Origin of the sequence: Colwellia piezophila ATCC BAA-637 (genome assembly GCF_000378625.1) — a bacterium.
Classification (GTDB): domain Bacteria; phylum Pseudomonadota; class Gammaproteobacteria; order Enterobacterales; family Alteromonadaceae; genus Colwellia; species Colwellia piezophila.
In genome coordinates, this window is record NZ_KB905161.1 from 496,835 (window position 1) to 554,505 (window position 57,671).

At 39.2% G+C, this 57,671-nt stretch carries 61 protein-coding genes and 1 pseudogene (1 of these 62 cut by a window edge); 18 read left to right on the top strand and 44 right to left on the bottom strand.

From position 1 onward, the window contains the following. Positions 1-313: 313 nt before the first annotated feature. Positions 314-544, bottom strand: coding sequence for a glutaredoxin family protein (locus F580_RS0105470; RefSeq protein WP_019026689.1), 231 nt, complete (start codon positions 542-544; stop codon positions 314-316). 588 nt (positions 545-1,132) lie between these two features. Here F580_RS0105470 and F580_RS0105475 point away from each other — a divergent pair. From F580_RS0105475 to speD, 10 genes are all read left to right on the top strand, one after another. Continuing rightward, the gene (locus F580_RS0105475; protein ID WP_019026690.1) at positions 1,133-2,332 is read left to right on the top strand and encodes an alginate export family protein; all 1,200 of its coding nucleotides are present in this window, start codon (positions 1,133-1,135) and stop codon (positions 2,330-2,332) included. Positions 2,333-2,821: 489 nt separating this feature from the next. Then, entirely contained in the window at positions 2,822-3,424 is a 603-nt protein-coding gene (locus tag F580_RS0105480) for an anthranilate synthase component II (RefSeq protein WP_026301267.1), read from the top strand. A gap of 535 nt (positions 3,425-3,959) precedes the next feature. Next, on the top strand, positions 3,960-5,105 hold the full coding sequence (locus F580_RS0105485; RefSeq protein ID WP_019026692.1) for an HDOD domain-containing protein: 1,146 nt from the start codon (positions 3,960-3,962) through the stop codon (positions 5,103-5,105). Positions 5,106-5,477: 372 nt separating this feature from the next. After that, positions 5,478-6,689 (top strand): aspartate aminotransferase family protein, encoded by a 1,212-nt coding sequence (locus F580_RS0105490; RefSeq protein ID WP_019026693.1) that lies wholly within the window; start codon positions 5,478-5,480, stop codon positions 6,687-6,689. Positions 6,690-6,827: 138 nt separating this feature from the next. Further along, positions 6,828-7,844 carry an arginine N-succinyltransferase gene (gene astA / locus F580_RS0105500; RefSeq protein ID WP_019026695.1) on the top strand — a complete coding sequence of 339 codons (1,017 nt, stop codon included), beginning with the start codon at positions 6,828-6,830 and terminating at the stop codon, positions 7,842-7,844. A gap of 181 nt (positions 7,845-8,025) precedes the next feature. Further along, positions 8,026-9,504 (top strand): succinylglutamate-semialdehyde dehydrogenase, encoded by a 1,479-nt coding sequence (astD, locus tag F580_RS0105505; protein ID WP_019026696.1) that lies wholly within the window; start codon positions 8,026-8,028, stop codon positions 9,502-9,504. Further along, a complete protein-coding gene (gene astE / locus F580_RS0105510) occupies positions 9,505-10,623 on the top strand; it encodes a succinylglutamate desuccinylase (protein WP_019026697.1) in 1,119 nt (372 codons plus the stop codon). 440 nt (positions 10,624-11,063) lie between these two features. Beyond that, complete coding sequence (locus F580_RS0105515; RefSeq protein ID WP_019026698.1) at positions 11,064-11,408, top strand: DUF3802 family protein; 345 nt, start codon at positions 11,064-11,066, stop codon at positions 11,406-11,408. Positions 11,409-11,560: 152 nt separating this feature from the next. Further along, positions 11,561-11,968: an OsmC family protein gene (locus F580_RS0105520; protein ID WP_019026699.1), complete on the top strand. Its 408-nt coding sequence runs from the start codon at positions 11,561-11,563 to the stop codon at positions 11,966-11,968. A gap of 9 nt (positions 11,969-11,977) precedes the next feature. Further along, positions 11,978-12,736 (top strand): adenosylmethionine decarboxylase, encoded by a 759-nt coding sequence (gene speD / locus F580_RS0105525; protein ID WP_019026700.1) that lies wholly within the window; start codon positions 11,978-11,980, stop codon positions 12,734-12,736. A gap of 271 nt (positions 12,737-13,007) precedes the next feature. Here the strand turns inward: speD and F580_RS0105530 are convergent, their stop codons facing one another. The 20 genes from F580_RS0105530 to F580_RS0105620 all read right to left on the bottom strand — a co-directional run bounded on the left by F580_RS0105530 (position 13,008) and on the right by F580_RS0105620 (position 24,423). Continuing rightward, positions 13,008-13,907 (bottom strand): phosphoribulokinase, encoded by a 900-nt coding sequence (locus F580_RS0105530; protein ID WP_019026701.1) that lies wholly within the window; start codon positions 13,905-13,907, stop codon positions 13,008-13,010. Between the two features lie 367 nt (positions 13,908-14,274). After that, complete coding sequence (rplQ, locus tag F580_RS0105535) at positions 14,275-14,679, bottom strand: 50S ribosomal protein L17 (protein WP_019026702.1); 405 nt, start codon at positions 14,677-14,679, stop codon at positions 14,275-14,277. Positions 14,680-14,725: 46 nt separating this feature from the next. Next, entirely contained in the window at positions 14,726-15,715 is a 990-nt protein-coding gene (locus tag F580_RS0105540) for a DNA-directed RNA polymerase subunit alpha (protein ID WP_019026703.1), read from the bottom strand. A 28-nt stretch (positions 15,716-15,743) separates the two neighbouring features. After that, positions 15,744-16,364 (bottom strand): 30S ribosomal protein S4, encoded by a 621-nt coding sequence (rpsD, locus tag F580_RS0105545; protein WP_019026704.1) that lies wholly within the window; start codon positions 16,362-16,364, stop codon positions 15,744-15,746. A 31-nt stretch (positions 16,365-16,395) separates the two neighbouring features. Next, entirely contained in the window at positions 16,396-16,785 is a 390-nt protein-coding gene (rpsK, locus tag F580_RS0105550) for a 30S ribosomal protein S11 (RefSeq protein WP_019026705.1), read from the bottom strand. Between the two features lie 13 nt (positions 16,786-16,798). Continuing rightward, on the bottom strand, positions 16,799-17,155 hold the full coding sequence (rpsM, locus tag F580_RS0105555; RefSeq protein WP_011041473.1) for a 30S ribosomal protein S13: 357 nt from the start codon (positions 17,153-17,155) through the stop codon (positions 16,799-16,801). A 150-nt stretch (positions 17,156-17,305) separates the two neighbouring features. Next, positions 17,306-17,419, bottom strand: a complete 114-nt coding sequence (rpmJ, locus tag F580_RS25900) for a 50S ribosomal protein L36 (RefSeq protein ID WP_083926946.1) — start codon at positions 17,417-17,419, stop codon at positions 17,306-17,308. 30 nt (positions 17,420-17,449) lie between these two features. Continuing rightward, a complete protein-coding gene (secY, locus tag F580_RS0105560; RefSeq protein ID WP_019026706.1) occupies positions 17,450-18,787 on the bottom strand; it encodes a preprotein translocase subunit SecY in 1,338 nt (445 codons plus the stop codon). 6 nt (positions 18,788-18,793) lie between these two features. After that, complete coding sequence (gene rplO / locus F580_RS0105565; RefSeq protein ID WP_019026707.1) at positions 18,794-19,228, bottom strand: 50S ribosomal protein L15; 435 nt, start codon at positions 19,226-19,228, stop codon at positions 18,794-18,796. A gap of 2 nt (positions 19,229-19,230) precedes the next feature. Next, positions 19,231-19,410, bottom strand: a complete 180-nt coding sequence (gene rpmD, locus F580_RS0105570) for a 50S ribosomal protein L30 (RefSeq protein ID WP_019026708.1) — start codon at positions 19,408-19,410, stop codon at positions 19,231-19,233. Between the two features lie 6 nt (positions 19,411-19,416). After that, positions 19,417-19,926 (bottom strand): 30S ribosomal protein S5, encoded by a 510-nt coding sequence (rpsE, locus tag F580_RS0105575; protein WP_019026709.1) that lies wholly within the window; start codon positions 19,924-19,926, stop codon positions 19,417-19,419. 9 nt (positions 19,927-19,935) lie between these two features. Continuing rightward, on the bottom strand, positions 19,936-20,289 hold the full coding sequence (gene rplR / locus F580_RS0105580; RefSeq protein ID WP_019026710.1) for a 50S ribosomal protein L18: 354 nt from the start codon (positions 20,287-20,289) through the stop codon (positions 19,936-19,938). 9 nt (positions 20,290-20,298) lie between these two features. Beyond that, positions 20,299-20,832 carry a 50S ribosomal protein L6 gene (gene rplF / locus F580_RS0105585; RefSeq protein WP_019026711.1) on the bottom strand — a complete coding sequence of 178 codons (534 nt, stop codon included), beginning with the start codon at positions 20,830-20,832 and terminating at the stop codon, positions 20,299-20,301. A gap of 10 nt (positions 20,833-20,842) precedes the next feature. Then, positions 20,843-21,232: a 30S ribosomal protein S8 gene (gene rpsH / locus F580_RS0105590; protein WP_157443001.1), complete on the bottom strand. Its 390-nt coding sequence runs from the start codon at positions 21,230-21,232 to the stop codon at positions 20,843-20,845. A 19-nt stretch (positions 21,233-21,251) separates the two neighbouring features. Continuing rightward, the gene (gene rpsN, locus F580_RS0105595; RefSeq protein WP_019026713.1) at positions 21,252-21,557 is read right to left on the bottom strand and encodes a 30S ribosomal protein S14; all 306 of its coding nucleotides are present in this window, start codon (positions 21,555-21,557) and stop codon (positions 21,252-21,254) included. A gap of 4 nt (positions 21,558-21,561) precedes the next feature. Then, positions 21,562-22,107: a 50S ribosomal protein L5 gene (gene rplE, locus F580_RS0105600; RefSeq protein ID WP_019026714.1), complete on the bottom strand. Its 546-nt coding sequence runs from the start codon at positions 22,105-22,107 to the stop codon at positions 21,562-21,564. Positions 22,108-22,120: 13 nt separating this feature from the next. Continuing rightward, positions 22,121-22,435, bottom strand: a complete 315-nt coding sequence (gene rplX, locus F580_RS0105605; RefSeq protein ID WP_019026715.1) for a 50S ribosomal protein L24 — start codon at positions 22,433-22,435, stop codon at positions 22,121-22,123. Between the two features lie 12 nt (positions 22,436-22,447). After that, the gene (gene rplN, locus F580_RS0105610; protein WP_019026716.1) at positions 22,448-22,816 is read right to left on the bottom strand and encodes a 50S ribosomal protein L14; all 369 of its coding nucleotides are present in this window, start codon (positions 22,814-22,816) and stop codon (positions 22,448-22,450) included. Positions 22,817-23,091: 275 nt separating this feature from the next. Further along, complete coding sequence (dtd, locus tag F580_RS0105615) at positions 23,092-23,529, bottom strand: D-aminoacyl-tRNA deacylase (protein ID WP_019026717.1); 438 nt, start codon at positions 23,527-23,529, stop codon at positions 23,092-23,094. After that, the gene (locus F580_RS0105620) at positions 23,530-24,423 is read right to left on the bottom strand and encodes a virulence factor BrkB family protein (RefSeq protein ID WP_083926947.1); all 894 of its coding nucleotides are present in this window, start codon (positions 24,421-24,423) and stop codon (positions 23,530-23,532) included. A 107-nt stretch (positions 24,424-24,530) separates the two neighbouring features. Here F580_RS0105620 and F580_RS0105625 point away from each other — a divergent pair, with 107 nt between their 5' ends. Next, complete coding sequence (locus F580_RS0105625; RefSeq protein WP_019026719.1) at positions 24,531-24,755, top strand: hypothetical protein; 225 nt, start codon at positions 24,531-24,533, stop codon at positions 24,753-24,755. A 19-nt stretch (positions 24,756-24,774) separates the two neighbouring features. Here F580_RS0105625 and F580_RS0105630 read toward each other — a convergent pair whose 3' ends face one another. From F580_RS0105630 to F580_RS0105640, 3 genes are all read right to left on the bottom strand, one after another. Then, positions 24,775-24,957: a hypothetical protein gene (locus tag F580_RS0105630; protein ID WP_019026720.1), complete on the bottom strand. Its 183-nt coding sequence runs from the start codon at positions 24,955-24,957 to the stop codon at positions 24,775-24,777. Positions 24,958-25,608: 651 nt separating this feature from the next. Beyond that, positions 25,609-27,426 carry a translational GTPase TypA gene (gene typA / locus F580_RS0105635; RefSeq protein ID WP_019026721.1) on the bottom strand — a complete coding sequence of 606 codons (1,818 nt, stop codon included), beginning with the start codon at positions 27,424-27,426 and terminating at the stop codon, positions 25,609-25,611. 267 nt (positions 27,427-27,693) lie between these two features. Beyond that, positions 27,694-29,208 carry a S10 family peptidase gene (locus F580_RS0105640; protein ID WP_019026722.1) on the bottom strand — a complete coding sequence of 505 codons (1,515 nt, stop codon included), beginning with the start codon at positions 29,206-29,208 and terminating at the stop codon, positions 27,694-27,696. Positions 29,209-29,580: 372 nt separating this feature from the next. Between F580_RS0105640 and F580_RS0105645 the strand changes: the two genes are divergently transcribed. The 6 genes from F580_RS0105645 (at position 29,581) to F580_RS0105670 (ending at position 35,882) form a co-directional block, all read left to right on the top strand. Beyond that, positions 29,581-31,032: a COG3014 family protein gene (locus F580_RS0105645; RefSeq protein ID WP_019026723.1), complete on the top strand. Its 1,452-nt coding sequence runs from the start codon at positions 29,581-29,583 to the stop codon at positions 31,030-31,032. 34 nt (positions 31,033-31,066) lie between these two features. Then, entirely contained in the window at positions 31,067-31,534 is a 468-nt protein-coding gene (locus F580_RS0105650; RefSeq protein ID WP_157443002.1) for a YcfL family putative periplasmic lipoprotein, read from the top strand. Positions 31,535-31,597: 63 nt separating this feature from the next. Then, positions 31,598-32,200 (top strand): penicillin-binding protein activator LpoB, encoded by a 603-nt coding sequence (lpoB, locus tag F580_RS0105655; protein WP_019026725.1) that lies wholly within the window; start codon positions 31,598-31,600, stop codon positions 32,198-32,200. A 37-nt stretch (positions 32,201-32,237) separates the two neighbouring features. Beyond that, positions 32,238-32,720: an outer membrane lipoprotein gene (locus tag F580_RS0105660; RefSeq protein ID WP_026301271.1), complete on the top strand. Its 483-nt coding sequence runs from the start codon at positions 32,238-32,240 to the stop codon at positions 32,718-32,720. Positions 32,721-33,371: 651 nt separating this feature from the next. Then, positions 33,372-33,827 (top strand): REP-associated tyrosine transposase, encoded by a 456-nt coding sequence (locus tag F580_RS0105665; RefSeq protein WP_019026727.1) that lies wholly within the window; start codon positions 33,372-33,374, stop codon positions 33,825-33,827. Positions 33,828-34,544: 717 nt separating this feature from the next. Further along, on the top strand, positions 34,545-35,882 hold the full coding sequence (locus tag F580_RS0105670) for a Fic family protein (RefSeq protein WP_019026728.1): 1,338 nt from the start codon (positions 34,545-34,547) through the stop codon (positions 35,880-35,882). A gap of 95 nt (positions 35,883-35,977) precedes the next feature. Here the strand turns inward: F580_RS0105670 and F580_RS0105675 are convergent, their stop codons facing one another. The 5 genes from F580_RS0105675 to F580_RS0105700 all read right to left on the bottom strand — a co-directional run bounded on the left by F580_RS0105675 (position 35,978) and on the right by F580_RS0105700 (position 42,409). Then, positions 35,978-37,930, bottom strand: a complete 1,953-nt coding sequence (locus F580_RS0105675; RefSeq protein ID WP_019026729.1) for a nucleoside-diphosphate sugar epimerase/dehydratase — start codon at positions 37,928-37,930, stop codon at positions 35,978-35,980. 393 nt (positions 37,931-38,323) lie between these two features. Then, complete coding sequence (locus F580_RS25905) at positions 38,324-38,482, bottom strand: MBL fold metallo-hydrolase RNA specificity domain-containing protein (protein ID WP_019026730.1); 159 nt, start codon at positions 38,480-38,482, stop codon at positions 38,324-38,326. 412 nt (positions 38,483-38,894) lie between these two features. Continuing rightward, positions 38,895-40,190 carry a type II toxin-antitoxin system HipA family toxin gene (locus F580_RS0105685; RefSeq protein ID WP_019026731.1) on the bottom strand — a complete coding sequence of 432 codons (1,296 nt, stop codon included), beginning with the start codon at positions 40,188-40,190 and terminating at the stop codon, positions 38,895-38,897. Further along, the gene (locus F580_RS0105690) at positions 40,190-40,471 is read right to left on the bottom strand and encodes a hypothetical protein (protein ID WP_019026732.1); all 282 of its coding nucleotides are present in this window, start codon (positions 40,469-40,471) and stop codon (positions 40,190-40,192) included. The genes F580_RS0105685 and F580_RS0105690 overlap by 1 nt, the downstream gene beginning before the upstream one ends. A gap of 375 nt (positions 40,472-40,846) precedes the next feature. Continuing rightward, entirely contained in the window at positions 40,847-42,409 is a 1,563-nt protein-coding gene (locus F580_RS0105700) for an MBL fold metallo-hydrolase RNA specificity domain-containing protein (protein ID WP_019026734.1), read from the bottom strand. A 357-nt stretch (positions 42,410-42,766) separates the two neighbouring features. Between F580_RS0105700 and F580_RS24025 the strand changes: the two genes are divergently transcribed. Next, a complete protein-coding gene (locus tag F580_RS24025) occupies positions 42,767-43,039 on the top strand; it encodes an REP-associated tyrosine transposase (protein ID WP_040356867.1) in 273 nt (90 codons plus the stop codon). A 214-nt stretch (positions 43,040-43,253) separates the two neighbouring features. Here the strand turns inward: F580_RS24025 and galU are convergent, their stop codons facing one another. From galU to F580_RS0105780, 15 genes and pseudogenes are all read right to left on the bottom strand, one after another. Next, positions 43,254-44,138 carry a UTP--glucose-1-phosphate uridylyltransferase GalU gene (gene galU, locus F580_RS0105710; RefSeq protein ID WP_019026736.1) on the bottom strand — a complete coding sequence of 295 codons (885 nt, stop codon included), beginning with the start codon at positions 44,136-44,138 and terminating at the stop codon, positions 43,254-43,256. Between the two features lie 239 nt (positions 44,139-44,377). Beyond that, positions 44,378-44,953 carry a PglD-related sugar-binding protein gene (locus F580_RS0105720; RefSeq protein ID WP_019026738.1) on the bottom strand — a complete coding sequence of 192 codons (576 nt, stop codon included), beginning with the start codon at positions 44,951-44,953 and terminating at the stop codon, positions 44,378-44,380. Continuing rightward, on the bottom strand, positions 44,953-45,774 hold the full coding sequence (locus F580_RS0105725; RefSeq protein ID WP_019026739.1) for a formyltransferase family protein: 822 nt from the start codon (positions 45,772-45,774) through the stop codon (positions 44,953-44,955). The genes F580_RS0105720 and F580_RS0105725 overlap by 1 nt, the downstream gene beginning before the upstream one ends. Positions 45,775-45,784: 10 nt before the next feature. Next, positions 45,785-46,351, bottom strand: a complete 567-nt coding sequence (locus tag F580_RS0105730; RefSeq protein WP_019026740.1) for a sugar transferase — start codon at positions 46,349-46,351, stop codon at positions 45,785-45,787. A 6-nt stretch (positions 46,352-46,357) separates the two neighbouring features. Further along, positions 46,358-47,041, bottom strand: a complete 684-nt coding sequence (locus F580_RS0105735; protein WP_019026741.1) for a PIG-L deacetylase family protein — start codon at positions 47,039-47,041, stop codon at positions 46,358-46,360. 4 nt (positions 47,042-47,045) lie between these two features. Then, the gene (locus F580_RS0105740; RefSeq protein WP_019026742.1) at positions 47,046-47,999 is read right to left on the bottom strand and encodes a UDP-glucose 4-epimerase family protein; all 954 of its coding nucleotides are present in this window, start codon (positions 47,997-47,999) and stop codon (positions 47,046-47,048) included. Between the two features lie 143 nt (positions 48,000-48,142). Next, entirely contained in the window at positions 48,143-49,300 is a 1,158-nt protein-coding gene (locus F580_RS0105745; RefSeq protein WP_019026743.1) for a glycosyltransferase family 4 protein, read from the bottom strand. A gap of 2 nt (positions 49,301-49,302) precedes the next feature. Further along, a complete protein-coding gene (locus F580_RS0105750; protein ID WP_019026744.1) occupies positions 49,303-50,946 on the bottom strand; it encodes a heparinase II/III family protein in 1,644 nt (547 codons plus the stop codon). Then, positions 50,943-53,081 (bottom strand): bi-domain-containing oxidoreductase, encoded by a 2,139-nt coding sequence (locus tag F580_RS0105755; RefSeq protein WP_019026745.1) that lies wholly within the window; start codon positions 53,079-53,081, stop codon positions 50,943-50,945. Before F580_RS0105755 ends, F580_RS0105750 begins: the two co-directional genes overlap by 4 nt. Before the next feature lie 12 nt (positions 53,082-53,093). Next, on the bottom strand, positions 53,094-53,867 hold the full coding sequence (locus F580_RS0105760) for an AglZ/HisF2 family acetamidino modification protein (RefSeq protein ID WP_019026746.1): 774 nt from the start codon (positions 53,865-53,867) through the stop codon (positions 53,094-53,096). Then, entirely contained in the window at positions 53,861-54,484 is a 624-nt protein-coding gene (hisH, locus tag F580_RS0105765) for an imidazole glycerol phosphate synthase subunit HisH (protein WP_019026747.1), read from the bottom strand. The genes F580_RS0105760 and hisH overlap by 7 nt, the downstream gene beginning before the upstream one ends. After that, a complete protein-coding gene (locus F580_RS0105770) occupies positions 54,481-55,620 on the bottom strand; it encodes an N-acetyl sugar amidotransferase (protein ID WP_019026748.1) in 1,140 nt (379 codons plus the stop codon). The genes hisH and F580_RS0105770 overlap by 4 nt, the downstream gene beginning before the upstream one ends. 66 nt (positions 55,621-55,686) lie before the next feature. Further along, complete coding sequence (locus F580_RS0105775) at positions 55,687-56,004, bottom strand: hypothetical protein (RefSeq protein WP_019026749.1); 318 nt, start codon at positions 56,002-56,004, stop codon at positions 55,687-55,689. 126 nt (positions 56,005-56,130) lie between these two features. After that, positions 56,131-56,458: pseudogene (locus F580_RS27290) on the bottom strand (phosphomannomutase CpsG); the annotation flags it as partial. A 67-nt stretch (positions 56,459-56,525) separates the two neighbouring features. Next, a protein-coding gene (locus F580_RS0105780) for a mannose-1-phosphate guanylyltransferase/mannose-6-phosphate isomerase (protein ID WP_026301273.1) crosses the window boundary here: on the bottom strand, positions 56,526-57,671 show its 3' portion. 258 nt of this gene lie beyond the right edge of the window; only the last 1,146 of its 1,404 coding nucleotides appear in the window; the start codon falls outside the window, past its right edge — the gene reads right to left on this strand; it ends in the stop codon at positions 56,526-56,528.

The following is a 57,671-nucleotide window of genomic DNA, read 5'->3' on the forward strand; positions in this document are numbered from 1 at the left end:
TAACCCCTGCGCGATTAAAATCCCGCCTACGAATACAAATACCCATCCCCGTAGGCGGGAACTTGTTCGCGCATCACTTGGGGATGACAACTGCTGTTATGTGCATATTAGATGAAATGAGAAAGATTCGTCATTCCCGAGTTCACTTGTCGGGAATCTAGCAATGTTCGCTGTAGGAGGGTGTTTACGCCCGAACAGGGTTTGATGCCCGATGGGATGTTCGGCGGTTTTCGAATTGTTCGTGGCTAAAGCCGACTCCTACAGGTGTTTACGCCCGGTTTTTGTAGGAGGGTGTTTACGCCCGAACGTTTACTTAAGAGCCCTGATAAGCTGCTTCAAATGTTTTCACTGAAAAACCATTGAGTAATTGATCACCTACTTTTAAAACAGGTACGCCACGCAACCGGGTAAGCGCGAACTCTTTTTGCCCTTGAGCTGTTTTAACATTACATAATCTAAAAGTAATACCTTGCTGCTCAAGATAACGTTTAGCTGTTTGGCAGTGTGGACATTTATCACTGCTATATAGTACGACTCTTTTCATTTATTGCGCCTTTGTTTGCTTAGATATTTTAACTATGTTCGCTTTAGCTCAGTTCTGTTTAGCGTTTAGCGTTTAGCTCACGATTTTCTTTGCTATTTAAACACAGCGGGAAAATGTAATAGGCAATATTATCTCACCCCAAGACAAGCTTTTACAGCTAAGATTTTTACCTATTATTTATCAGTGAAGATTTCCAACGACTATTTCTCCGCTAATACTCCCTGCTAACTACTTCCCTGCTAATACTTCCTAATTCTGCTTTTGCACAAATAGCACACCACATAGCTACCAAGCCAAGTCCAAGTAAAAGAAGACTCAAAAAGCATAAACACTCAGGTTAGGCTAAAGTTGTTATAAAGTTTGATGTATATCAAGTTAGTAACGCTATTCAAAGTCAACGATTAACAACTTGATTTAAATCAAACTATGATTGGCGTTGCGGTGCAAAAATATCTACATCAGCTACCCATAACAATGATTACCTTTACTAGATTTACGACATTACCTGTTTTACCTGTACTACTGAACCTGTACTAGTGAATAAGAGGTTAGCTTTCCGTTTTAAAAACATCACACCAGGAAATTATGATGAAAACAGCAATAAACAAATTTACCTTATCGCTAATTAGCGCCGCAATTTTAGTTGCCCCTGCTACCTATGCCAATGAAACAGAGCATGGTGAAAGCATTAGTAAGGCATTAAGTGAAAGCACGGTTAAAGTAGATTTACGCGCGAGATATGAAGGCGTAGATCAAGATGGTATAGATAAAGACGCTTCAGCCTTAACGTTGAGAAGTCGTATAACAATCAATACTGGCAGTTATAGTAACTTCTCACTTGGATTAGAAGTCGATAAGGTTGACGCTTTAGTTGATGACTACAACAGCAAAACTAACGGCCAAGGTCAATACCCTGTCATTGCCGATCCACAAGGCACTGATGTAAATCAAGGTTATATCAAGTATGCAAACGATGGTTTTAGTGCTGTTGTTGGTCGCCAGCGTATTTTACATAACAATCAACGTTTTGTCGGTGGTGTTGGCTGGCGTCAAAATGAGCAAACCTATGATGGTATTCGTGCCCAATATCAAGTCGAAGCATTTTCAGTAGATTATAGCTACATTCACAACATTAATGATATTACCGCCAACAACGTTAAAGGTGACTTTCACCTAGTAAACGCTAATTACAACATTAACAAAGCTCATAAGATTTCCGCTTTTGCCTATCTTTTAGATTATGATGCTATTGAGCAATATAAAAACTCTAGCAATACACTTGGCGCTTTATATAACGGTAAGTTTGGTCAATTCATAGTAAACGCCAGCTTAGCAAGCCAAACTGATGTAGGTGGTAATGTAAAAAGCTATTCTGCTATGTATATCAATGCAGAAGCCGGTTATAACTTTGGCCCAGTCACGGTAATAGGTGGTTATGAATTACTTGGTAGTGATAATGGTGTTGGTTTTAATACACCACTAGCAACTAAACATGCGTTTAACGGTTGGGCTGATAAATTCTTAGGTACTCCGGGTGAAGGTCTACAAGATATTTACTTAACCGCTAAGGGTAAAGTGTCTGGCGTTAAGTGGGCCGCAACTTACCATGACTTCTCATCCGATGTAGAAAACATTGATTTTGGTAGTGAGCTTAACTTAGTGGCTAGTTATCAAATAAATAAAAACTACGGCGTATTAGTGAAAGCTGCTAACTACGGTGCTGGTGATGCAGATCAAAAGCCAACTGATACTAATAAAGTATGGGTTCAGCTAACCGCTAAGTTCTAGTCATGAAATTCTAAGCATTACTGTTCTGTGCATATTAGATCAAATGCGAAAGATTCGTCACTTCCGTAGGCGGGAATTTATTCGCGCTTGTGCCTTATGCCAGGGGTAGCACTTATTAGCAAATCAGCGGCTGCGCCTCAACCAACTACCAGTAACCTTTTTATGCGCAAGTACAGCAAACCTATGAACCGTCACTTCCGTAGGCGGGAATTTATTCGCGCTTGTGCCTTATGCCATGGATGCTACTTATTAGATAATGCAGACGGTACAGGACGTACCTTATGAAGATAATGCAGGAGCAATTATCTTGACGCATGTTATCTTGACGCACATTCTCCTGAATCTAGCAATGTTCGCGGCTAAAGCCAGCTCCTACAAGGGGAACGTGTTCGAATTGTAGGAGGGTGTTTACGCCCGAACGTTTGCCTCTGGTGACTAAAAGCATTAGAATAGCCGCGAAATTTATCCCTTCTGCTAAGCGACACCTTTTTGTTATTAATGATCGACAATTATGACTCATTTACTTTTAATTTAGTGCACTACTTCCAAGCACTAGGTCAAGAGGTGGTTGTCTATAGAAATAATGAAATTAGCCTTGAAGAAATAGCACAGTTAAAACCGCAATATATTGTCATATCGCCTGGACCTTGTGATCCAGACGCTGCGGGAATTTCTTTAGCGGTGGTAGCACAATTTTCTGGCAAGGTACCTTTGTTAGGTGTTTGTTTAGGTCATCAATGTATTGCCCAACACTTTGGTGCTAACGTTGAAAAAGCCAAACAGGTGATGCATGGTAAAACCTCTAAAATACGTCACAATCAGCAAGGCTTATTTACTGGTTTAAATCAGCCATTGCGAGTGACGCGTTATCACTCCTTAATTGTAAATAAGCATTCATTACCTAGTGAACTTACCGTTACGGCATGGAGCCAAGATGAACAAGGTAACGATGATGAGATTATGGCACTAGAGCATAAAACATTAGCGATAAGCAGCGTACAATTTCATCCTGAATCAGTGCTCACTGAACAAGGGCACGATTTATTAGAAAATTTTATCAAGAAATATAAAAATTATCCGATAAGCTATTAAACCTGAGAGAATGTTCGCTGTAGGAGGGTGTTTACGCCCGAACAAAGAATGTTCGCTGTAGGAGGGTGTTTACGCCCGAACAGAGAATGTTCGCTGTAGGAGGGTGTTTACGCCCGAACAGACAATGTTCGCTGTAGGAAGGTGTTTACGCCCGAACAGAGAATGTTCGCTGTAGGAGGGTGTTTACGCCCGAACAGACAATGTTCGCTGTAGGAGAGTGTTTACGCCCGAATGTTTGCTCCAGGAGAATCTGCGTCTTATCGGGAATCTCGCAATGTTCGCGGCTAAAGCCGGCTCCTACAAGGGGCAACGTGTTCGAATTGTAGGAGGGTGTTTACGCCCGAACGTTTGCTAGCGATAATTTATTTGGTTTTATGCTATATTTCAAATGATTAGTCTAGCTATTAAACCGAGTTCAGGTTAATGGCATAAGTTTTATCAAATAAAAGCAGATAAAGTGATACTTTACTGAGTTAAAACGATAAACTTAATTTTTTTCCCCTCACTTTATCTTTAGATAAGCAATAAAATATCTATGCTACTTTTTGAAAACAATCCTGCCGTCGCCGCTATCTACCAACGCGCAACTAGCCAATTTATCAGTAAAGATTTTGCCGAAAAGCAAAGTGGCAAGATCCCGTTGGTTAATCATCAAGGTAGTGAGCAAGAAAATCGTCGCCGTGAATTGTTATCTGTGGAAGTTGAAGCACAACAAGAAAAAATTATTGCCGAACATGGTGAAGAGCATTTTCGTAAGTTAACCGAACGGAACTTCTTTAGCCGCATGCGCACCAAAATCAATAGAGATTTTGATAATAAAGAACACCTATACCACCATATACTAGGCATTGAAGACGCCTGCCCTGCCATTTTAGATATTTTATCTGCCCGTGCCGCTTCGGTTAATCAAATCAAAAATTTGGCAGCATCATTATCTTGGTTGACCACGGATTTAATAAGCCTGGTCAATAAACCGCAATACCGTAAGCGTGCCGATGTGCAAGTAACGGATGCTAAACTGGCCTTAAGTTACATTGGTTTAGACAATTTAAAATTGGTTATGCCCACCTTTACCCTCAAACATTGGTTACCAACCAGTACCGCGCCTTATGGTCTGATGAAAAGGAAACTCTGGAATAATAGTTTATCTATTGCCTTAGCTTCTTCTGTGTTAGCCAAAGAGCAGGGCTTAGATGAATTCACCGCTTTCACTACCGGTATGCTGTCAAATATAGGCAAGCTAGCGGTGACGCGCTGTTATTTAACTACCTTTAGCGAAATGCATAAGAAAGAATTACGTAAATCGTTTGAAAGTAAGGATAAGCGTTTACATAATGTCTTATCAAGAATATCCGCCAGTGAAGAAATACTGCTTGAACAACTGACGATGCGCAGCGCAGAGTTATCTGCAGATTTAATTGAAAAGATGGCGTTTAGACGCTTAGCTATCACCGAGCCAATTTTTGATTTAGCCTATGCTGAACGACTGGATAAAATGCACCCTATTGCGCAAGTGGTTGCCAAAGCTAAAGCGTTTGTCGCCTTTCGCGCGTTAGCAAAAGGCGCGTTAATCAACGGTGACGAAAGTAAAATACTACTGAGCTCGGTCAATTTAACACCGGCTGAAATAACCCTATTGAAAAAGAGCGATATTGATCACATTAAGCTCAACTTCAGCTAAATCTCCACAGTTTGGCGCTAATTTGCCACTCTATTCCACTTTTGAGCTGTTTTTTTTCTGATTAATTATTAAAAGATGACCTTAAGGGTTGTTCCGCAAGCAAACGTATAGTCCCTCACGTCCCCCCGATTAAAGCAAAAAAAATCCTCTTTATAAATATTCACCTTTTATGAATAAAATTAGCTAAGCCTTTGCTTTGCATGGGCTGTAGCCAAGCACAGCAAGACAAACTGACTATTTCCTGTCATACTACCGCTCTATTTTTAACGCGCTGTCCTTATTTTTCACTAAATTTAGATATTCATTAAGCAATATTTAAATAATGCAGTAAGCTGTTAAAAACATTACCTACTTATAATTGAGGATTTTTAAATGTCAGATCATTTTTCGGTTGAACGCGGTTTATTTGATGATGTAATGGTACCAAACTATGCCCCTTCAGCGGTTATTCCTGTTCGTGGTAAAGGCTCTCGAGTGTGGGATCAACAAGGTAATGAATACATTGATTTTGCTGGTGGCATTGCCGTTAGTTCTTTAGGTCACTGTCACCCTGCATTAGTAGGTGCTTTAAAAGAGCAAGGCGAGAAGCTTTGGCATTTATCAAATGTTCAAACCAACGAACCGGCATTACGTTTAGCAAAGAAATTAGTAGATAGCACTTTTGCTGAAAAAGTTTACTTTTGTAACTCAGGTGCAGAAGCAAACGAAGCGGCGCTTAAATTAGCACGTCGTTGGGCATTAGAAGTTCACAGTGTTGAAAAATCACAAATCATCGCTTTTAAACAAGGTTTCCATGGCCGTACTTTCTTTACCGTAACGGTAGGTGGTCAAGCTGCTTATTCTGACGGTTTTGGTCCTAAACCTGGTGATATCGACCATGCTGAATACAATAACTTAGATAGCTTAAAAGCACTTATCTCTGATAAAACTTGTGCGGTAATGATTGAGCCATTACAAGGTGAAGGCGGTATTATTTCACCAACTGATGAATTTATTAAAGGTGTGCGCGCTTTATGTGATCAGCACAATGCTTTATTAATTTTTGATGAAGTTCAAACAGGTGTTGGCCGTTTAGGTCACTTATACGCCTACATGGATTTAGGTGTTACGCCTGATATCTTAACTACTGCTAAAGGTTTAGGTGGCGGTTTCCCTATCGGCGCTATGCTTACTACGACAGAAATTGCTAAGCACCTTAAATTAGGCTCTCATGGAAGTACCTATGGCGGTAACCCATTAGCTTGTGCTGTTGCTGAAGCAGTATTAGATACGGTAAACACTAAAGAAGTTTTCGATGGTATCAAAGCTAAAGCTAAACTTTATGTTGATGGCTTAAACGCAATTAATGCTAAATATGACGTTTTCTCTGAAATTCGTGGTAAAGGCTTGTTAATTGGTGCGGTATTGAATGATAAATACCAAGGTCAAGCAAAAGCATTTTTAAACGCTTCGATGACTGAAGGTTTGATGGTATTAATTGCTGGCGCAAATATCGTACGCTTTGCACCTTCACTTGTTATTTCTGATGAAGACATTACCCTTGGCTTAGCACGCTTTGAAAAAGCTATCGCTAGCCTGGTCTAACTTAATTTAGACTAGCCTAGTCAATGCTAATAGTAATACCCCTTGGACTCATTCATTGTAAAACATAGTCCGATTGGTATTCGCTGCTCAAGGTGTAATACTTGAGCAGCAAACTTCTCCCCTTCTTCGAGAGCAATTATGATCATTGTACGTCCTATTAAAAAAAGTGACTTGAAAGCCCTATACCAAATTGCAGTTGATTCTGGTCATGGTTTTACTTCGCTACCTGTGAATGAGCAGTTACTTCAACAACGTATCAACAGAGCAGAAGAGTCTTTTGATAAAGACGTTAGCCAACCTGGCAACGAAGGCTATCTTTTTGTTATGGAAGATACCGAAACGGGTGAAGTTGTTGGTACCAGTGGTATTGAAGCCGCAGTAGGTTTAGACGATGCTTTTTACCATTATCACCTAGGTAAAGTTGTCCATAGCTCACGCGAACTTAACATTTACAATACTGTTGAAACCTTATCTTTGTGTAATGACTACACCGGTGCTAGCGAAATTTGTACGCTGTTTTTAAGCGATAGTCATCGTAAAAATAATAACGGCCGCTTTTTATCACGTTTCCGTTTTCTTTTTATTGCCGAACACAAAGAGCGCTTCTCTGACACTATCATTGCCGAAATGCGCGGTATTTCAGATGAAAACGGCAGCTCACCATTTTGGCAGTGGCTTGAAGAGCACTTTTTCTCAATGGACTTCCCTACTGCCGATTACTTAACCGGTATTGGTAAAAAAGTTTTTATCGCTGAATTAATGCCTAAATATCCTATTTACGTGAATTTGCTCAGCAAAGAAGCGCAAGCAGTGATTGATAAAGTACATCCTAAAACAGTGCCAGCACTGCGCTTATTAGAAGCAGAAGGTTTTGCTCGACGTGGTTATGTTGATATTTTTGACGGCGGTCCAACGGTTGAATCTCACGTTAACAATATTCGTACGGTAAACCACAGTAAACGTTGCCAAGTAATCATTGGCGATGTGCAATCAACGGATAATTACATTATTTGTAATAGTAAAGTTGCCGACTTTAGAGCCACTCAAGCACCATTGTCTTTACGCGATACCGCCAATCAAGTAGTGATTAGCCAGGTAGTTGCTGATGTCTTAATGGTTAATGAAGGTGATTGGGTTCGCTTGGTAGCAAACTAAATACACCTAGTTAATAGCTAGTTAATGCCGAGTTAATACCTAGCGCTTATTCAGCAAACATTCTCAGCAAAAATTACTTCACGGTTTAGCGTGGCTATCATTAACCAATGAAGCCACTGATCAAATTATTAATGGTGACAGCGACACTCTCTGTCACCACTATCAATGAGAAGGAAATACCATGTCTCACACAAATCCAGTTCAATTTATTAATGGTCAATGGCAAGCAGGCTTAGGTCATGATGTTAGTTCATCTAACCCGGCGCGTAATGAAGTTATTTGGCAAGGTAAAACAGCCAGTGCCGAGCAAGTAAACGATGCGGTATTAAGTGCTCGTAAAGCCTTTGAAAGTTGGGCAAATATTAGTTTAGAAAAACGTGTCGCTGTGATCACTAAATTTGCTGAGTTATTAGCTGAAAACAAAGATGCGCTAGCAACAACCATTGCTTTAGAAACAGGCAAGCCAAAGTGGGAAACTACCGGTGAAGCGGGTGCTATGGTCGCTAAAATAGCGATTTCACTTAAAGCTTACAATGAGCGTACAGGTACAGTTGAAAACCCTATGCCTGGTGCTAAAGCCTTTATCCGTCACAAGCCACATGGTGTTGTTGCTATTTTTGGTCCTTATAACTTCCCAGGTCATTTACCCAATGGCCATATAGTGCCAGCACTAATTGCCGGTAATACTATTGTCTTTAAGCCAAGTGAATTAACGCCGCGTGTTGCAGAAGAAATGTTAAAACTTTGGGAAAAAGCGGGTTTACCTAACGGTGTTATTAATCTAGTTCAAGGCGAAGTTGAAACAGGTAAAGCACTTGCCAGCCATAAACTTATTGATGGTTTGTTCTTCACAGGTAGCTCGACTACGGGTCATTTATTACATGAACAATTTGCCGGTCAACCTGGTAAAATTCTTGCGCTAGAAATGGGTGGCAATAACCCACTTGTTGTTAAAGGTGTCGACGATATCGATGCGGCAGTACATGACATTGTTCAGTCTGCTTTCGTAACAACTGGTCAACGTTGTACTTGTGCACGTCGTTTATTCATTGAAGCTAATGAACAAGGTGATGCAATTTTAGCCCGTCTTATCGAAGTAACTAAGAACTTAACGATTGGTTACTATGACGATGAAGAGCAACCATTTATGGGCTCTATGATCTCTGAAAAAGCTGCTTTAAGCTTAGTTGCTGCCCAAGACAAATTACTAGCCTTAGGTGCAACCTCAATTGTTGAGCTTAAGCACTTAGAAGCGGGTACGGGTTTTGTTTCACCAGGCATTATCGATGTAAGTGACATTATTGCTGATATCCCAGATGAAGAATACTTTGGCCCATTAGTGAAAGTTTATCGTTACACTGACTTTGATCAAGCCATTGATGAAGCCAACAACACCGGTTTTGGTTTATCCGCTGGTTTATTGTCTGACAGTGAAGAATCTTACAACCACTTCTTTACTCGCATTCGTGCTGGTATCGTTAACTGGAACAAGCCTATTACTGGCGCTAGCAGCGCAGCACCTTTTGGTGGTATTGGCGCAAGTGGTAACCACAGAGCCAGTGCATTTTATGCTGCTGATTATTGTGCCTACCCTATCGCTTCCGTTGAAGCTGAGAAAGTAAGCTTACCTGCAACATTATCTCCAGGTATGAAATTCTAAATGCAAAACAACAATACTCTAACTTCACCAACACTCACGGATATTAGTGCTGATAGCTTTGTCCAAGCTTATAACCTGTTTGTGCAACAAGGTGACTTCATCTCGTTAACGCGTCAGTTTGAACAAGGTTTAGCTCAAACTGGCAGGGAGAATAACCTCAACTTTAATGTAAAAGGCGCTAAGGTGAGTTTACTTGATAGTGGTGTCTTGTTAGTTGAGCCACAAAGCTCAGCTACGTCAGATAAGCCAAGTAAGAGTATTGTTATTTCATCGGGCATTCATGGTAATGAAACTGCCCCGATTGAAATTGTTCAACAAATTGTTGGCGATATCATTGCGCAAAAGATTACCTTAAAGCACCGTACACTGTTCATTATGGGTAATCCTGTGGCGATGAATATTGCCAAACGTTTTCAAACAGAAAACTTAAACCGGTTATTTTGTGGCAAGCATCAAGATATAGCCGCTTGTTTTGAAAAAGATCGTGCTGAAAAACTAGAGCGCTATGTGAGTGCTTTCTTTAATGCTGGCACTGAAAATGGTGAAGTAACTAACTATCACTATGATTTACATACCGCTATTCGCAACTCTAAATATGAAAAGTTTGCTATTTACCCTTTCCAAAACGGTAAACCGTGGGATAAAGAGCAATTAAGCTTTATGGCAAGTTGTGGTGTGAACACCATTTTATTTGGTCATGGTCCTAGCGGCACCTTTTCTTACTATAGTAGCGCGAATTTCTCGGCGCACGCCTTTACCATCGAGTTAGGTAAAGTAAGACCGTTTGGTGAAAATGATATGGCTAACTTTTCGGCCATGACTGAGCAGTTAACCGCTTTGGTCACAGACCGAGAGTTATCGCTGAAAACTTTTGCTAATGCTGATTTTAATTTATTTACTGCGCTGGGTGATATCACTAAAGTCAGTGAAAACTTTAAATTATATATTGATGATTCAGCCAGTAACTTTACCGATTACCCGGTTGATACCTTGTTATCAACGGATACCGGTCAAGAGTACCGAACTACGCAGCCTGGTGAGAGCATTGTTTTCCCTAATGCTAATGTCGGTAATGGTCAACGCGCGGTCTTGATGGTAGTGCCAACTACCTTGTCATAACAAGTTATTTATATACCCAAACAACCTCAAGATGCAGGATTCAGTTGGAATTAGAAACGTCTTTAGTCAAGGCATTCATTGAAGAGCATGGTTATTCCATTATCGAAATCAATAACGATGGATAAAGCGTTTCTAAACCAGCCCTACGGGGACGGATGAGCAAATCATATTCATCGTTGCGTATGAAATTAAGGGAATAACCATTAATAAAATACGCGCCTTGATTATGAATCGCTCAGCCGTCCTGAAACGAGCATCTTGAAGTAGCTTGGGTATAAATTACCAAATTTAAAAGCCTTATTTATAAGGCTTTTTTTATGGCTTTTGTTTTAGCTATGTTTCTAAATAATACCGCTATTGATTCATACTGGCTTTAACCGCTAAAATAGCACTATACTCAAACACAAGCACTCGCATCTGCAAAGGTAAGAAAATTAATTATGGTTACAGACACTGACGGTTATATTCAAATCATAGAGTACCTTACCGAGCATCTCAGTTTATTTGAAAACTCAACGCCACCAAAGCATGCCAAGGAAACCGTGATATCGGCCATTGAGGTTGAGCTTTGTGGGCAAATAATAATGGTTTGTAGTCAAAATAAAGACCTCACTTTTAATCAACGTAATGCCATCATTCGTGAAGTTGATGCCATCGTTTATGATCTTGAAGAAATTCTTTCTGGTGTGCTCAACAACCCTGTTAATGCCGAACAACTCGCCTTCATCAAAGAATTTGCTAGTTTAATTAAAAACCTCTTCGATACCGTTATTCATAACGATTAACGCTAACCAATTATCGCGCTACTCCCTTAGCGCTGTTCGCCAAACTAGATCCAGTTAACCCGTTATTACACATTACAACTGGTGGTAGTGCGGTAACTTAGATAGAATCCCTGTATATTATTTATAATCATTAATTAAGAATAGAGTTAACAATGAAAGCACAAGTAAAATGGTTAGGCGAAGAGTTATTTATGGGTACTTCAGAGAGTGGTCATACCTTAGTTTTAGATGCTAATGGCGGCAACTTAGCACCAAGCCCTATGGAAGCAGTGCTTATTTCTCTTGGCGGTTGTTCATCGGTAGATGTCGTTAGCATCTTACAAAAAGCGAGACAAAATATTGTTGGCTGTCGTGTAGAGCTTGTTGGTAATCGCGTTGATAGCGTTCCGGCCTTATTTGACAAGATTCATCTTCACTTTGTAATCACCGGTACTGATATTTCGCCTAAACATGTTGAGCGTGCGGTAAGTTTGTCGGCCGACAAATATTGCTCAGTGGCATTAATGCTTAATGGTAAAGTGGCTATCACTCACGATTTTGAAATTGTCGCGGCTGATTAACTGTTCTTTATGCAAACTGACAATAAAATCCCCCTGTATGGCTTTAATAACTTAACCAAGAGTTTAAGTTTCTCCTTGTATAGGGTGCATTACCTCACTTCAGAGCAAGCGGTTGCCGACTATCATGCTTATATCAACAAGACGTATAGTAGTAACCACCTTGAACAGTTACTGACTAAAATTTGTCATGCTATTGGCGGTAATGTGTTAAATATAGCGAGCCAAGAGTACACGCCGCAAGGAGCGAGTGTTACCTTGATGATGTCAGAAGAAGCAAAACCTGAATCTTTAGTGGCTCATCTAGACAAAAGTCATTTGTGTATTCACACCTATCCTGAAGAAACCCCACAACAAAACATTGCCATTTTTAGAGCCGATATAGAATTATCGACCTGTGGCATCATTTCTCCATTAAAAGTGCTTGATTACGTTATTGAAGCGTTCTCAGCAGATGTTATTGATATAGATTACCGTGTTAGAGGCATGACTCGCGATCAACGGGGTAAAAAATGTTTTAGCGATCATGATATTACTCGGATCAGTGAGCATTTATCTCAAGAGACCCTTCAGACATACCAAATTAAAGACAGTGTCATGGCTAACAATCATTTGTTTCATTGTAAGTTAGCTAGGCGATCTATTGATTTAGCCAAGCATATTTTCAATTATCAGCCACAACAACTAACCTTGTTGCATGAAGAGCAGCTAAATAAACGACTCAGATCAGAACTAGCCGATTTGTTTATCGGCAACCATCGCCACGAATGAAGCTATAAATAGCGCGTTTTTCCCTGGGCCTTCAGATTTCCTTCTTTTAAAGTAAAAAGCCCTTAGACAGGTTATATGCTCCATGCATAACCTAAGTGACCTACATCCATGTAGGCCTCGCTTTGCGCTACTATTCGCGGCTAAAGCCGGCTCCTACAGGGGCTGGGATGTTCCTTTGTAGGAGGGTGTTTACGCCCGAAGGTTTGCAATGGATCTTCGAACAAGACGGTGTTTATACTTTTGTGCTTTGCTATTTGGTGACATCTTTCGACTAAAGATCACTCATCCAATCAAGTTGCTTATTGGCTTGGGTTTTACGGGTAATCAAATCACTGATCAATGGCGTAAGAATTAATTCCATGGCCAAGCCCATCTTGCCACCAGGAACGACAAGCGTGTTTATTCTTGACATAAAAGAACCATCAATCATACGTAGGTAATATTGAAAATCTACATTCTTCATTTCCCGAAAACGTATAACGACAAAGCTTTCATCTAGGCTAGGGATTGCTTTAGCGCTAAAGGGATTAGAAGTGTCAACCGTTGGCACGCGCTGAAAGTTGATATGCGTACGTGAAAACTGTGGGGTAATGAAAGATATATAATCTTCCATACTGCGTACGATACTAGCGGTGACGGCTTCTCGAGAGTGGCCGCGTTTATTGGTATCGCGAATGATTTTTTGAATCCACTCGAGGTTAACAATAGGGACCATGCCAATGAGTAGGTCGACATGTTTAGCGACATCATTCTCTTTAGTGACCACACCGCCATGTAATCCCTCGTAATACAATAGATCGGTGCCTTCACCAAAATCTTTCCACGGGGTAAAAGTACCTGGCATTTGATTGAATGGCACCGCCTCATCAAAGGTATGCAAATAACGCCTAGTTTGTCCCTTTCCTGTTTCACCGTAGGTACGAAACAATTTTTCTAAAGCACCAAAGTCATTGGCAAGATCACCAAAGTAACTGATGTTCGTACGCGCTTCTTTGGCCTTTCGCTTTTCCATATCCATCTCTTGACGAGAAAAACGGTGGAAGCTATCACCCTCAACATTAATTGAGCTAATACCAAGCGTTCGAAAGATATGTTCAAAAGATGCTGTTGTAGTTGACGTGCCAGCCCCTGATGAACCGGTAACAGCAATAATTGGATTTCGTGACGACATAAAAGCTCTAAGTGTTAACTAAGGTACAATAGTTATTTTATACGGTGAATCGTAGGTAAGGTCAAGTAAATGTTCGGGCGTAAACACCCTCCTACAGTGTGTGCCTGTAGGAGCCGGCTTTAGCCGCGACCATTGCGAGTAAACGTTCGGGCGTAAACACCCTCCTACAATGTATGCCTGTAGGAGCCGGCTTTAGCCGCGAACATTGCGAGTGCCTGTTCGGGCGTAAACACCCTCCTACAGTGTGTGCCTGTAGGAGCCGGCTTTAGCCGCGAACATTGCTGGCAATTTTTAGAATATTACTAAATTTTAGGCAATAAAAAACCGAGCCTAAGCTCGGTTTTTTAATTAAAGTATAAACTTTCGTTTAAGCTTCAGCTGATTCTTCAACTACTTCAGGAGCATCTTCTACTACTGGGCGGTCTACTAATTCAATGTAAGCCATAGGCGCTTTATCACCAGTACGGAAACCACATTTTAAAATGCGAGTGTAACCACCTGGACGTTCTTGGTAACGAGCACCAAGTTCGTTGAATAAAATACCTACTACTTCTTTATCTTGTGTACGAGCAAATACCAAACGGCGATTTGCAACGCTGTCGGTTTTAGCCATTGTAATTAATGGCTCTACTACCATACGTAGTTCTTTAGCTTTAGCGACGGTAGTTTTAATAATACCGTGCTTAACTAAAGAGCTTGCCATATTGCGGAACATCGCTTTACGATGACTGCTATTACGGTTTAACTGGCGACCGCTTTGACGATGACGCATAAGTTAATCCTTCTCTCAAACTATTAATAAAAAAACGATGATCGAACTAGTCGTTGTCAACAATGCTTTCAGGTGGCCAGTTTTCTAGGCGCATACCTAGAGACAAACCACGCGACGCTAATACGTCTTTGATTTCAGTTAGAGACTTCTTACCTAAATTAGGCGTTTTAAGAAGCTCAACTTCAGCACGTTGTACTAAATCACCAATATATTGAATTGCTTCTGCTTTTAAACAGTTAGCTGAACGAACAGTTAATTCTAGATCATCAACAGGACGAAGCAAAATTGGGTCGAATAATGGTTTTTCTTCCACTTGTTCAACTTCTTTAATATCACGAAGCTCTACAAACGCATCTAGCTGTTCAGCTAAAATAGTTGAAGCGCGACGGATAGCTTCTTCCGGATCCAATGTACCATTGGTTTCCATGTCTAAAACTAATTTGTCTAAATCTGTACGTTGTTCAACACGCGCAGACTCAACATCATAAGCAATTCTGACTACAGGGCTGAATGAGGCATCTACCAACAAACGACCAATAGCGCGATCTTCTTCCTCGGCATCGCGTCGAACTGAAGCAGGCACGTAACCGCGACCCATTTCAATTTTAATGCGCATGCTGATAGAACCTTCACCTGTTAGGGTGCAGATAACATGATCGGGATTTTTAATTTCTACATCGCCATCATGCTGAATATCAGCTGCCGTTACAGGGCCTTCACCAGACTTCGTTAACGTTAGAACGGCTTCATCTTTGCCTTCTAAAATTACCGCTAGCCCTTTAAGGTTTAACAATATTTCGATGATGTCCTCTTGAACACCTTCTTTACTACTGTACTCATGTAAAACACCATCAATCTCTACTTCAGTTACGGCACAACCCGGCATTGAAGATAAAAGAATGCGGCGTAACGCATTACCTAAAGTGTGACCAAAACCACGTTCTAGTGGCTCTAAAGTTACTTTAGCGCGACGAGGGTTGATATGTTCGATACCAACCATGCGTGGTCTAAGGAATTCGGTTACAGAACCCTGCATATATGTCCTCTCTTAAAGTGCAACTTTACTATTTAGAATAAAGTTCAACAATCAACTGTTCATTAATTTCGGCAGATAAGTCAGCACGATCAGGAACGCGTTTGAACACGCCTTCAAGCTTCTTAGTATCTACTTCAACCCAAAGTGGCTTCTCACGTTGATCAGCTAATTCTAAAGCAGCGATAATACGCGCTTGAGTTTTAGACTTCTCACGAACAGAAACAGTATCTTCAGCTTTAACAGTGAAAGATGGAATATTAACTACTCCGCCGTTTACCACGATAGCCTTATGGCTAACTAATTGACGGGCTTCAGCACGAGTGCTGGCATAACCCATACGGTAAACTACGTTATCAAGGCGAGTTTCAAGAAGTTGTAACAAGTTTTCACCTGTATTTCCTTTTTGACGTGCCGCTTCTTTGTAGTAATTACTGAATTGTTTTTCAAGTACGCCATAAATACGACGAACTTTTTGTTTTTCACGAAGTTGAACACCGTAATCTGATAAACGACCGCGACGGGCGCCATGTTGACCTGGTATTGTTTCGATTTTACATTTAGTGTCAATTGCTCTAACACCACTTTTAAGGAACAAATCTGTTCCTTCGCGGCGACAAAGTTTTAACTTAGGACCTAAATATCTAGCCATTTTCTTTCTCCAACTATCCTAAAAAGTGCAATTAAACGCGACGTTTCTTAGGAGGACGACAACCATTATGAGGAATAGGTGTAACGTCAGTAATGTTGGTGATTTTAAAACCAGCAGCATTTAGGGCACGGATAGCAGATTCACGACCTGGACCTGGACCTTTAACGAACACTTCAATATTCTTCAAGCCAAACTCTTTTGCAGCCGCGCCAGCGCGGTCAGCAGCTACTTGCGCAGCAAAAGGGGTAGATTTACGTGAACCACGGAAACCTGAACCACCTGCAGTCGCCCAAGATAAAGCATTACCTTGACGATCTGTAAGAGTCACGATTGTGTTGTTGAAAGAAGCATGGATATGAGCCATGCCATCAGCAACTTGTTTTTTTACGCGTTTACGCGAACGAACTGGTGTTTTAGCCATTGTCTAGTTCCTCTTACTTCTTAATTGGCTTACGAGGACCTTTACGGGTACGCGCATTTGTTTTAGTGCGTTGACCACGTAGAGGAAGACTGCGACGGTGACGTATGCCACGGTAACAACCTAAATCCATAAGACGTTTAATGTTCATTGAAACTTCACGGCGCAAATCACCTTCTACGGTAAATTTGTCCACTTCGGCGCGAAGCAAATCAATTTTTGCCTCGTCTAATTCACTGATCTTCGTTGATTCAGCGATACCAGTAGCTGCACAAATTGCTTTCGCACGTGTAGCTCCGATACCGTAAATCGCAGTAATGGCGATTACTGCATGCTTACGATCAGGGATGTTAATGCCAGCGATACGGGCCACTAATCACATCTCCTATTAATTATTAAAATTACTTTGGTTGGAAAGCCCGTTAGGATACCCAACCATTCTCTTTTTCTGCAAATCGAAACGGCATTATACAGAATTATCTGCATAATGCCACTTCTAAAAGATTTTGATTAAAAACTAATCTTAACCTTGTCTTTGTTTGTGCTTTGGTTCAGTACAAAGAACGCGAATTACGCCTTTGCGTTTTACCACTTTACAATTACGACAAATCTTTTTTACGGATGCACGTACTTTCATTTTATACTCCGTTAACTAAATCAGCTCGGTCTAACGACCGTAACCTTTTAAGTTTGCTTTCTTAAGTACATTGTCATATTGATGAGACATCATATGAGTTTGTACTTGTGCCATAAAGTCCATAATCACAACTACGATAATCAATAATGATGTACCGCCGAAGTAGAACTGTACGTCCCACGCCATGATCATAAACTGTGGAACCAAACAGACAAAGGTAATATACGCCGCACCACAAAGGGTTAAACGTGTCATGACTTTATCAATATATTTGGATGTTTGTTCACCCGGACGAATCCCTGGAATGAATGCACCTGACTTTTTCAAGTTATCTGCTGTTTCACGCGGATTGAAAACAAGAGCCGTGTAAAAGAAACAGAAAAATATAATTGCTGCCGCTAACATCATCACATACAAAGGTTGTCCTGGAGACATAGCTCCTGAAACACCTTGTAGGAAATCAGCTACGGGGCCGTCACCTTGACCAAACCAGCTCGCAAGCGTGCCTGGAAACAAGATTAAACTTGAGGCAAAGATTGGCGGTATAACACCCGCCATATTCACTTTCAGCGGTAAATGTGTGCTTTGCGCGGCAAAAACCTTTCGGCCTTGTTGGCGTTTAGCGTAGTTAACAACAATACGTCGCTGACCACGTTCCACAAATACTACTAAGAAAGTTACTGCAAATACCACAACGCCTATAAGCAATAATACTAATAAGTGTATTTCACCTTGACGCGCCATCTCAGCTGTTTGACCAACTGCAGACGGCATGCCAGCAACAATACCAGCGAAAATAATAATCGAAATACCATTACCGATACCACGTTCAGTAATTTGCTCACCTAACCACATTAAAAACATGGTACCAGTAACCAAACTAACAACTGCAGTGAAATAGAAACTAAAGCCAGCATTAATTACTAGGCCTTGCATCATATCCGGTAAACTTCTGGAAATCGCTATCGCTTGAACTGTTGCTAGAACTAAAGTGCCGTAGCGTGTGTATTGACTGATTTTACGTCGTCCAGCTTCACCTTCTTTTTTCAATTCTGCCATTGCCGGGTGCATAACCGTAAGCAATTGCATAATAATAGAAGCTGAAATGTACGGCATAATACCAAGTGCCAATACTGAGGCTCGCTCAAGTGCACCACCGGAGAACATGTTAAACATCTCTACAATGGTGCCCTTTTGTTGTTCAAAGAACTGAGCTAATACAGCGGCGTCAATACCAGGGATTGGCACAAAAGACCCTAAACGTAGCACAACTAAGGCGACGAATACGAACCATAATCTTTGTTTCAGCTCAGACAAACCGCCTGCGCCTTTACTTCCCTTTTGAGAAGCCATTCCTGGTGTAGCCATTGTGTATTATTCCTCTATTTTGCCACCAGCAGCTTCAATAGCTGCTTGTGCGCCTTTAGTTACTGCAATGCCACGTAATGTAATCGGACGAGTAATTTCGCCAGATAACATAACTTTAATAGCTACGATATTACGTGTGATTAAACCAGCGTCTTTAAGAGCGTGAATGTCAACAACATCGCCTTTAACTAGGTTTAATTCATGTAAACGTATTTCAGCGCGAACTAAAGATTTACGTGAAGTAAAACCAAATTTAGGTAAACGTTGTTTCAATGGCATTTGACCACCTTCAAAACCCGGACGAACACTACCGCCAGAACGAGACTTCTGACCTTTGTGACCACGACCACCAGTTTTACCGATGCCTGAACCAATACCACGACCACAACGCTTTCTAGCTTTGTGAGATCCCGGTGCAGGGGATAAAGTATTTAAATGCATAATTAATCCTCCACCTTAACCATATAGTAAACCTTGTTGATCATACCACGTACAGATGGAGTATCTTCTAACTCAACTGTATGATTGATACGACGTAGACCAAGGCCTTTTAATGTAGCTCTATGTTTCGGTAAACGACCGATAGAACTTTTTATTTGAGTTACTTTAACTGTTTTAGTCATGCTCAATTACCCCAAAATTTCTTTAACGCTTTTGCCACGTTTAGCTGCCATATCTTTTGGTGAATGCATATTCACTAAAGCTGAAACAGTAGCGCGAACTACGTTAATTGGGTTAGTAGAACCGTATGCTTTTGACAATACGTTCTGAACGCCTGCAACTTCAAGTACTGCACGCATCGCGCCACCGGCGATGATACCTGTACCGTCAGAGGCTGGTTTCATGAAAACTTTAGAGCCTGAATGCTTACCAGTAATAACATGTTGAAGAGTAGTACCCTTCAAGTCAATTGTTACTATGTTACGGTGTGCTTTTTCCATTGCTTTTTGGATTGCAGCAGGCACTTCACGTGCTTTACCGTAACCAAAACCAACACGACCATTACCGTCACCAACAACTGTTAGTGCAGTAAAGCTGAAAATACGACCACCTTTAACCACTTTTGAAACGCGGTTAACTGCGATTAGCTTTTCAGCCATATCACTTTGTTGTGAGTTTTCTTGCTTATGATTAGCCATTACCAACTCCTAGAATTGAAGACCAGCTTCGCGAGCTGCTTCTGCTAACGCTTTTACGCGACCATGGTAAAGGAAACCAGAGCGATCAAAAGCTATCTTAGAGATACCTTTTGCTACAGCACGTTCAGCTATTGCTTTACCTACTGCAGTTGCTGCTGCAACATTACCTGTTTTTTCAATTTGAGCTGCAATTTCTTTATCTAAAGTAGACGCAGATGCGATTACTTCAGAACCAGTTGGTGCAATCAATTGAGCATAAATGTGACGAGGAGTACGGAATACAACTAAACGATTCGCACCCAACTCGCTAATTTTTGCACGAGCGCGTTTAGCGCGGCGCAAACGAGATGTTCTCTTATCCATAGTATTACCCTACTTCTTCTTAGCTTCTTTACGACGAACGTTTTCATCAGCGTAACGAACACCTTTGCCTTTATAAGGCTCAGGTTTACGGTATGCACGAATATTCGCAGCGGTTTGGCCAACTAAATGCTTATCACAACCTTTCAGTATGATTTCAGTTTGGCTAGGAGTTTCACAAGTAATTCCTTCAGGAATTGTATGTTTGATTGGGTGTGAGAAACCTAAAGATAAATCTAATGATTTACCAGCAGCTTTGGCACGGTAACCAACACCTTGTAAAACTAATTTCTTTTCAAAACCTTTACTAACACCTTCAACCATATTATTGATTAAAGCGCGTGAAGTACCGGCTTGAGCCCAAGCTTGCTTGTTATCAGATGCGATTGTAACTTTGATTACATTTTCTTCTTGAGAAATTGCAACAAACTTATGAATCGTACGTGATAATTCACCTACTGGACCTTTAACTGTAATGTCTTGACCTGATAACGTAATGGTAACGCCAGCAGGGACAACGACAGGTGCTTTTGCAACACGAGACATATTATTCTCCTTACTCTACGAAACCAAGAACTTCACCACCGATACCCGCAGAGCGAGCGGCACGATCAGTCATCAAACCTTTAGAAGTCGAAATGATCGCAATACCCATGCCAGCAAGAACTTTAGGAAGTTCATCACAGCTTTTGTATATACGAAGACCAGGACGTGAAACACGTTTGATCACTTCAATTACTTCTTTACCTTCAAAATATTTCAATGTAACAGCTAGTTCAGGTTTTGCTTCGCCTGATACTGAAAACTCTGAAATATAACCTTCTTCTTTAAGTAATGTTGCAATTGCAACTTTAACTTTTGAAGATGGCATTGTAACTGCAACTTTTGCTGCAGATTGACCGTTGCGGATGCGTGTAAACATGTCCGCGATAGGATCAGTCATCATAACCATTTACTCCCGTGAATTACCAACTAGCTTTCTTAAGACCTGGAACTTCACCACGCATCATAGTTTCGCGTAATTTAATACGGCTCAAACCAAATTTGCGTAAGAATCCATGTGGACGACCAGTAATGCTACAACGGTTACGTTGACGGCTACTGCTCGAATCACGAGGTAAACTTTGAAGTTTCAATACAGCATCCCAGCGATCTTCATCAGAAGAATCAGTACCAGAGATGATAGCTTTTAGAGCAGCACGCTTTTCAGCATATTGTGCTACTAACTTGGTTCTTTTAGCTTCACGAGCTTTCATTGACGTTTTAGCCATAACTCTACACCTTCTTCTGGAACGGGAAATTGAAGGCAGACAATAGAGCTAGTCCCTCTTCATTATTTTTCGCGCTAGTAGTAATAGTGACATCTAAACCGCGAATCTTATCGATTTTATCGTATTCGATTTCAGGGAAGATGATCTGCTCACGAACGCCCATGCTGTAGTTACCACGACCATCGAATGACTTAGGATTTAAGCCACGGAAGTCACGGATACGAGGAATAGAAATAGAGATAAAACGCTCTAAAAATTCCCACATACGTTCGCCGCGTAGAGTTACTTTTGTACCAATAGGGTAGCCTTCACGAATCTTGAAGCCCGCAACTGATTTGCGTGCTACTGTCGTGACCGGCTTTTGCCCTGAGATTGCAGTAAGATCATTTGTGGCGTGTTCTAGCACTTTCTTATCAGAAATAGCCTCACCAACACCCATGTTAAGGGTGATCTTTTCAATCCGAGGGACTTGCATGACACTTTTATAACCAAATTGCTTTTGCAATTCAGCTACAACTGTATCTTTATATAAATCATGCAGTTTCGCCATCGTTTACTCCAATTTAAATTAATGCGTTATTAGATTTGAAAAAACGTACTTTTTTGCCGTCTTCAATTCTAAAGCCAACACGATCTGCTTTGCCCGTTGCTGGGTTAACAATCGCTACGTTGGAAACTTGTAAAGGTGCTTCTTTTTCAATGATGCCACCAGGCTGCTGTAACTGAGGTACAGGCTTAGTGTGTTTCTTGATTAAGTTAACGCCTTCTACGAATACTTTACCGTTTTCAACAAGAACTTTAGTGACTTTACCAGTCTTTCCCTTGTCTTTGCCAGCAAGTATAATTACTTCATCATCACGACGAATCTTAGATGCCATTATCGTGACTCCTTAAAGTACTTCAGGTGCTAATGATACGATCTTCATAAATTTCTCATTACGAAGTTCACGTGTCACAGGCCCGAAAATACGAGTACCAATTGGTTGTAAGTTTGCATTCAAAATTACAGCCGCGTTTTCGTCAAAACGGATGGCAGAACCATCAGTGCGACGAACACCTTTCTTAGTGCGCACCACTACCGCAGTAACAACATCACCTTTTTTTACTTTACCGCGAGGACTTGCTTCCTTTACGGCAACTTTGATGATATCACCAATGCGTGCATAGCGACGGTGCGAGCCACCAAGAACCTTTATACATTGAACACGCTTAGCGCCACTGTTATCAGCAACATTCAGCTGTGATTGCATTTGGATCATTGATTTTGCTCCATTGTTATCTTTTTTCTAAATCTTGTGAAACACAAAATAAACAATAAGATAATATTTAATTTAAGGCCAAAAATTGACCCGTCACTGCCTTTTGAAAGACCCCGTTTCGGTTAGAATTTAGACATAAATGTCATCACTCAAACTTAACGGGCGCGAGATTATAACACCGCTCACTCAAAAGTGATAGTCAAATTAGCTAAAAATTAAGCAGTGCGAGAAAGGCGGTAATGCTAGATAGCTTTAAGGCATTAAGGCTTAAAGCTTTAAAGCCTTAAAGTGAATGTCACCGGACCATCGTTTATTAATGCGACCTTCATATCCGCACCGAACTCCCCTGTCGGCACTGAAAATCCTTGTTCTTTAAGCTGCCGGACAAAAAACTGATATAAATGCTTACTTAACTCAGGCTTTGCCACCGTAGAAAAGCTTGGTCGCAATCCGGAATTGGTATCTGCTGCTAAAGTAAATTGAGATATCACTAAAATATCCCCACCAACCTGCTTAACATTTAAATTCATTTTGTCATTTGCATCATTAAAGATGCGATAACCCGCAACACGCTGTGCTAAACGTTTAGCTTTAACTTCATTATCTTCTGGTTCAATAGCAAGAAATACTAATAAGCCGTTATTAATATCGCCAATGACTTGGTTATCAACGGTAACGCTTGCCTGACTGACACGCTGGATTAAAGCTATCATTTATTCATCTACCTCTGCTACGGCCTTCTCAGTAGCTTTGCTCTTGTCTTCATTTAATGTCGCATATTCTTGTAATGATACTGTTATTAATGCCCCTAGCAGGACAATTAGCCAAGAAACATAAACCCATAAGAAAATAATCGGTATAGCGGCTAATGCGCCATAAATAATCTGATAAGACGGAAAGGCGGTTATATATAAGGCAAACGCTTTTTTTGCCAATTCAAATAATATGCCGGCCACGACAGCGCCTATCAAAGCAGACTTAAAAGGTACCGCTTTGTTAGGCACAGCCATATAGAGAATAACAAAAGCGATAATGGAAGAAAGTAATGGCAGTGCACGTATAAAAATATCAAACAAGCCTAAGACATCATATTCATCCACAGCGACTGCAGAAACTATATAGGAAGTTAAAGCAATACTAGCGCCGACCAATATTGGCCCTAAGGTTAGCACCATCCAATACATGGCAAATGAAGTTATCGTTCGACGTTTGTCAGTGACTCGCCAAATTTTATTAAAAGTACTATCGATTGAGGAAATAAGTAATAACGCCGCAACAAACAAAAAAGAGATAGCGACAGCTGACATTTTTGAGGCATTAGCGACAAAGCCGGTTAAATACTCTTGCAGCACATTGCCTGCAGCAGGGACAAAATTTTGATAAACAAACTGTTCAATGTGTTGCTGTAACTCCCCAAATATTGGGAATGCGGTCATCACTGATAACATAACCACCATTAAAGGCACTAATGACATCAAACATACATAAGATAGATATCCCGCGACGACTTGAATCTGCTCTCGGCGCACCCGTCGGCTAAAATAAAATAGTAGCCCTTTATTTTCATGCCAAAAACCCCTAAGGCTTGCCTTATCGAATATACTCATATTTGTTAACAATTTACTTATTTGCCCTATTTGATACATATATTAAGATAGCGTTAATGAATTATCTAGGGTCGATTGATCTTAGGAAGATAAAATAGGAGTGTTTAATGTCGAAACAAGGTTCTGCGGGTAATGTAATTGCAGCTATTTGTAATGTATTCTTCCCAGGTTTGGGCCAACTAGTACAAGGTAGGTTAATGGCAGCAATCATTTTTGCCATTGTTTGCGTTGGCGGTTATGCGCTTTGGTGGCTAGTTTTCCCAGCAATTATCGCGGCAATTTTTCATTTATGGTCCATTATAGATGCCGCTACTTATAGAACTAATGAGTAACAACTCATTAGTTCTAACATTAGTTAAAACGTGGCGCGGCTATAAAACTGACTTGCTTACTTTCTATTACTTGCTCTTCTTCTTCATAGCGGTTAATTTGCGCCAATAAATCAGATAGCTGCTGGATTTGCTTAGGGTTGGCTTTACCTTGACTAAATATCCGACTAAGCTCTTGGAGTTTTTTAAGTTGTACTGGGGACATAATACAATTCCTTTTGTTTGAATAAAACAGTAAGTTGCTTACGGCTTGATACCCATAAGCCTAGTCATTAACCCCTCTCTCCGCTTCATTCTTTTGCATGAAGAAGTAACAAGATATTAATATGTTATTTCTTTCATTTAATTTAATTTCATTTAATCAATATAAACAGCCACTTACTATAAAACATCATGTCATCGTTGACATAATCTGACAACAATTGCAGAGATGTATTACAAAGATGATAAGGCATTACAGCAAGGTTTTTATCAATTATTTCCCAGCGCGAACAAGTTCCCAGAGATGCGCGAATAAATTCCCGCCTACGGGGATGGTATATGCATTCGTAGAAGGGATTTCAATCGCGCATGTATACAGGTTTTCAATCAGCGCTTATCAATTATTTTCCAGCGCAAACAAGTTCTCGTCTACGCGGTGCCAATGCCGTAGGCGGGATTTCAATCGCGCATGTATACAGGTTTTCAATCAGCGTTTATCAATTATTTCCCAGCGCAAACAAGTTCCCGCCTACACCTCTTCCTCAACGACATACTTACATCCTGTATTTTTTCTTTAGACAATAAAAAACGCCTATCACTTTCGTGATAGGCGTTTTTTTAAACGTTTTTTAAATGTTAGTAAGGTGGTCAGTAATTACTTACTGCCTCTACCTTCACGTTTACGTTCATTCTCTTTTAAGAATCTCTTACGTATACGAATACTTTTAGGTGTTACTTCAACCAACTCATCATTATCAATAAACTCTAAAGCTTGCTCTAATGACATTAAGATTGGTGGCGTTAATGTTTGTGCTTCATCAGTACCTGAAGAACGAACGTTAGTTAGCTGCTTGCCTTTAAGTGCATTAACAGTTAAATCGTTATCACGACTATGAATACCAATAACTTGACCTTCATAAACTTCAATACCGTGCCCAATCATCATACGGCCACGAGACTGTAAGTTAAAGATAGCGTTAGTAAGGGCTTTACCAGTTGCGTTAGCAACCATTACACCATTTTTACGTTGGCCAATTTCACCACCTTTATGAGGTCCATATTCGAAGAACGTATGGTAAATCAAACCAGAACCTGAAGTCATGGTCATGAATTCAGTTTGGAAACCAATTAAACCACGACTTGGCATAATGAAATCCATGCGAATACGACCAGTACCATCAGGTGCCATGTCAGTTAATTCAGCTTTACGGATACCCATTGTTTCCATGACAGCACCTTGATGTTGTTGTTCAACATCAATAGTTACCGTTTCATAAGGTTCTTGTAACTCACCATCGATCATACGTTCAATAACTTCTGGACGAGAAACCGCTAATTCAAAACCTTCACGACGCATGTTTTCAATTAAGATACCTAAATGCAGTTCACCACGACCTGATACTTTAAATTTATCCGGATCATCTAATTGCTCAACACGTAAAGCAACGTTGTGCACTAATTCTTTTTCTAAACGCTCTTTAATGTTGCGCGAAGTAACGAATTTACCTTCTTGACCACAAAATGGTGAAGTATTTACTTGGAAAGTCATATTGATGGTTGGCTCATCAATAGATAACGCTGGTAAACCTTCCACTTCTTTTGGACAACAAATCGTATCAGAGATTTTTAATTCACCTAAACCGGTAACAGCAATGATATCGCCAGCAAAACCTTCTTCAATATCATAACGTTCTAGGCCTAAGTAACCAAATACTTTGCCTACTTTACCGTTATGTACGCCACCATTTGCAAGCTGAACTGTCACTTGTTGATTAGGTTTAACACTACCACGCTTAATACGACCAACACCGATTACGCCTAGGTATGAGCTGTAATCAAGTTGAGAAATTTGCATTTGCAATGGACCTTCAGGATCGGCATCTGGTGCCGGTACTTCTGCGATAATAGTATCGAATAAAGGTGTCATGTCAGTACCAATAACGCCTTCTTCTAAAGAAGCCCAACCGTTAATTGCTGAAGCGTATACTACTTTAAAGTCAAGTTGCTCATCTGTTGCGCCTAAGTTGTCGAACAATTCGAAAACTTGATCCATCACCCAATCAGGGCGAGAACCTGGCTTATCAACTTTATTGATAACAAGAATTGGTCTTAAACCTTGAGCAAATGCTTTTTTGGTTACAAAACGCGTTTGTGGCATAGGGCCTTCTTGTGCATCAACAATCAATAGTACTGAATCGACCATTGACATAACACGTTCTACTTCACCACCAAAATCAGCATGACCAGGAGTATCTACGATGTTTATACGGTAGTCGCCCCAGTTAACAGCGGTATTTTTAGCTAAAATTGTAATACCACGTTCTTTTTCAATATCGTTTGAATCCATAACACGTTCGTCATGGCCCGCACGTGAATCTAAAGTACCTGATTGCTCAAGTAATTTATCAACTAAAGTGGTTTTTCCGTGGTCAACGTGGGCAATGATTGCCACATTTCTTAATTTATCTAACACAGGCTTTACTCGCTGTTACGATCGTTTATCGCTACTTTAGCCGATTAACGAATAGGGCTATAATTTTGCGCGCATTATACAGAAATTCTGACTAAAAAGAAATCAATATATAATTCATTAGACTTGCCTGCGCTTTTTCACCCGGTACAGATAACAAAAAAGCTTAGCCAAATTATTGAGTAAGCTTTTCATTCGTCCAAGTTAGTTATCTAATAGTGGGCCAATACCTCTACTAATAGTTAAACTAATACCTTAAATTGAGATGCATTAATACTTCGCCGCTTGACCTTCCGCTGGCAAACTATTCTTAATAAAATCGCGAATATCTTGATTTGATTGTCTTAAGTCTTCATGACGTAAATACATCATATGCCCACTTTCATAACCCTTAAATGATAAACGGTCTTTCATCAAACCGCTTGGGTCTAACTGCCATAGGGTATATTTAGCATCAAAGTAGTTGGTAGCACCGTCAAAATAACCTGATTGAATCATGACTTGCAGGTAAGGATTTTGCGCCATCGCAGAGCGTAACCCTTCGCCGGTGTTATTACCGGTGCGATCCCAAGGATGAACATTACCAAACATGTTGTACTTAATGTCTGTTTTATAATCTAACTCTTCACGTAAATAATAATTAATTGCCGGAGTAAAACTATGCAACCACGAGCTTAACTCAGCATTGTAATCAGGTCGTGAACCAGCAACTTTTTTATCAATACCCAAATAACGTGAATCTAAACGACCGATGGTTTGTTTTCTATCACGTAACAACTCTTTCCAGAAAAAATTATTATCAACATCTAAGTTGTTATTAACAACCGCTTCTATCGATAAGCCTGAATATTTAGAGACTTGCTCAGCAACAAGCTGTTTTTCTTCGGCTGAAATAAAGCCACCTTTAGCTAACGCCGGTAAATATTTGCTAAGCGTATACGCTTCAACTTCAGCGAGCAGCTCTTGTAACGGTTTTTGTTGCAACTCAGGAGTTAAGGCTTGGTGATACCAAGCAGCGGCAGCAAAATACGGTAATCTATTAGCGGCTTCCACTGGGCCATCGCGTTTGATACCAATATCAGTTGGCGATACTAAAATAACACCATTGACATACATCCACTGACGCGATTGTAGCTCTTTGGCTAAACCGGCAACACGGGTAGTACCGTAGCTTTCACCAATTAAATATTTAGGTGAGCGCCAGCGGTTATTGCGACTAACAAAAGTATTAACCCATTCTGCCAAGTATTTAATATCAGCATTAACACCAAAGAACATTTTCTTTTGTTGCTCTTTAGTTGGCATTTTACCGTCTTTATCCGGCAATACGCGTGAATAGCCAGTATTAACCGGGTTAACAAAAACAATATCTGCAACATCTAAAATTGAATAGGGATTGGTTTTAACGCCATAAGGTTGCAGAGGATAACCTTCGCTATCAACATTTAATACCCGAGGTCCCGTATAAGCAACATGCATCCATACCGAAGCAGAGCCTGGGCCACCATTAAATGAAATAACCAATGGGCGTTTGGCGGTATCTTTTACATCACTGCGCTGATAATAGGTATAAAACAAACTCGCAATGGGTTTACCTTCATCATCCCATACCGGTTGCGTACCCGTAGTAGCAGTGTATTTAAACTTTTTACCATTAACCTTAGTACTGTGTTTCGTGGTGTTCTTCTCATCAATGGCGAGTGTACGTTCATTTTCGGCCAAAGCATTGACTGAAAACAGTACCACTATCACCAAAGTTAGCATCTTTGTTAGTGTATTATTCATTGTTAAACCTTAGATTTTTAAAGTTTTATTGATTTATTTTGTTTTGGTTAAATATTCAGCTAGTTACTTCTTTATGCGGATTGGTATTATAAAATACCAAGCAAAAAGATGAGCTGCGGTTAGTGAATAATTCACCTCGATAATTATTATTCATGCCTGCTATTAAGTCACTTACTTACCAACAAGTAAATTGAGCCATGATAAAAATGCGGCAAAGGGAATTAAAAACACGCCCAAACGTTTCGATCACAACTTGATAGGGACTGACTGTTCGTTATCGCGGTCATATTAACTTGCAATTTATTTCATAATTTTACATTTTTTATACAGTTACCACCTTGCTATCTACATTGAACAAGATAAGCTACTAAAATGCTGAATATTTCTTTAAAAAACACTCTCCCGCTACTTCTTACATTCATGTTGACTGCTTGTGCAAGCACCTCATTTAGTGATCTATTTAGTAATTATAATAAGCAAATGCATGGCGTAAAAAGTGCACAACAACGTGGCAACTTCGAACAAGCCCTGACATTAATTCCTCAGCGTGATAAGGGTAATGTTAGTTACAGTTTAAGCTTATTAGAAAAGGGCCGGTTAGAGTACTTAGCCAACCAACATGAACTAAGTAAACAAGACTTTGAGCTTGTTTATAAACAAGTACAACAAGCTGAGCAAGCGGCTAAAGTTCAGCTCAGTCGTGGCGTAGAAAACGTTGCGGCTGTGGTCAGTAACGATAACGCCATTCGCTATGACATCCCCTATTACGAACAAAGCATGTTACATAGTTACCAAGCACTTAACTACTTAAGTCAAAATGATCTTTCTGGTGCCTTAGTTGAAATAAGGCGTGCTAATTTAGTACAAAACAAAGCATTAAAAGCGAATCAACAAGCAATCTTTGACAGCCAAAAAAAAATGGCTCGCAAAGGAGTAAGCCCCGAAAGCTTAGCCAGTAAATATCCATCAATGAATACCGCCATTGGCGAGGTGAAAAATGGTTTTCAAAATGCCTACACCTTTTATTTATCCGGTGTACTCTATGAAGCAGCCGGACAAGCTAATGATGCTTATATAGATTATAAAAAAGCCTTAGAAATATACCCGCACAATGTCACGGTACAGCAAGATGTCTGGCGACTAGCTAACGTTCTAGGTATGGACAATGATATACAGCTATTTAAAAAACGCTTCTCCCAAGACATAGCTAAAGGTAACAGCCAAGGCAGTGCTAATAAACAAAGTCCAGCAGCAAGCGGGCAATTAGTTGTGCTAGTAGAACAAGGCATCATCAACAGTAAGCAAGAAGTTTCCATCCACTTGCCTATATTTACCAGTCATGGTGACATGCGCTTTTATAGCCTTGCTTTACCGAGTTATCAAAATCGCTTGCGTCAATACTCAGGACTATCTTTAAGCTATCAAGGCAAGCACTATCAATCACAAGAAATTGTTCGCCTACAATCACTGGCCGCCAAGCAATTACAAGATGAAATGCCAGTAATTGTCACCCGACAAGTTGTTCGTATTATTGCCAAAGAAGAGATAAGAAAACAAATAAGCCGCAAAGGTGGTGATATCGGTAATATCTTAGCCGCTCTTTATAACGTTGCTTCAGAAAAAGCAGATACCCGCAGCTGGAGTACACTACCTGATAGCATACATATACTGCGTTTGGATTTTGCGCCCGGTAAACATGAAGTAGAAATGAACATTAATGGTAATAAGCGCACGGTAAACTTTGAAATATTTGAAGACAGGCAAACCTTAGTAAAATTAACGGCGATTGGCAATTATACTCATTATCAGAGTTTGAATCTTTAACTGCGACGCCCAGTTAACACACGGAGTAATTAAAATGACTACATCTATAGCTAAAATAATGACCAAACGTTCCGCACTCTTAGTCGCTGCGTTGTCGGTCACCCTATTTATTAGTGCTTGTAAAAATGTACCACCGGTTACCTCCGGTGTTGGTAGTGATCAAATAGCCCCAGGGCAAAAATTCAGTAAACATTTACAGCTGCACAATCCAAAGTTGGCGAAGAAGCTTCATATTAGCGACATTCGCTCTCGAACCAACAATGACCTGCTTGAAGTTAACTTATCACTAACCAGTACCTACAAGAAAACCCTGCAGCTACAATATCAATTTACCTGGTTTGATAAAGACGGTTTTGTCCTTGAAGCGGGTAAAAGCCCATGGCAACCACTTGATTTACACGGCATGCAAACAGCAACAGTGCCAGGATTAGCGCCAACGACTACCGTTGCCTCGTTTAGTCTTTATGTTCGTGAAGTACCAGAGGAATTTTTTAAATTTTAGTTGATAACAAATACACGATTTAGTAATACCTAATTAACATTACCAAAGTAAAAGGAAATACCAATGAAAAAACTTATTATGATCACCAGTGTTGCACTAACACTAACGCTTGTTGCCGGTTGTACCAATAAATCAGTAGTACGTTATGGCGATGCAACAGAAGTTGAAACAACAGACATCAGCTTTGGCTCAACCGACTTACAAAAAGTTGCCGGCCAAATGACTGACTCATTATTACTTTCTCCAGTAGTCGGCACATTAACAGCCAACTCTCGTCCTATTATGTTTGTAGAAAGCATCAAAAACAAAACCAGTGAGCATATCGATACCGAATCAATTACTGACTCTATTTCGACTAAACTGCTGCGTTCAGGTAAATTTAGATTTGTCGATATGAGCCGTGTAGAAGCCGCACGTAAACAACTTGATTATCAACAAAACAGTGGCATGGTTGACACAGCTAAAGCCATGCAATTTGGTAAGCAAGTAGGCGCTCAATATATGCTTTATGGCAACTTAGCCAGCATTGTTAAGTCTAATAAAGACCAGACTGATGTTTATTACAAATTCACCCTACGTTTAATGGATTTAGAAAGCGGCCTAGTAGAATGGGCTGACGAAACTGAAATTCGTAAAACCAAAGGTAAAGAATTCGTTAGCTGGTAGTAGCGATTACTAAATTGTTAACTAGGAAAGTATTATGATGAAATCACTATTATTAACAAGCTTAACTCTGTTGATGTGCTTATTTAGTTATTCAGCCAATGCCGACTACGACAGAAACAAAGCAGTAGCCGTTGAAAAGGTACTTTTTGGCACTGTTATTTCTGCCAGAAACGTTAGCCAAGAAGAGTTGGTTGAAGATAAAAACAGCGGTTGGAAAACCTTTGGTGGCGCGCTCATTGGCGGCGCCATTGGTAATCAATTTGGTGGTGGCAGTGGTAGAGACATTGCCACAGTCCTAGGCGCAGTTATTGGCGGTAAAATGGCCAACAATCGCAGCCAAGGTAAAACGGTAGTGATTCGCTTAGTCGAGCTAATGATTGAAGTAGAGTGCTCGGAGCAACACTGTCAGCAATTCATGGTGATTCAAGATTATGATCAACAAATGGTCTTTCATCGCCAAGATGCAGTGAGAATGGTTTATCTAGCCAACGGTAATGTCAGAATAGATAAACAATTTTAATCGAATAATCATGCGCGATTAAAATCCCGCCTACATTGCGCGGAGATCAAAAAAGCGGGATTAAAATCCCGCCTACATATAACCGTACCCCCGTACTCGGGGATTTGTAACCGTAGGCGGGAATTTATTCGCGCATCTCTTAGGTATTTATTCGCGCATCTCTTAGGTATTTATTCGCGCATCTCTTAGGAATTTGTTCGCGTTGAATTTATTTGCGCCTTCAAAGAATCGGGATTGAAATCCCTCCTACAAGTGCCCTATAACCGACATGCACCCAACCAAGCTTCCAATGACTCCCGATATTTCTTAGCGGACGTAGCATGGATGCTACTTATTAGAGAATGCAGGACGCAGATTCTCCTGAACTTATTCGCGCATCTCTTAGGTATTTATTCGCGTTGAATTTATTCACGCCTTCAAAAAAGCGCGATTAAAATCCCGCCTACAATCGATCAAAATACGTGATAAACATCACAATCATCCTCGATTTAAATCCCCTCCATATACCCGTAATCCCATACTCGGGGATTTGTTACCGTAGGCGGGAATTTATTCGCGCCTACAATCGATCAAAACGCGCGATTAATATCCCGCCTACATAACAATTCCAATGTACTAAACTGATATAACGATTAAATAAATGGAATTATTATGCGTCGCTCTCATCTTTTACGAAAAAGCAGAATATCTCAGCCTTTTCATTATTACGCGATAACTTGTATAACAAACAATAGAGAATGCCTTTTCACTGAGCTAGCAAGCGCACAACTCGTTATTCTTCAATTATTAAAGCTCGAAGATGAGCAGGCTATCAAAACTATCTGCTATACACTAATGCCAGATCACCTACATTGGCAGTTTCAATTATTAGAAAAATATTCTCTAGCAGAAGTAATTAAACGTATGAAAGGAAGAAGTGCACAAGCGATCAACATACAAAAAAATAAACAGGGTAAAGTATGGCAAGCTGATTATTACGAACATCATATAAAGAATGAAGACGATCTAATTCATCAAGCAAGGTATATTGTTGCCAACCCCTTAAGAGCAGGCTTGGTTGACAATATTAGTGATTATGCCTTCTGGGATTGTATTTATTTAAAATAAATAAATGATATATGCAGTGAAACACGTGATTAACATCACAATCAAAACGCGCGAACAAGTTCCCGCCTACCGCACCCTGCCCGCGTATACCATACGCGGTAATTTGTAACACCTCACACTTTCATGCGCAATAAAGTGTGATTAAATGACACTTTATTTCGCATAAAAATGTAGCGAACATCATTAACTAGCTCATTTAAGTATCTATTTCATTTATTATTGAATGACAGGAGAGTAACTGAAGAGATTGGAGAACGGTTACGTACAAAAAATATCTTATCAGAGAATGCATACGTGGCATGGATGCCACTTATCAGAGAATGCAGACGTTACCAACCAACGTCATTCCCAAAACTCCGTAGGCGGGAATTTATTCGCGCATCTCTTACAAATTTATTCGCGTTGAATTTATTCACGCCTTCAAAGAATCGGGATTGAAATCCCTCCTACAAGTGCCCGTAAACCCCATACGCGGTAACTTGTTCGGGGAGTAACCGTAGGCGGGAATTTATTCGCGCATCTCTTAGGAATTTGTTCGCGCTTTAAAGGGGAGTTCATTCGCACTTTGGACTTAACGGTTAATGCATTCATGGCATGTATACCACACCCTGCACTTTTATTGCGCATAAAAAGCCTTACAAAATGATTTATAAACAATAGACTATTAAATCAAAAAAGGTTATAAAATGATTTAAAGAAAACTAAGGTATAAATCAAATGTATCATTGGGAAAGTAAAGGTTGGCCGTTATTTAAATATGATATCTCTCGTGTAACAGCAAGTTTAAATAAATATGCAAAAAAGGCTTACAGCATTGAAGGAGCGATATCTCAATTGTCTTCAACTGATCATGATGACGCCTATGTTCACATGTTAGTTGAAGAAGCTTTAAGTACCAGTGCTATTGAGGGGGAAAAGCTAAACAGGGAGGAAGTACGATCTTCTGTGGCTAGGTTTCTCGGTTTAAAAGAACCTGAACGCGGTGGTTATTTTCCAAAAGAGAAAGGTATTGCCGCGATGCTTGTTGATGTTCGTAAAAGTGTCTCTATTCCAATGTCTAAATCTTTAGTTTGTCATTGGCATGACTTGCTCTTACATGGCAGCGAAGATTATTACGTGCATTCAATTATTAAGGGGGATTATAGAGATTCACCAATAAATGTTGTACGGGAAAATTTGTATGGTGATACAGAGACTATTTATAAAGCGCCTGCCGAAAATCGCAATGAAGTAGAACACGAAATGAATGCATTTTTCCAGTGGTATAACAATGATGCTATTGCCTGTGAAGGTAGCCCTTTATCAGGTCCAATAAAGGCAGCTATAGCGCACTTATGGTTTGTCGCAATTCACCCATTTCAAGATGGCAATGGCCGTGTTGGTAGAGCTATTGCCGAGCACGCCTTATTTCAAGATTTTTCTCGTCCTCCACTTTTCAGTATTTCAATAGTGATCAACACAAATAGGATGGAATATTACCAGCAGTTAAGAGGAACTAATTCGACATTAGTCGTGGATAATTGGGTGGCATGGTTCGTAGAGCTGGTCAATGAGTCGCAAACTAAGTCGCTTGAGTCTGTTGAATTTGTATTGAAAAAATCAAAATTTTGGGCTGTTTATGGAGACATCAAGTTAAACAGTCGCCAGGAAAAAGTAATGAATAAAATATTCTCTGTAGGTGCGGATGGCTTTGTTCGTGATGGTTTGACCAATGAAAAATATAGAGCAATCACAGGTGCTCCTCCCGCAACAGCAACTAGAGATTTAAAATCGCTAGTGAATAATGGTCTACTGATTCCGTCTGGCGCTGGTAAACGTGGACTGCGCTATTTTGTTAATTTCCCGCAAGAGCGTGAGTTGTTTGAACCTAAAAAGGCTCAGCCTTTAGTCGATGACGTAGCCTTAGCCAAGCTGATAAAAAAAATCGAACGTAATATTGATTACTTTAGAGGAGAGAAAAACCTTGGCTTGAATAAGCTGATCGATGAATATACGGCTATTGCTCAAGGAAGTAATGATGCCGAAGCCAAACTGAAATCTATCCTATCCCCGTAGGCGGGGACTTGTTCGCGCATTTCTTAGGAATTTATTCGCGTTGAATTTATTCGCGCCTTCAAAGAATCGGGATTGAAATCCCTCCTACAATCAAGCTACTTAACTTTGGTGCTAGCCACTTTCAATTCAATAACTTCAGCGGTTTTTGCTGGCTTTTGCTCTTTCTGTTGCCAAACCAAATCACAAATACCATCGGTAGGGTTAAAGCCTGTTGGTGCCTTAAGCAATATCTTACGAATTAATTCATGGTCAAATTCATGGCAGGCATTATCAAGCTCATTTAACACCGGCTCTAACTCATGCCAATCAAGCATTACTTCTTGTGCACACATAATACGTTCATGGCTAGTACCGGCAACGTTATCGCCAATAAGCAGCTCTTCATAAAGCTTTTCACCGGGTCTAAGGCCAGTACATTTTATTTCGATATCACCTTCAGGGTTACGTGCATCTTTAATTGAGAAACCACTCAGGTGAATAATTTTACTGGCCAAGTCGATAATTTTAACTGAATCGCCCATGTCTAACACAAAAACGTCACCGCCTTTACCCATAGCGCCCGCCTGAATTACTAACTGAGCAGCTTCAGGAATAGTCATAAAGTAACGAGTAATATCAGGGTGCGTTAACGTTACCGGACCACCGGCACGAATCTGCTTTCTAAACAATGGTACTACCGAGCCAGAAGAGCCTAAAACATTACCAAAACGCACCATGCAAAAACGAGTCGTATCTTGGGTTTTCGATAACGCTTGCAATATTAGCTCTGCCATACGTTTAGTAGTACCCATTATATTAGTAGGCCGTACCGCTTTATCAGTTGATATCAATACAAAGGTCTCTACCTTGGCATTAATGGCCGCGCGAGCGGTGGAATAGGTACCAAATATATTGTTCCTTACACCTTCAACAACATTATGCTCAACTAAGGGCACATGTTTGTAGGCGGCTGTATGGTAAACCGTTTGCACAGCAAAACTTTTCATCACTGTTTCAATACGATTCACTCTTTGCACTGAGCCCATAAGCGGAAATATTTCTATCGCTAAGTCATGCTCTTGCTTAAATTCATTAAGCTCTTTATCAATGCTGTACAAAGCAAATTCTGATAGATCAAACAATACCAGTTTAGTCGGCTTTAATTGCATGATTTGACGACACAACTCTGAGCCAATAGAGCCACCAGCACCAGTAACCATCACCACTTTACCGGCGATATCGGCATTCATTAATTCAGGCTTAGGGGCAACAGCATCTCGCCCTAATAAATCTTCAACACCAACATCTTTAAATTCTTCAAGTTTAGTTTTTCCTTGCACGAGATCAGCCATACCGGGAATAGTTAATACTTGCACGCCAAGTGACTCAACCTTACTCAATACTTCTTTGCGCCTTGCTCTTGAAGCACTTGGCATGGCCAATAATATTTTCTCTACGGTGTGAGCTTCAATAAGTGTGGGAATTTCCTGTGCAGAATACACCCGTAAACCTTGAATATTATGCCCTTGCAATGCTTTATCATCATCAATAAAGGCAACCGCGTGATGTTCTGGCCCTTGAGTTAATGCCGTTGCTAGCTGCCTGCCTGCAGTGCCTGCACCATAAATAAGTACTGAAGCTTTTTTATGCCAGCGCTGATGAGCAATCAATAATCGAACAGACATCCTTGAGCCACCGATGAAAATAATACAAAGACACATGAAGATAAAGGGTACGGTTCTGGGAGCCCCGGTGGTTAGTATGAATAAAAAGATAACAAGCAACACGGCAGAAATAACGCTGCCCACAACGATAGCAGTGAGCGCTTGCACATTCATATAGCGCAATACCGCCCGATAAAGGCCTAGCTTGACAAAAGCTAATAAGCTTAACGGTAAAACACCGGCAAAAACAAGCCAATAGTCTGGGTTAAAGAATGGCGAGAAACTTTCAAGGCGCATTAAAAAAGCTAACCAAAAAGCACTAAATAAAAACACAGAATCTATTAATAACGAAATGGCACGTTTATACGGGCGGGGTAAACTCAAAACAGACTTAATCAGAGACACTTAGGAGATCCTTTTTCGGCAAGATAAAACTTTCCTTGATAAGTTGGGGATTATAACCTAAATAGAGGTGTTATTGTACATCTACACTGTTACTAACTTGTAAAAGCCAATGACATCAGGCCTTCATTTTCTATAGCCAATTATTGCTCAATCGAGGGTCTTGTTCTTAAACAGTTTTCTCATTAAATTACGTGCCTATGCACCTTGCTCAGGAAGAAAATAAAAAAACCTGTAGGAGGGAATTTATTCCCGATCTCTTTTAAAAATCGCGGTTAAAACCGCTCCTACAAGTAATAATTCCAAATTAAATAATGGCTCCTGAGTTATCTACATAGCCATGTTAAATTAAATAACCATAGCTAAAAACTCATAATTAATGAAAGGTGAATCATCTTACTCGGCTATTTCGATATCCGCTTGGGGGTACAAACCTTGATAACTGGCCTGTAGTGATTTTTTCGCCTGCTCATCACCATGAACAATTTTTATATAACTAGGCTTATGGCGCATACGCCTGACAAAGTTAACTAAACCCGCTTGGTCAGCATGCAAACGCTACCAACCAACGTCATTCTCAAAACTCTGTAGGCGGAAATTTATTCGCGCATCACTTAGGAGTTTATTCGCGCTTTATTATTCACAAAAATAAACCCTGCGCGATTGAAATCCCGCCTACATCAACACTCCCCGTAGGCGGGAATTCATTCGCGCATCACTTAGTAGTAGTCGTACCAAAAGGGTCAAGTCTTGTATTTTGCAACAATGCGGCAGATCTGAGAATAGTACAAACCGAAGTAATGTAATAAAGCGCACCGTAAAACGCTAAACGTAATGACCGAGTCATATTCCTATCATCTAAACTAGTTATGAATAAAACAATTCTAGTTTAAAAAATAAAACTTTCAAAATTCAAGACCTGACCCCGTCATATTAGACATATCAATGTCATTAACTTACTACAAAGCTATTTTTTTTGTAACAATATTTTATTATCTAAATAAGTGCTACTCAGCTGTTTATTGATAAGCCTTGTCACTTCAGAGTTTATAGTTAACTCATTAGCAATTCGAGTAAAGGACTGCACCGCCTCTACCACGTCATCGATCACCAATTGCGCTTGCTCCCAGCTAGCAAAGTTTGCTTGTCCTGCTAATTTTTGCATCACTTTCAAGCTTGGTTGCTTTCCAAAACCACAAAAAGCCGTTGCATGTTCACTATAGGATGAAGGACTGAAAGTAACATCATAAAACGGAGCTAATTGCCACTGCCCATCATCTTGCTGCAAAAACGCCCAGTTTTTACTATGATCATCTTGGTTTAAAGCAAACAAATTAAACACCATTCTGCGAAACATTATCTGTCCTGCAGCAGGACTCCGACAAATTATGCTGCTAACTTTAATTAAATCTTCATAATCTAAACTTGGCATTCTGTAATCAGCATCAAGCAAACCACTTGCACTGTGTAGGTGTAACCTCCCCTCGTTGCCATCCAGATTTTTTACAACATCAAAACGCTTAACAGCCAACCACTGCTTAGCGCCTGAAGCTCTAGGGGCATCTAATAACCTCCATTCAGGGACATCAATCTCCGCTTGTTTCGCCATGGTTAAATAAGCAGCCTCACACACTCCCTCATCATGCCCAAGTGAAAGTTGTGAAGAAGTAAACTTAACTAAAAATGCTTCACTATCATCCCTAACATTTGTACTACAAAGATCATTATGGTTATTCAAATATAATTGAGCTTTGGGTCTTGCTCCTCCTGAGCTACCAGCATTAATCAATGCTTGTAATACTTCTGACGTTTGGCCATCAAAAATAGCCTGAGCTTGTAAACCTAATTGCGCTATTGATAACTGTTCTGGAACATTATTGTTTTGTAGTTCAGAAATCGGTAAATATGATAATGCTCCCATAGCACCCTCACCTACAAACGACAGCCTATCCATAGCGGTAATTTGTGCAGGCAGAGTATTAACTTGCCTAAAGACTCTATCCATTAATAATAAGCCCCAACCATCGGGGAGTGAGTCAGAGAAAGCACCATGTAAACTATTATGGGGTCTTACTGGCGCTAGCTGTAATGATGAGTCAAAACTAAGGTTAAAAGGGGATAGGTTATGATATTGATTCAAATAATGTGTATCATATTGAAAGTAAATACCTTGTCGATTTTGAGCTAAAACGCCAACTGCAACATTCACACCATTTGCTAGCTTACGAAATACCTCTAACTTATTAACACGTCCATAATCCATTATCGCAAGACCTCATCAATAGAGGCAGGAATTTCATTAGCATCTTGTTTTTTAGTGAGAGATTTTAAGTGTGCTAATTCATCTAAACTCTGCCAAAGTAAAATAAACTGACGAAAAGAAATTTGCTGAGTAGTTTCGAATTTTTTAATCGTAGAAGCAGGTACTGTGCTTAATTGAGCAAGCTTAGCGCGAGAAAGTTTTGCAGCCTTTCTTTTAACCACAAGCCACTCACACAGTGTCGCCTGAACATCACTGGCTGACAATAAAGATAACTTATTCATAAAACACCACAATAGACACAGTAGTATCCATTATAACCTAAAAACTATAACTTAGGACATAATAGTATCCAATTTATATTTTATAGTATAGGGGGCAGGTCTTGTATTTTGCCACAATGCGACTAATTTGCATGAACAACCCAATTATGGCGTTCGCATACATCACTTAAGGTAACTAAAGAAACTCAAAATCATCGTCCTGAAGATAAATTAAATTTCGGCCATTACCGCGTGAAGTTATATGATAAAGCGCCCCTGCAAACTCTAAACGTAATGGCCAACTCATATTTCGCCCTAATTAAGTCCGATAAGATGAAATAAAATTAGCCGAAGAAATTAAAGGACGCAAAATTCAAGACCTGACCCCGTCATGCGCTACTCGGCTATCTCGATATCCGCTTGGGGGTACAAACCTTGATAACAGGCCTGCAGTGATTTTTTCGCCTGCTCATCACCATGAACAATTTTTATATAACTGGGCTTATGGCGCATACGCCTGACAAAGTTAACTAAACCCGCTTGATCAGCATGAGCCGAATAGCCACTAATAGTATGTACTGTTGCCCTAATATCGTATTGTTTACCCTCTAAAATAACATAGCCATTATGCTTGCGAGCATATTTTTGAATATCACGCCCTGGTGTGCCTTGAGCTTGATAACCAACAAACAAAATATCAGTGCTTGTATCACTAATAAATTGTTTTAAGTAATTGACCATACGACCACCAGCACACATGCCACTGGCAGCAATAACAATAGCGGGCTTATTACGCTTTGCTAATGCTTTCACCACTGACAAATGCTGTTTGTGGTCATCAATGGTATAGAGTTGACTAAAATTAAGCGGATGTCGCCCTGTAGCGACTTTTTGCTTAGCCTCCGCGTCCCATAGGTTTTTAAACTGTTTGTATTGCTCTGTAAAATTTGCCGCCATGGGTGAATCAACAATAACCTCTATAGATTGCCAAAAGCTATTATCCTCCGGTTTTGTTCCAGCCTTGCTAGCTTGCTGAGAGCCTACTTGTTTAGACTTTTGCTGAAGGGCTCTTTGTTGCTGCGCTTTATGCTGCTGAAAGATGATTTGCTCTAATTCATATAACAACTCTTGCGTGCGACCAATACTAAAGGCAGGAATAAGCACCACACCATTATCAGCTACCGCTCTTTCTATCACCCGTTGCAAGTTTTGTCTGCGCTGCTTTCTACTTTGATGATTTTTATCACCATAAGTCGACTCAATAATTAAAGTATCAGCCCGATAAGGACTTTTAGGCGCGGGTAATAAAGGCGCATACGGCGCACCTAAATCACCAGAAAACACCACTCGGTGTTTCTTGGCTAGAGGCTTATCTTTAGGGCTAGCTGAGGACTTCTTTAAAGGTATAGCCAGATCAATCTCAACATACGCTGATCCTAAAATATGACCCGCCGGTTGAAACTTTGCTTTTGCTTGTTGATAACCAACAGGATCAGATGAATCAGAAGAAGAATAAGAAGAGAGAATCTCGTTAACCGGTAACTCAAACCATTGTTTATAAGCGATTGGCTTAATTTGTCGTTTTAGTAGTTTAATGCAAGCAGCGATTAAACTCTTATCACGAGTAACACCCACTTTAAGTGCATCTTCAATTACTAACGGCAGCAAACTCGCTGTCGCCTCAGTACAAAATATTGGCCCGGTAAAACCCGCCGCTAAAAGGTAAGGAATACGGCCAACATGATCTATATGGCAATGAGTCACAATGAGCGCAGTAATATTACTGATATCAAAGCCGATAGTTAAATGATCGGCACCCGACTTACCCGAGACTTCCGCCCCTTGAAACAAACCACAATCAATTAAAACACTAGAAGAGTTATGAATATTCAGTTGATGACAAGAGCCAGTAACACCATTAACCGCACCGTGATGAACAATCTCTGGTTTAAAATCCATTTCAAAATCCTTTTAAATAGCTATACCAACATCCTTTAACTAAGCATAGATCATTCAAGGTCATTCCATACGAATCATTACTACCCCAAAATAATCACCAACAAACAAACATCATTTGCAAAACCCGTAGGCGGGAATTTATTCGCGCATATCTTAAGAATTTATTCACGCTTTGGCCTTAGACCTGGCATGGTTGCCACTTAATTGTTCTGGGAGTAACCGTAGGCGGGAACTTGTTCGCGCATCTCTTAGGTATTTATTCGCGCAGAACCTGCACTTGTTCACGTTGTATTTATTCCCGTTGCACTTATTCGCGCCTTCAAAAAAGCGGGATTGAAATCCCGTAACCCTGCGCGATTGAAATCCCGCCTACATTGGCAGTTTCAATTATTAGAAAAATATTCTCTAGCAGAAGTAATTAAACGTATGAAAGGACGAAGTGCACAAGCGATCAACAAAGAAAAGCATAAACAGGGTAAAGTATGGCAAGCTGATTATTACGAACATCATATAAAGAGTGAAGACGATCTAATTACTCAAGCAAGGTATATTGTTGCCAACCCCTTAAGAGCAGGCTTGGTTGACAATATTAGTGATTATGCCTTCTGGGATTGTATTTATTTAAAATAAAAAGGATATATGCCGTACGCGGTAATTTGTACCCCGTAGGCGGGAATTTATTCGCGCAGCTCTTGAACTTATTCGCGCTTTATTATTCACAAAAACAAACCCTGCGCGATTGAAATCCCGCCTACATCAACACACCACGTAGGCGGGAACTTACGCTGCATGGATGCAGCTTATTAGAGAATGCAGGACGCATATTCTCCTGTTCGCGCATCACTTAGGAATTTATTACCTCTTGTAAATAAGCCCTAAAATCATCACCAAATTCTGGATGACGTAAACCATACTCAATATTTGCTTTCATATAACCGAGCTTAGAACCACAATCGTGTGATTTACCCGTCATATGAAACGCTTCTACGGTTTCAAGTTTCATCAGCATAGCAATTGCATCGGTCAACTGAATTTCATCTCCAGCACCCGGAGGGGTAAACTCCAACAAGTCCCAAATTTTCTCTGATAAGACATATCGTCCAACAACAGCTAAGTTAGATGGTGCTTCATCTATAGGCGGCTTTTCCACAACAGCAGTCATCGCTTTTGATTCACCAGCAGCAAGTTGGTGACCTTCACAATCTGCAACCCCATAATTACTCACCATTTCCATAGGAACTGGTTCAACCATAATTTGGCTATGCCCTACTTCATGATAACGAGCCAACATTGCTGCCAAGTTTTCAGTTTTTAAATCACTACTCGCATCATCCAAAATAACATCAGGTAACACCACCACAAAGGGCGAGTCACCAATGATTGGTCGCGCTTTTAAAACAGCATGACCTAGGCCTTTAGCTTCACCTTGACGTACATGCATAATAGTAACGCCCTTAGGGCAAATAGCTTGAATCTCTTCAAGTAACTGTCGTTTCACCCGATTTTCTAACGTAGTTTCAAGCTCAAAAGATTTATCAAAGTGATTTTCAATGGCATTTTTAGAAGAGTGCGTCACTAAAACGATTTCTTTAATGCCGGCAGCAACACATTCATTCACTATGTATTGAATCATTGGTTTATCAACAATTGGCAACATTTCTTTTGGGATAGCTTTGGTAGCAGGTAACATACGAGTACCTAAACCTGCTACGGGGATTACAGCTTTCATTCTTAAACTTCCTTTGTCTTTATATTTTATAAAAATCTTTAAACTATGCGACAAACACTGCAACACCCTCTTTTACCGCGATTTTAGGGGTATAATTTGTCGCCTTAAAATCATCAGTCAATCCAGGGTGACGTAAACCATACTTAACATCGGCTTTCATATAACTGAGCTTAGCACCACAATCGTATGATTTACCTGCAAAAGAAAATACTTACTTAATCACATTAACAGACAAATCATTAAGCTTTGAGTGTAGTACCCGTCTCAACAACTTCTCCATCAGCAACTTCAACAAAGTACCCAGCACTACAGCCGGCTTGAAGCCAAGCGGCTTTACCAACTTTAACACCACCGGCTAAGCTAACGGCCACACCAATATGTGCAAACACACCTAAAACACAATCATGATCAACGGTTGCATTTGCGTTAATTAATGCCCCTAATCCTAATTTAGCATTAGTGCCGACAACAGCCCCAGCCATAACAACAACACCTAGAGCAACTTCTGCATAATCACTTACCCAAGACTTAGGATGAAGTAAAGAAACAAGTGGCAAACCAGCATCAGAAATTTTGACTATCAACTTTTTTCTAACCGCATTATTACCTATAGCAACGATACATGCATCAAACTCAAAGTTGGTGGTGAAAAGAGAATCACTATTACCAACAATATCCAAGTTTAAAGCTTTTATATTTTTAGGAAAAGAGTCATCGACAAAAGATACCTTTTCAAAATCCCCTGAACACAAGGCTAAATCTGCGACAGCTTGTCCGTGACCACCAGAGCCAACAATAACTAAGTGTTTATACATTACTCGGCTTCCCATTCAATGCATTCTAAAAATCCGTCTTTAAATCCAATACATAAATTTTTCGTTGTTTCGTTAGCTAGCTTAGCTTTCCAAATGATATGTTTTTTATCATTAATCATAATAAAAGCACCAGGATAAGGTCTAGTCGTCGCTCTCACAAGCCTTTCTGCCGTTTTAACAGAAGCACTTAAATCTATTTCACCATCTTTTGGGGTACGTCCCTGCCACTCAGTTGCATCAGCATGATTCTGCTCTTGTAATGTAACGTCTTCGTTTAATATTTTAGGAATAATGCTCGTCATTAAATTCACATGTGCATCATTTACTGAGTCATATAATTCTGTAGAGGTTGTCCTTTCAGATAAAGGTATTTTGTACTGAGATAATATAGGTCCCGTATCAACACCTTCATCAAGTTTAAACAGAGTAACACCCGTTTCCTCTAGTCCTTTAATAATTGCCCACGGAATAGAAGCTCGACCTCGCCCTTTAGGCAATAGTGTTGGGTGCATGCCGAGTACACCAGACTTTGGTGCATCAAGAAGTCGTTTATTTGCGATTTGCGACCAACCAATAATAAAAAGCCAGTCTAAGTCATATTTTTTTATCACATCAATAACATGATCATCATTTATATGATCAATTTTAATTAAATCAATTGAGTTGCTTTGACAAAAATCATCAAGGTACACCCTCCCCGATTTATTTTTAGCTTTTTCATCGATTAATGTAATAGCGACCTGTAATTTTCCACCTGCCTTATATATAGCTTCCATACATGAAAAGCCAAGCTGTACACAAGTAACAAAACCTAATTTCATTTTTTTTCCTTTAATAAACCGGTGGTGGCTTAAACAAATATAAAACAGTATTCAGAATGATTTTTACATCATTGAAAAAGCTAATATCTTTTACATACTCACCATCAAAAGCAGCTTTTTCAGGAACTGTCATGCCATCAAAAGAGTTAACTTGTGCTAAACCAGTCAATCCTGGTCGTGTAAATAAAGAATTATTGTCTTTGCGAATTTGTAACAACTCTTCTTGAGTAGCAAGAGGAGGTCGAGGGCCAACAATGCTCATATCACCTTTAAGAATATTTAAAAGTTGCGGCAATTCATCAATATTGGTTCGACGGATCATCTTACCGACCCAAGTAAGTTTTACCTGGCCAACTTCATCCGAGGCTAAATCGCCAGTATTAACAGGCATACTTCTAAATTTAAAAAATGAAAATAAGTTACCATTTTTGCCAGCTCTAGTTTGCTTAAAAATAATAGGACCTGGGTCAACTATTTTAATAAGCAATGCAACAATAATCATTAACGGAGATAAACATACAACAGCAAAAAACACGATAAAGATATCTAGCAGTCGTTTACCAAACAATTTATACATAATTATTTAAAACCCTTGCTGAAAGACAGTTTGAAATGCTTCAGAATATTTTTGACCACTTTGACCACCACGATATGCAGACAACCCCTTTATAGCTTCTTCACTGCGAGGATGAGGAAAAGCGCGCATCACATTACGGTAACAAGCTAGCGCTTCTATTTTTAGGTCTATCTCTTGTGTCACTTCTACATAATGGTTAGGCTTAAAGCTATCACCACTGGCTTCAAAGCCCCAATCCGTCGCCGATTGTATTTCCATAAAACTTAAAGATTTTAATGGTGGTATATCATCACGGCGCTGATAGTAACGACTTGCCGCCATACAGGCTCTGGCAATTTGTTGATGGTCATCATTTAAATCCGCAGGATGATGGGTAAATATACGATTAGGTTTAAATGCTAAAATTTGCTTTTCAATAAATTGAACAACACTTAAATGGTCAACATTGTTCATTCTAATATTTGGAAAATCACCAAGTACTGGTTCATTAAAACCAACAACTGCATTTGCAGCCATCATATCTTGATAAAGTTCACTATCGGTTGGCCTTTTATGGCGGACATCTACATTGCCACATAAAATAATTGGCTGAACAATATGCCCTTCTTTTACTAATTTTGCACCAGTTGCACCAAAGCCGAGTATTTCATCGTCGGGGTGTGCTACTACAATTAAATTAACTTCTTTCATTTGATTACTTTCTTAACTTAATAAAATGTTTAACGGTTTTATCAATAGAATCATCTACTGAATACGGGGGTGTCCAGTTTAATAGTGTTTTAGCTTTAGAGATATCAACTTGTAATGAACCAAGTAACCTAGCTGAATATCCCCCTTTTCCTATCAATTTAAAAAGCAAGCTTATTAATGACATTGGCATAGGAATTAGTGGGGTTTTATTGCTGAAACTTCTATATAGTTTTCTTAATAAGTCACTTGTAGATACGTCATTGTCATCATTTACGTAAAATATTTCATTTTTAGCATTCGGATGAGTTAGGCAAACTTCAATCAAGGAAATTAAGTTATCAATAGAGACTAGACTACGCTTATTAGTAATTGCACCAAACGGTAAAGGAATGGGTTTTGACGCCCAATTCATCATGGTTTCAAAATTAGCTTTTACACCTGGCCCATAAATTAATGTTGGTCGAATAATAACGACTTCCATTGCAGAATTTTTAGCTAATTCCAGTAATTGTTGTTCCGCTTCATATTTTGATAAGCCATAAGGGTCATCCGGTACATATTTGCTATCTTCTGTTAAAGGGGTACCCAGCAGACTACTCTCGCCACCTACTTTAATAGAGCTAATAAATATAAACCTTTTTACTCCAGCATTTGCAGCTTGCTTTGCTAAATTAATCGTCCCTCTTGTATTAACCTCTCTAAATTCCTCCAGAGGATTAGAAGATTTCTCATCCATTACATGTACTCTCGCGGCACAATGTATCACAATATCTTGCTGGGAAAGAACGCTTGACCAATTTGTTTTAGAGTCAATATTTACGATCCCAAAACCTGTGCAACCACTAGGAAGTAACGATATACGTCTCGAGCTTGCTGTTACCGTATAAGAATTATTAATTAATTCTTTTAATAGCGGTTTTCCTAAAAAACCGTTTGCCCCTGTTAATAAAATATTCATGTACTTTTATTTCCAAAAAAATAAGTAAGGTAGTTGATGGCCTTGAAAGTAGTAAAGAAAACGCTATAGATGCCATTCCATTTCACAATAAGAAACAACCAAGTTTAAATTTACAAATTTCACTAAATCAAAGGGCAATATTCTTAAATATTACTTTTGATGATACTTTCTGCCATATTCTTCATTATATTAACCCGAGTATATTGCTTGATAAATTCACTTCTATCTGTATTTTTCAACGACAGTTTCCTTAAAGCTAAAAGAGCCCCGTTAGCATCGCTTGGATTAAACACCTCAGCATTTCTCACTTCATCAGTTATGAACTTTGCTGCATAACCACTAACACCAGCTAATATGGGTTTACCTGTTGCTGCATATTCAAATATTTTAGAAGGTAGCACCTTTTCAAATGCAGGAAAGTCATTTAAGTGTAGAAATAGAATATCTGCATTCATATATTGCTCTGGTAATTTATTCCTTTGCATCGGAGGGAATAAATTAACATTATTAATATTTTCTAATGAATTTATTAAAGCAGGTTTACGGCCACCATCACCAATCACATTAATTTCAAAGCCTGCATCTAACTCTTTAGCTAAACTAGGTAAAATTGTATGTAAGCCTTGGCTTTCACCAATATTCCCCGCATAAAGAATCATTTGTTTATCAGTTGTATTTTGTTTTAATTTCGACTCTAAACCTAAAAACTCATCATCAATACCATTAGTGAACCAAGTATATTTTGCTTGTTTGTATTTATGAACAAAGTAACTTTCAAAACCTCTTGAAACCAAATTAATATGGGTCGCAGTTTTAAATGTATAGCTTTCAATTAATGAAAGGATTGGCTTTGCGAAAAAGCTAATCTTAGGGTTGAGTACATCTTTTATTGTATCAACAAATATATCTCTAATATCTAAATACAAAGGCAACTTTTTCTTTCTTGCTAATCGCGCCCCTAAAAAGGCGGTGAATAACCTAGAGCTAGTCGCAAAAATCAAATCGTATTCTTTATCTTTAGTTAGTTTTACTGCTTCAATATAAAACCGTGTAAATGACTTTATTTGATCTAACATACCACTTTTATGTGATGGTAAGTCAATACGATTAATTGTCACATTATCAAATTGTTCAAAAGTGTTGGCTGAAGCTGAAAATGAAGCATAACGATTAGGCATAGTTGTTACTATTTGAATTTCTACATCATCATGTTTTTTTAACTGTTCAATTAAAGAAGTAGCCCTAAACGAACCTGCACACAAATCTGGCTGGTAATAAAATGATAAAACCAAAATACGCAAAATTAATCCTCTATTATACTAATAACGGTATTTAATTGGTTATCAACTAAATCCATTTTAAGTTGTTTATTATGAATACTGACACCAAACTCAGGATGATAAGTCCCGTCTGATATTTGAATACCACTTGTACTATGTACTGTTATCTCAACATTATTTTTAGTCACTAACTTCACCATATGGCCTGTAACTACTTCAACCTTAATACTTGGATGAAGATGGAAATATGCACAAGCTTGATTAACACGACCCGTTAACTCATCTTTAATCCGGATTGCATTACTTTTTGTAGTGAAACTTCGAGAATGAATGACTTTACCTTTTAAACGTTTATAACCATCGTGTTGAGCTTGTAAAAATATCTCATCAACACTTTCATTAACTTTTAATAACTTAGCGTAAGCTCGACGGGCAACTCTAAAGCCAGACCATACTTCAGAGGAGTCATCTTCATCAACAACTACAGTATTATGAGCAGCAGTTTTACGCTGTCTTAATCGCTCTTTACTTACACCATATAAAGAGGTACCTGAATTTACAAACACCCGTTCAAGACCGACCGACAGCTCAAAGCTCAAAGTATCGGCGTGAGCATGACCAGGTAAATAATCAGGACCCACATTAGCGTGATCTATAATTAAGCTATAAACAGATGTAGATATACGGCTATAACCGCTTTCTTTATTAGTAATTAAACTGGGTAAGCTATCAACTAAATCTAATTTAAGTGAAATAGCATAATCGAAAATTTGGTTAGGCGTTGCAGCTATTCCTATAGCAGAGTCATTAAAAAAGCTTACTTCGCCATCAGGATGAATCATAGATTTAAGCCAAACAAGTGCTTTGGTAGCAACTTTGTTCCAGTAGGGTAAACGTTTAAGTAATTTACTATTCTGGCTTGTATTCGCTAAATCAATTAGTTCAAGTAAATCCCATAACAATATTTCATGATACATAGGAGATAGTTCAAAGTGTGCGCCGTCTGCTAAAAACTGTTCAGGTACTTCCCTATCCAGTAACTTCAACCCTAAGTCTAGATATTGCTCTGCTTGAGCATTTGAAATAAAACAACCTAAAAAAGTCAGGGCTTTTGCATTAGCAAAAAGGTGGTTGCCTAATATATGATATTCAAGCTGTTGTGATAAAGCATCGGCTTGTTGTAGCATACTAGCTAGGTATTTCTGCTCAACATTAGCTTTTCTGCTAAACCACTTAACCCAATTAACAAGCCTCAAAGATAATGGATATGGCTCCCAGCCATTACCATTACATGCAGAGTTGTCATCTATCCACTTATTAATGAACTCAACATGTAAATGCTCACGGGCGGAGTAATCATCAGAGTTTAAATCGTCAAAATAATGTAGGTTATACAACCAAAGTTTGTCTTTAGTTGGATCATTCCAACTATGTAGAGAATTTAAAGTTCCACTTAAAGACAAAAATTTTACTGTATTTTCACCAAACATACTTTGTTTGTATATAGTAGGACCATACCAACGCCAATCATAATTCGAAAGTTTAGTATCAACCTTTTTTACATTGGGCTTTTTAAAACGATAAAGAATGCGAAACCAAAATTGTTCAAACTTCAAGTATTTCAAAGTATGAAATACTTGAAGTGATTTTACTATTTTAGATTTCATTGTTTTCGTAATTGCTCAGCTATATCAATTGATATTCTTGCAACTTCAAAAATTTCTTCCGCTGAAATGGGGCTTGCCGTACCATTTTTAATTGAATCTAAAAATAACTTAGAACAAAGTTTTTGACCTTTGTCTTGTTTCCAAAGGTTCATTTTTTTGAATCCTTTCCAGCCAAACCCTTTTAACTTAACAAAATTATCTAACTGCAATACTTTACCCGCTGTAAATACTTCAATGCGTTCTTTAGGAAAACTAGCCGCACCATTTGCGAAATAATGTATAGTTCCAAACGAACCATCAGCAAAACCTAAAATAATTGCGGCTTTATCTTCTGTGACTTCAACAGTATTTGTATCACCCATCCTCCTAGCCTGCACAGACGTAATTTCACTACCAGCTAAGTAACGCATCAAATCAATAAAATGACATGCTTCTCCAATAATACGACCGCCACCAACCTCATTATCTTGTGTCCAATGATCTGCAGGTATGCAACCCGCGTTCATTGTCATAATAAATGATTTTGGTTCCTTTATTGGATCAAGTAAAGTTTTCATTTTTTGGATGTGTGGTGAAAACCTGCGATTAAAACCAACCATTAATTTAGGCGGTTTATCTGCTTCAATGGCTTTTTCATAAGCGGATTTTACCTCTGCCAGTTCCTCAGAAGTAATTGCTAAAGGTTTTTCTACAAATACATTTTTTCCTGCTTTAAGAGCCTCTTGAACAAAGTAAGCATGGCTATTATGACGAGTAACTATAGCAATTGTATTAATAGCCTGGTTTTCAATCATGCTTTGTGTATCAGTGGTAGCCTCTGTAAAACCAGCCTTTTCACCATGAATGGCACCATTAATTCCACCAGAGGTCGAGATACAATGAAGCTTTGCACCTGCTTCTTTAAAAGCGGGAATTAGCACTCGTGATGCATAATTACCTGCACCAATAAAGCCAACGACAGGCTCATTACCTTCGTAGTTTGCTACGCTATTAAGTTTTATAGTTGTTTCATGGCGGCTTGCTACATCTGATTCAAATTGTAACAGTATGCCTAATGCACTTTTATCAGATGTTAGTAAGTCGTAGGCATCGCTAGCATTCTCAAACTTAAAACGGTGACTAATTAGTGGCTTAACATCAATCTGGCCCCCTGACATCATATCTAAAATAGCTTCAAAATTTCGCTGCTGCGTCCAACGAACAAATGCCAGAGGATAATCATTACCTTGTTCTTCATAATTTGAATCATACCGACCGGGTCCATAAGAACAAGATACTTGAAAAGTTAATTCTTTTTCATAAAAATCGGCTCGACTTAATTCCAACCCGATAACGCCAACAAGAATAATACGACCACGCTTACGACTCATACGCGCAGCTTGTGTCACTGGATCATTAGATTTAGTTGATGCTGTTATAATGACACCATCAACGCCTACGCCACGACTAAATGCCATACCGACAGCGACAGGGTCTTCTCCTTTACCTGGGTTACAGGTCACGGCACCAAACTGCTTAGCTAAATCAAGTTTTGATTGATCAAAATCAATCGCAAGCACACGGCAACCTTGCGCCCTAAGCATTTGAACTGTCAATAACCCAATAAGGCCAACACCAGTAACAACAAAGCATTCACCCATGGTAGGTTTAGCTAAACGAATACCTTGTAAGCCAATACTTGCCACTACGGTAAATGATGCTTCTTCAACACTTACATTGTCAGGGATTTTTGCGACTAAGTTTTTAGCGACTCGAACGACATCAGCATGAGGCCCATTGGATACTACACGATCACCCACTTTAAAGTAATCGGCCCCCTTACCAACACTCTGCACAGTGCCAACATTGCAATAACCTAGAGGTAGTGGCTGTGCTAATTTTGACTTAACTGCTTCAATAGTCGTCATCACACCATCAGTCTGCATTTTCTCTAAAACCATCTTAACCTTATCAGGTTGGGCTCGCGCTTTATCAATAAAGTTAGCCTTGCCAAAATCAACTAACATGCGCTCAGTACCAGCAGAAATAAGTGTGGTGGCAGTATCTATTACTAAGTGGCCTTTAGTCGTTTGAGGCGAAGGGGCTTCAACAATACTTGAGCCCCCTTTAGCCATATCTTGTAAAATTTGTTTCATTATAAATCCAATTTAATTTTTTGCTATTTCTCTTATTTTTTGTAACGCTGTTTGCGGCAGGTAGTTTATTAAAACAGCTTTGTATCGCCCTTTAAATACAAAAAGGCTTCCCGCTGAAGCTCCAATAATCTTAAATTTAGAAACTAATTCTAAAATATCATCTGAGCTACCTGCGCCACCTAAAATGGTTAAGGGCACGCTAGTTATATTACGGATTTTCTCTGCTAAACTGATATCATAGCCCTTCATAACTCCATCATTATCAATAGAATTAATAATTAACTCACCAATACCTACTTCTTCGAGTTCTTGTATAATAAGTTCTAACTTTTTCTTGACCTTCTTTTTACCGTTATGGGTATAAACTTCATAATTCCCAAACAAATTTTTCTTAATATCTAAGACGACAACGACACTTTGTCTACCTATAATGTCAGCCATTTCATTTAAGAGACTTAAGTTTGATAAAGCGGCACTAGAAACAGCGATTTTTTCAACACCAAGTTTTATTATTTTTTGTGCCTGCTCCGCAGTAGTTACGCCCCCCCCATAACACAATGGCATTCTACTTTCGTTTGCAAGATATTCGATCATTATATAATCAGGTTCTGCCCCATTAATGCTTGCATCAATATCAAGAACAATAAGTTCATCAACTTCTTTTTCATTAAAAATTTTAACGGCATTAATAGGGTCCCCTACATACTTAGGGTCTTTAAACTTAACTGTTTTAACTAGTCCTTTGTTGTGGATCAACAAGCAAGGAGAAACTCTTGACCTTAACATAGCTGCAGCCCCGCAAAATTTTCAAACAAGTTAACTCCATTAGAATGGCTTTTTTCTGGATGGAATTGAAAGCCGAAAATATTTCCTTTATTAATTGCGCAATTAAAATTAATACCATAAGTTGTATTAAGTAATACATCGTCCATCTCTGCACAATCAAAGTAATATGAGTGTAAAAAATAAAAGCCTTTTTCATTATCAATATTATTCATTATGGGATGCTCCTTAGTAGGCTCAATCTCATTCCACCCTAAATGAGGGATTTTTGGTTTATGAGTAATACTGTTCACGTCAAAGCGTCGCACTCTTGCATTAAACCACCCTAACCCAGAGAGTTCACCTTCATCACTTTTATTAGCCATAATCTGCATGCCGACACATACACCTAAGACTGGTATTTTCTTAATTAATATGGCTTTATCCAAGGCCTCACGCATACCAGATTCATTTAACTGAGTCATTGCTTCATCAAAAGCACCTACACCGGGTAAGATAATATGAGTTGCTTTACTCAAATCCTCTGGGTTCTTTGCAAAATAAGAGTCTACTTTTAATTTATTATAAATATTCTTAATCGCTTGAATGTTACCAGAGCCATAGTCGACAATCGCGATCATCGCTTACCGCCTTTTTCAAGTCCCAATTTACGCATAACCTTTGCACCCAAATCATATAAATACTGCTGATTTTTATAATCTTTATAGGTTTTATTTGGTGCATCTAAATAACCTTGTAACTCTTTTGAGCTTATACCTAGTTTATTCGCTATGTAATTAAAATCATCATCGATAGTTTCTGGATCATATGCCGGGGTTTTCAGCCGTTCCAACGCCTCTTCTCGGGTCATTTGCCCTGTAACAATTAAACTAGAATATTGTACTTTCCTAGTATCGTAGCCAAACTTTTTATAGAGCCAGAACGCCTCATAAAAGCGAGTAAAACGTGATTCAAAGTGCTTCTGTGCATAACGCTGATAACCGAAATTATCCACAAGAAATTGAGTCGCTTCTTCCTTGTCATAAGGCATAAAGTCTAATGGTTTATACAACTTAATACCCTTTATATAGGGTAAATAAATTTTATGCCAAAGGATGTTAGTAAGAGGGTAGTTTTTAAGCTTTTTTGTACCAAATTTTTTCTGTATATCTTTAATTTGACGAGCGTCAGATTGGAAATACATCCACTCAAGCGGGTTTCTTATACACTCAGTAGAATAATTACCACCCGTTAATATATGCTTGATTTTATGTTTTGCTGCGAATTTGTACATTGTGGCAAAGAAAGAATGATCTTGGGGGGTATCTGTATGTGATACTCCGGCTTTGAAAAATGAAAGTTGCAAATCCTTCATTTCTTCCCAATCAATTACTTCAGTGTAAAGATCTAGTTCTAAACGATCGACAATTTGCTCAATATTATGCACGGCTTGCTGAGAGTTCCAACCTGCATCAACATGAAAGACTAAAGGCCTTAATCCAAGCTTAACTTTCGCAAGATAAACCAAATATGAACTGTCAATTCCACCACTCATGCCAATAATACAATCAAAGTCCTTCCCTTTACCCTCTTTTTTTATGTCATCAGCTATTTTTGATATTTCAGCCCAACCTTTATCGTTTGGATTCCAATTTGGCTCGATATCCTTATAGAATGTATTACAGTGGTCACATACTCCTTTTTCATCAAATTGAATTTTTGAGTCTGTTGTATCCATTACACAATTACTGCAAGTTTGGTATTTTTTTTCTCTCATTTTAATTCCGCTATATAAATTTAAACGATGCTAATTCTCATTGTTTTTTAAAGTGAGATTAGAAACTTATTTTCTTTTGTTTTGTTTTGTTTTGTTTTGTTTTGTTTTGTTTTGTTTTGTAAAGTAACTAGTACTTATCACATTAAGTAAGTCCAATATAAGTTTTTGTTTATCTTTCATTAAAATTGCTTTACCAACGAACTCTACATTTAGACGTACTACAGGTTCGGTATTCGATGAACGAAGTCTAAATCTCCATTCACCATCTTCATCTGTGAATTCCATAGCGATACCATCTGTTTCATCAACAAATTTAGCTAAGGAGCCTATACGCTCTTTAATAAACGCGTGGCCTGCTGCGCCATTTCCCGCATTAACAACCAATTTTAGAGGCTTCAACTTAGTAGTATCAATAAAATTTATGTCAGACTTGGCGAATGCTGATTTTAAGTTTCGTGTAATATAACGGCTTTCAGTTATGCCACTTTCTATAGGAAGTAATCAAGTCAATATTTTTTCAGCTGTATATTTTATGGCAAACCATCCTGTATCACCAGAAATGGGCTTTGAGTCATCTCGTACCAATTTCATACCATTATAATCGAGAGGATTATGAGATTCGGTAACTTCAACACCACCACATATTCAAATTTTTAGCCGCAAAATAGACTTCTTCCGTGTCTGTCATTCCTAAATATGTAACATTGCCCCCTTCATATTGTAATCCATTTGAAAGGGCAAGCTTTAGTGATTCATAAGTTAAACGTATATCACCGCCCAGTACGACATTTTTTGGTTTTAACTCAAGAGCAAAAGCTCTTCCAATAGCGTAGGATACTTAGTCATTTAACTATTCACCAAGCCTTCCACGAATATTATATGCTTAAAACAAGTTAAGTTAATCATTACGCCCTACCATACCTATCTTCAAACCGAACAATATCATCTTCACCTAAATATCCACCAGATTGAACTTCAATAAGTTCTAATGGTATTACACCAGGATTTTCTAACGCATGAATAGTGCCAATAGGAATATAAGTTGATTCATTCTCGCGGAGTAAGAATACTTTATCACCATTAGTTACTTTTGCAGTTCCTGATACAACAATCCAATGCTCCGCTCGATGATGATGCATTTGAATAGATAACTTTTCACCCGGTTTTACTGTAATACGCTTTACTTGATCGCGTTTACCAACACCAATTAAATCATAATGACCCCAAGGTCGATACACTTGTCGATGTATATCAGCTTCACTTCGGCCTAGTGATTTGATCTCTTCTACGATTTTCTTTACGTCTTGTACGCAGTCTTTATTCGCAACTAACACTGCATCTTTAGTTTCAATAACAATACAATTATCTAAACCAACAGTTGTAACTAACTTATGCTCTGCAATAACTAAGTTATTAGACGAGTTATAACTTAATACATCACCTTTATGTACATTACCCTGATGATCTTTGTCATTTATATCCCATATAGCAGAGAAACTACCAATATCGTTCCAACTTGCGTCTAAAGGGACAACAACAGCTGAATCTGTTTTTTCCATTACGGCATAATCAATAGAATCAGCGGGACACTTAATAAATTCCACTTTATCAACTCTGATAAAGTCCATATCTGTAGATGTGCGAGCAATTGCTTTTTTACAAGCATTAAGAATTTTTGGGTGATGTTTTTCAAGCTCTTCAATGTAACGAGAAGCTTTAAACATAAACATACCTGAATTCCATAAATAATCGCCAGAAGACAAATATTTATTTGCAGTTTGAGCATCTGGTTTTTCAACAAACTGATTCACTACAAAAGCGTCACTTAAACATTTAGAACCTTTTTGAATGTAGCCAAAACCTGTTTCAGCATGTGTTGGTACAATACCAAAAGTTACTAATTTACCTTTCTCGGCAATTGGGATTGACTTTTTTATTACATCCTGAAATTCGGTTTTGTTCTCAATGACATGATCTGCTGCAAGAACAAGCATGACTGTATCAGTATTCTGTTCTATTAAAGATAGTGCTGCTAAGGCAATTGCAGGAGC

What these genes read in the sequence shown, in the direction of transcription:
- F580_RS0105470 (WP_019026689.1), bottom strand. Translation starts at nt 544, where the DNA reads ATGAAAAGAGTCGTACTATATAGCAGTGATAAATGTCCACACTGCCAA.
- F580_RS0105475 (WP_019026690.1), top strand. Translation starts at nt 1,133, where the DNA reads ATGAAAACAGCAATAAACAAATTTACCTTATCGCTAATTAGCGCCGCA.
- F580_RS0105485 (WP_019026692.1), top strand. Translation starts at nt 3,960, where the DNA reads ATGCTACTTTTTGAAAACAATCCTGCCGTCGCCGCTATCTACCAACGC.
- F580_RS0105490 (WP_019026693.1), top strand. Translation starts at nt 5,478, where the DNA reads ATGTCAGATCATTTTTCGGTTGAACGCGGTTTATTTGATGATGTAATG.
- astA (WP_019026695.1), top strand. Translation starts at nt 6,828, where the DNA reads ATGATCATTGTACGTCCTATTAAAAAAAGTGACTTGAAAGCCCTATAC.
- astD (WP_019026696.1), top strand. Translation starts at nt 8,026, where the DNA reads ATGTCTCACACAAATCCAGTTCAATTTATTAATGGTCAATGGCAAGCA.
- astE (WP_019026697.1), top strand. Translation starts at nt 9,505, where the DNA reads ATGCAAAACAACAATACTCTAACTTCACCAACACTCACGGATATTAGT.
- F580_RS0105515 (WP_019026698.1), top strand. Translation starts at nt 11,064, where the DNA reads ATGGTTACAGACACTGACGGTTATATTCAAATCATAGAGTACCTTACC.
- F580_RS0105520 (WP_019026699.1), top strand. Translation starts at nt 11,561, where the DNA reads ATGAAAGCACAAGTAAAATGGTTAGGCGAAGAGTTATTTATGGGTACT.
- speD (WP_019026700.1), top strand. Translation starts at nt 11,978, where the DNA reads ATGCAAACTGACAATAAAATCCCCCTGTATGGCTTTAATAACTTAACC.
- F580_RS0105530 (WP_019026701.1), bottom strand. Translation starts at nt 13,907, where the DNA reads ATGTCGTCACGAAATCCAATTATTGCTGTTACCGGTTCATCAGGGGCT.
- rplQ (WP_019026702.1), bottom strand. Translation starts at nt 14,679, where the DNA reads ATGCGTCATCGTCAAAGCGGTCGCCAGTTAAACCGTAATAGCAGTCAT.
- F580_RS0105540 (WP_019026703.1), bottom strand. Translation starts at nt 15,715, where the DNA reads ATGCAGGGTTCTGTAACCGAATTCCTTAGACCACGCATGGTTGGTATC.
- rpsD (WP_019026704.1), bottom strand. Translation starts at nt 16,364, where the DNA reads ATGGCTAGATATTTAGGTCCTAAGTTAAAACTTTGTCGCCGCGAAGGA.
- rpsK (WP_019026705.1), bottom strand. Translation starts at nt 16,785, where the DNA reads ATGGCTAAAACACCAGTTCGTTCGCGTAAACGCGTAAAAAAACAAGTT.
- rpmJ (WP_083926946.1), bottom strand. Translation starts at nt 17,419, where the DNA reads ATGAAAGTACGTGCATCCGTAAAAAAGATTTGTCGTAATTGTAAAGTG.
- secY (WP_019026706.1), bottom strand. Translation starts at nt 18,787, where the DNA reads ATGGCTACACCAGGAATGGCTTCTCAAAAGGGAAGTAAAGGCGCAGGC.
- rplO (WP_019026707.1), bottom strand. Translation starts at nt 19,228, where the DNA reads ATGCATTTAAATACTTTATCCCCTGCACCGGGATCTCACAAAGCTAGA.
- rpmD (WP_019026708.1), bottom strand. Translation starts at nt 19,410, where the DNA reads ATGACTAAAACAGTTAAAGTAACTCAAATAAAAAGTTCTATCGGTCGT.
- rpsE (WP_019026709.1), bottom strand. Translation starts at nt 19,926, where the DNA reads ATGGCTAATCATAAGCAAGAAAACTCACAACAAAGTGATATGGCTGAA.
- rplR (WP_019026710.1), bottom strand. Translation starts at nt 20,289, where the DNA reads ATGGATAAGAGAACATCTCGTTTGCGCCGCGCTAAACGCGCTCGTGCA.
- rplF (WP_019026711.1), bottom strand. Translation starts at nt 20,832, where the DNA reads ATGTCTCGTGTTGCAAAAGCACCTGTCGTTGTCCCTGCTGGCGTTACC.
- rpsH (WP_157443001.1), bottom strand. Translation starts at nt 21,232, where the DNA reads ATGATGACTGATCCTATCGCGGACATGTTTACACGCATCCGCAACGGT.
- rpsN (WP_019026713.1), bottom strand. Translation starts at nt 21,557, where the DNA reads ATGGCTAAAACGTCAATGAAAGCTCGTGAAGCTAAAAGAACCAAGTTA.
- rplE (WP_019026714.1), bottom strand. Translation starts at nt 22,107, where the DNA reads ATGGCGAAACTGCATGATTTATATAAAGATACAGTTGTAGCTGAATTG.
- rplX (WP_019026715.1), bottom strand. Translation starts at nt 22,435, where the DNA reads ATGGCATCTAAGATTCGTCGTGATGATGAAGTAATTATACTTGCTGGC.
- rplN (WP_019026716.1), bottom strand. Translation starts at nt 22,816, where the DNA reads ATGATCCAAATGCAATCACAGCTGAATGTTGCTGATAACAGTGGCGCT.
- dtd (WP_019026717.1), bottom strand. Translation starts at nt 23,529, where the DNA reads ATGATAGCTTTAATCCAGCGTGTCAGTCAGGCAAGCGTTACCGTTGAT.
- F580_RS0105620 (WP_083926947.1), bottom strand. Translation starts at nt 24,423, where the DNA reads ATGAGTATATTCGATAAGGCAAGCCTTAGGGGTTTTTGGCATGAAAAT.
- F580_RS0105625 (WP_019026719.1), top strand. Translation starts at nt 24,531, where the DNA reads ATGTCGAAACAAGGTTCTGCGGGTAATGTAATTGCAGCTATTTGTAAT.
- F580_RS0105630 (WP_019026720.1), bottom strand. Translation starts at nt 24,957, where the DNA reads ATGTCCCCAGTACAACTTAAAAAACTCCAAGAGCTTAGTCGGATATTT.
- F580_RS0105640 (WP_019026722.1), bottom strand. Translation starts at nt 29,208, where the DNA reads ATGAATAATACACTAACAAAGATGCTAACTTTGGTGATAGTGGTACTG.
- F580_RS0105645 (WP_019026723.1), top strand. Translation starts at nt 29,581, where the DNA reads ATGCTGAATATTTCTTTAAAAAACACTCTCCCGCTACTTCTTACATTC.
- F580_RS0105650 (WP_157443002.1), top strand. Translation starts at nt 31,067, where the DNA reads ATGACTACATCTATAGCTAAAATAATGACCAAACGTTCCGCACTCTTA.
- lpoB (WP_019026725.1), top strand. Translation starts at nt 31,598, where the DNA reads ATGAAAAAACTTATTATGATCACCAGTGTTGCACTAACACTAACGCTT.
- F580_RS0105660 (WP_026301271.1), top strand. Translation starts at nt 32,238, where the DNA reads ATGAAATCACTATTATTAACAAGCTTAACTCTGTTGATGTGCTTATTT.
- F580_RS0105665 (WP_019026727.1), top strand. Translation starts at nt 33,372, where the DNA reads ATGCGTCGCTCTCATCTTTTACGAAAAAGCAGAATATCTCAGCCTTTT.
- F580_RS0105670 (WP_019026728.1), top strand. Translation starts at nt 34,545, where the DNA reads ATGTATCATTGGGAAAGTAAAGGTTGGCCGTTATTTAAATATGATATC.
- F580_RS0105685 (WP_019026731.1), bottom strand. Translation starts at nt 40,190, where the DNA reads ATGGATTATGGACGTGTTAATAAGTTAGAGGTATTTCGTAAGCTAGCA.
- F580_RS0105690 (WP_019026732.1), bottom strand. Translation starts at nt 40,471, where the DNA reads ATGAATAAGTTATCTTTATTGTCAGCCAGTGATGTTCAGGCGACACTG.
- F580_RS0105700 (WP_019026734.1), bottom strand. Translation starts at nt 42,409, where the DNA reads ATGGATTTTAAACCAGAGATTGTTCATCACGGTGCGGTTAATGGTGTT.
- galU (WP_019026736.1), bottom strand. Translation starts at nt 44,138, where the DNA reads ATGAAAGCTGTAATCCCCGTAGCAGGTTTAGGTACTCGTATGTTACCT.
- F580_RS0105720 (WP_019026738.1), bottom strand. Translation starts at nt 44,953, where the DNA reads ATGTATAAACACTTAGTTATTGTTGGCTCTGGTGGTCACGGACAAGCT.
- F580_RS0105725 (WP_019026739.1), bottom strand. Translation starts at nt 45,774, where the DNA reads ATGAAATTAGGTTTTGTTACTTGTGTACAGCTTGGCTTTTCATGTATG.
- F580_RS0105730 (WP_019026740.1), bottom strand. Translation starts at nt 46,351, where the DNA reads ATGTATAAATTGTTTGGTAAACGACTGCTAGATATCTTTATCGTGTTT.
- F580_RS0105735 (WP_019026741.1), bottom strand. Translation starts at nt 47,041, where the DNA reads ATGAAAGAAGTTAATTTAATTGTAGTAGCACACCCCGACGATGAAATA.
- F580_RS0105740 (WP_019026742.1), bottom strand. Translation starts at nt 47,999, where the DNA reads ATGAATATTTTATTAACAGGGGCAAACGGTTTTTTAGGAAAACCGCTA.
- F580_RS0105750 (WP_019026744.1), bottom strand. Translation starts at nt 50,946, where the DNA reads ATGAAATCTAAAATAGTAAAATCACTTCAAGTATTTCATACTTTGAAA.
- F580_RS0105755 (WP_019026745.1), bottom strand. Translation starts at nt 53,081, where the DNA reads ATGAAACAAATTTTACAAGATATGGCTAAAGGGGGCTCAAGTATTGTT.
- F580_RS0105760 (WP_019026746.1), bottom strand. Translation starts at nt 53,867, where the DNA reads ATGTTAAGGTCAAGAGTTTCTCCTTGCTTGTTGATCCACAACAAAGGA.
- hisH (WP_019026747.1), bottom strand. Translation starts at nt 54,484, where the DNA reads ATGATCGCGATTGTCGACTATGGCTCTGGTAACATTCAAGCGATTAAG.
- F580_RS0105770 (WP_019026748.1), bottom strand. Translation starts at nt 55,620, where the DNA reads ATGAGAGAAAAAAAATACCAAACTTGCAGTAATTGTGTAATGGATACA.